This window comes from Cysteiniphilum sp. JM-1 (assembly GCF_008711525.1).
In the GTDB taxonomy this organism is placed as follows: Bacteria; Pseudomonadota; Gammaproteobacteria; order Francisellales; family Francisellaceae; genus Caedibacter.
In genome coordinates, this window is record NZ_VXKS01000007.1 from 1 (window position 1) to 57,671 (window position 57,671).

Sequence of the window (57,671 nt, forward strand, 5' to 3'; positions counted from 1 at the left end):
TACATCATGCAACCGTGATTAGCCTAGAAGGAGAAAGTTATCGTATGAAAAAATAATTTTTTTGCTATAAATCGGCAAAGTTAGTTGTCGTAACCGGAAAAGTTAGTTGACATTTGATAAGCTAGCAATTAGCAAACATTTTCGATGCGTTTGTTCTTCTCCAATTGCTGATACAACTCCTTAAAGTATTTCTTTTGCCCCCAAATATTCCAATCCCCAATCACATATAAATTCCTCTTTGCTCGAGTAATTGCCACATTGAGTAAATTTGGTTTACCTGAAGCCCACCAAGCACCCCCTTCATTTTGTTGATCACAACCCAGAGCAAGAATAACCGTCTCATTTTCTTTGCCTTGGAAAGTGTGAACTGTACCAATATTATTCTTAATCCAAAAACTCAATTCCTTATACCCAACATTATTAAAGATACTAGACTGACTCATAAGTCGATACATCAATGCTTGTAGTTCCTTCTTTACTGCCTTAAATGGCGTAATCACATATATACTACTCAGTGCGCTCTTACTATTTTTAGTAACCTCCTGCAATAAATATGATACTCGCTCTCCAATTTCTGGTACATATTGCTTAACCGTACAAACACCGCTGACCTGAATCCATTTATTCTGCCCCAAGCTAGAATGAAGCTGTGGTTGTATTTTTTCATTTTCAAAGCCATGGATCATCCGGCTTTCATACGCTATTTTATTTGCCACACTAAACATAGGATCAATGCACCTTCTATGCACCCACAAAGGAATACCAATCCAAGTTTTCTGATTATTAATTGATATATTACAGCCATATTGATTTGCTCGATCCGCTACCTGCTGAACAGAATACTGGTAGGGTAACCAATCTTGATATGAGTTTGGCAAGACACTATCCATGAGCTTATCAACTAATTTTTGTGGTGTCGTAAAAACAGGTTCAATTTGCAAAGGATCTCCAACTACAACTGTTCGCTTCGCACGCCAAATACTACCTACTGCTGCATGAGGAACTGCTTGACCAGCCTCATCAATCATTAACCAACCCAACTGCGCACATCCAATTGATCTAAACATATTTCCAACAGATGCAAATGTCGTAGATAAAACGGGAACCATCAAAAACAGAGATTTCCATAAGGTTTCCTGCCTTATTTGACATCCTCCTTGCAAAAGTTGACTTAACCCAAACAAAACATTTTGCCTAAATAGTTCATAGCAACTGGCTTCATAAAGCCAAGATTGATGTAAATGCATTGCACAAACAAATAGTTCAGATCTCAAACAATTTAAATGCTCACTTTGCCAATAACTTTGTCTTTGGGTGTCTACATCATAAATACTATGAGTATGACAGGGTATACGCAAATCCACTAATGACTGATTTAATTCCTCAAATAAAGCTTCTTTGTTTTTAAATTGTAAAACGGCTTTACCAAGCGCTTCTTGAGCTTTTTCAAGATTGTTTTTTAGATGATTTAATTTCACTTTCCTATCAAAGTCCACATGCGTATCTTTAAATGATAGGTACAATTTTCTTTGCTCAAGCAACTCTTTGGTTATGGTGCTTAACTGATTTTGGTAGGCTTTAACTTTTGCTCTTTTAAAAAGATATGATAACCAATGAGGTTTTTTAAAAAGGCTAAGCTCGTCCTCTATAAACTTAATTCTTTCTTCAAAACGTTTGCATTTCTCCTCAATAGACTCATTTAGTGCAACATAATCTTCATAAGCCAATTTAGCAACATCTAGTGCCTGCCTCTGTTCTATCGTTGCCTTATCTTTATTATATTCTTTAAAATATGCTTGTAACTCCTGAAATTTTTTAATCTTATCTCGATATCTCTCCAATTCATCATATTTCTTATTAAATTTATATTTTGCTTGTGAAAAGCTTTCTATTTTTTCTTGCTCCACATCTCGCCAGCGCCAAAAGTTTAAGTAATCAAATCCTGTTGGACGTTTACTTTCTTGCTCTGAATATGGTTGGTAATGCTTTGTATAAAACATTCTATCTACTAGATTTTTTCTATTACGTGAGCTTCCACCTGCTGCTGAAATCAAGCCCCAACAATGTTCTTGGTCATTCATCGCTTGCAAATGCCCTTTCCTTTTCTTAGCGTTTACTTGATTAGCAACTGATGATAAATAGGATAAATCACTAAATAAACCATCAATGTCTTTTCTCAAGGGGAGCTCTTTTGAAATATTTTCCACTGCTTTGTTATTAGATGATGCAACAACCATTTCAAAGCCAAAAAGCTCTGATTTAGGATAAAACTGCTCATCCAATGACTTTCTAACATCATCACAAGAAGCCAATACCTTCGATCGATTAACCAAATTTTCAGCAACAATATCACGCAACAGCGTTGTTTTACCGGTTCCAGGCGGTCCATTTATTGATAGCACTCCCTCATTATGCAATTCGTCAAAAACCGTATTGATAGCAAACTGCTGCATTAAAGACATCTGATGTGATATTTTTGAAGGCCATCTTGCTCTTGGCGTCATATCTGGTGACAACTTATCTGCAATTAGTGGTAACGCATTTGGAGTGTATAAATCAACATATTTTTCATCAACAAAGCTTAAATAGCTCATTAATGGCTTATGGTCAAAACCTGCTGATAAAAAGCAAATCACTCTTTCGATATCTTCTATATAAAAGCTATTGAGAATAGGCATTATAAATTCATTTGCATCATTTGCATCATTTGCATCATCAGCTTCTTGATCACCTTCCTCCTCCTCTCGTCTATCAAACAATAGGTTATCTCGAGATAAACCATTTTCCATACCATCATGTCTTAATAATTTTAGCTGCTCTTCTTTTTTGCTACTTTTAATTTCTTTCCAATCAATTTTAAAAAGCCAAAGGTTATCTTCCAGATTTAAATTAGCCCAATCATTTAGCAACTTACTAAGTTTATATAATGAACTTGCATTTAAAACTTTTAAACCCTCATTATCAGGATGTAGTGGCAGCTCATTTTCTATACGACACAAGCCCTCTTGCAATTTCTCACAACTTTTTTCAAACTCTGTCATTACAAGTTGATCTAAAGCATTTTGACAAAGCTTACCCAAAGCCCAAGGCAATGTACTTACTGACATAGTATCAAACAAAGGCATTCCATTTTGATCAACGGTTAACTTGGCATAACAGCTAAAACCTTCTGTTAAATTTTCATCTTTACGCTCTTCCCATTCTACTTCTTGATAACCATCTGATACTTCATTAAACACATTATCAACTATCGTATTTATTTCGTTTAAATCAAATAGATTGATATGTAGTGTATACATTGCATGCTGTTCTGGATAAAGACCTATCTGAAGTCTGGCGTTTGTATCTAACCAAGGTAAAATAGCATCCTGCTGCCTTTGTAGTTCATCAAATGTAATTTTAACTCCTTTATTTTCGTAGTTACTATCATCTGGAATTTTATAAGGTTGAAAAAACTCAACTTTATGCCACGCCCTTAATATTGCTATTGCATTATTAATTTGTTCTTGCTTTGTTACATCTACTAATTTCGTCATTTTGATTATCTACTCAAATCCATCAAAAAATGAGGAATATCTTGCCAATTATTAACCACTTTAACACCCCACACCACTTAATACACTTTTGCCTCCTGAGATTGGAGTGACCTTGATTTGTGAGCTAATGCGCTCTTTTAATGCAGGGACATGCGAGATCACACCGATTAATTTACCATCTTGCTGCAAATGTGATAGTGCTTCCAACGCCATCTCTAACGCATCTTCATCCAATGTCCCAAAACCTTCATCTAAAAATAAAGAGTCAACACGAATCTTTTGGCTTGCCATTTTGGATAAACCAAGTGCCAAAGCCAAGCTCATGATAAAACTCTCACCGCCTGAGAGGTTTTTTGTCGTGCGTATTTCTCCTGCTTGATAATTATCAATCACATTTAACTCTAAAGGCTCATTGCTATCACGCACTAACAAATAGCGATCACTCATTTGCTGTAATTGCTGATTGGCATAATTAACCATCAGCTCAAAAGTTAAGCCTTGGGCAAAGTTGCGATACTTTTTGCCATCTTGTGAACCAATCAAAACTCTAAGATTTGCCCATTTTTGCGCTTGTGCTTTTTGCTTATCAACACTCGCTAGCTTATTTTTAAATGCCAGCACTGCACTATCATGTTCTTGTAATTGCGTGTTTAATGACCCTAAACTTTCATACGTTTGTTGCTTTTCATTTTGGATAAACTGTTGCTGCTGCTGCAAATTTTCCAGTTTCTCATCTGTCAATGACGCATTATGAAGTTGGTTATACTCATTCCTTTTAACATTTAATTGACTATCTATATCACGCCAATGATTTTGTAATTGCTCCGCTTCCTGTTGCAATGGTTTGATTTGATCTATTTGCTTTAAAAGCTCTTTAAAGGCCTCTTCATCCATTATATTGTATAACTTTAGCTGTTCATAAAAATCCTGTTGCCGACGTGTATACTCATTATCTTTTTCTATTTGCAATGCCTGATAGGTACTTAATTGAGTATTCAATTCAAGTATTTTATCATCAATCGCTTTTACCTCTTCAGCGAAATGATCATATTGCTTTTGCGCCTGATCAACTGCCTGTTGCAATTGCTGCTCATAATCATCGGGATCTTTATCTGCAAATAGCTGTTGCCGAGCTTGGACAAGCGATTTCTTTTCCTCATTGAGGCTAACTATTGCTGCTTGCTCTTGTTGTATAGAAAGATTGCTCTGCTTAATTTGCTGTTCAACAAGATTTAGTTGCTCAGTAGACTGTTGTTTTTGTTGTGCATAGTTTTGCAGTGCCTGTTGCGTTTTTTGCCATTGATTCAAACGTTGTTGCAGCTGACCATTGACTTTAGAGAGTTGCTTAACATGTGTTACTACCATGCCATATTTATTCAACACTTCATTAAATTGACACATTGCCTTTGATACGCTTTCTTGCGCTAGTGACAGTTGCTCTTTTGCTTTAGCTAATGCTGATTTGGCATTTGTTACTTTTTCATCTGCCACACGTAACTGTGTCATTAAATCACCATGCACTTGCCGCTTTTGAGCGACCTGCTTCTCTTGTTCAGCAACTTCTTTTTGCGATGCTTTTATTTTTTTAATCTGTGATTTTAATGTTTTAATATCATCATCTGCATCAAAAGCTGGTAAGCCCTGTGTATAAGGGTGATCCAAAGCACCACACAAAGGACAAGCCTCACCATCAATGAGCTTGTGACGCTCTTTCTCTAAATGAATAATGACTTTTTGCTGCTCTTGGATATGCAGTTTAAGCTCCAAGGTCTCCTCATAATCTTCAAGCTGCTTACCTGCCAATATACTTTCAAGATTAAGATTTAATGTTGCCAAATACTGCTTAGCTTGATCTAAATCATTATTAGCAACATTCGCCGTTTGTTGGCATTGATCTTGTTGCTGTACAGCTTGGTCTAGTTGCTTTTGCGTCTTTTCAACTTCAGTATGATAACTATTGAGTGCATTGTGCTTATCTGTAATTGAACTGATTTGTAATTGAATACCTTGAAAATCAGCGATTAAATCTTCATCTACCGCATGTTGCTGAGTGTATAGCGTATTGGCTTGATTGGCTTTATCAAGCTTAATAACACTCTGTTGGATACTTTCTCTCTGCTTCTGTTGATTCGTCAGCTCAGTATTTAATGCATTAACTCTCTTTTCAAGCTGATGCAATTGATCTTGTTTATATTGAATATTATGATCAAGCTTGCGCACGTCTTTAATGATTGGAGTTTGTTCTCCTTGAGCTTCTTTAGCTTGTTGCCAACCTGCTTTTGCCTCATTAGATTTTTCTACAAATCTATCCGCATCTTTTTGTAACTGTGGACGCTTAAGCTGCAAAGCACCAATCTGATCTTTCACTTTGTTTAGCTCAGCATAAACACTCTGATAGGCCTCATAAATTGGATTAATCTCTTTGACTTGTTGTAAACGGATCAATTGCTGCTGCTTTGGTTTGAATGCGTCTTGCTGTTGCTGTATATGCTCATATTGCTTTTGTAGTTGCGACACCTCATGTTGAAGCTTCTCAATGGTTTGAAGCCAATTCACTTTATCACTCAAGACTTTTTCGCTAATATCTAATCGCTCAATCAATGACTTATTAATGACAAGATCATTATTTAGCTGTGTCAGCTTCTCTTGTGATAATACCTGAATACCCTCTAGCTCTTTCTGTAATAATATGACTTTATCTGTTTCCTGCTTATCACGCGCATACACCATTTTGGATATATCACTATAAATTTCAGAACCCGTCATTTGCTCTAAGATTTCAGAGCGCTCATCTGATGACGCTTTTAAAAAGGCAGTAAAGCCGCCTTGTGCTAACAAAATCGATTTACAAAAGCGCTTAAAGTCCATTCCTGTTTTTTGTTCAACGAGTTCTTTAACTTTTTTAATTTTTGTTTCTAATACTTTAGCTTTATTATAATCACTGATTTCATGCTTTGGTGATTGCAACTTTCCATCTGCTTTGCCTCGCGCTTTGCGTTGACTCCAATGACATTGATACACACCTTCATTCGTCTGAAATGTAATTTCTGCAAAACATTCCCCTGTTTGGCGTGACATTACTTCATTGACCGACTCAGAGATAATTTTTAGTCGTGGCGTCTGCCCATAAAGCGCCAAACAAATCGCATCTAATATGGTTGATTTACCCGCTCCAGTTGGACCCGTGATTGCAAACAAGCCATTATCTATGTAATCAGGATCAGTAAAATCAATTGACCATTCACCATACAGAGAATTTAAATTTTTGAATCGTAAGTTGAGGATTTTCATGGTTTATCCCTATCGATTTGAGTTTTAGAGGCAGATGCTCCAGTACTATTATTAGCTGTGTTAGATGTTATTTTTGGCGTGTCATAAATAGCAATAATTGAGGAGTTTGGTATTGTTACATCAATAGTCTCACTTTCTGAAATAGGCGCTCTAATTTTGGTATTTGAACCTATGCCCTGAAATAAAATATTAATGTTTACCAGTGTACAAAACTGTGAGTTATCTGAGCAATCTAAATGTTTTTTTAATATTGATCTTCCTTTATGCTTTGCTGAGTTAATTAATGGAGTTAACTCGTCTCGTTTTGCAACGATACAAACATTATCTTTTGAAAGATTAAGGGCTTTTATAGGAATTTGAACCAATGAAGCATGTGTAAAAAAACCTGGCATTCCTAAGCCAATTAATAGCGCAAAGAAGGTAAATACAAATGTTGAAAATAACCTTATCGATCTATTTGTCATACTTATAAATGAAAAAAATACAACAGTAGCTATAGTTAGTATCAATGTTACTGATAAACCTATAAACTTCATGGCAGGAGAAATATAATTTATAACATTTCCCAAACTTACAGCTATTATCATAACTAATAAGACTATTAGCATATATAAACTATATAGGAGCATTGCAGCATTAATTGCATTATTTTTTCGATCAAAAATATCTGTATATTTAAGTTTTTTAGATACTTTTAAAACCACCCATGAAACTGATATAGATGCCTGTTGCACAATAATAAAAAAACTTAAGTAGGCAATTCCTGAGACAGCAGCTACAGCAATCAATGTATATAAATCTCCAATACTAAGCATCCCTATATTCATTTGAATATGCAATAGATATAAAAAAATAATTACAAAACCTATGATAACGCCTAAAATAAACGAGACTTTTGAAAACAACCATATTTTTTCTAAAGCTTTAGTTGGTAGTAACTCATTAACTATTGATGCTTCTTTATCATCATTCTGTAGCTTTTCTTTTGACTCTTTATCATCAATCATTTATGCATATTCCTTAAATATCACTCTCTTAGGCAATTCACCTCTATTCTGCCTGCACATCTTCCTCAACAAGCTGCAGCATAATCTCTTGATAACAATCCATCAAAACAGCTTGCTGATCTTTTGGAATATCATGCGCAGCTAAGCAGCGCTCAAACACTTCTATTTCATTGAGATCCTCTAGTGTTTCACTACTTTGAGATTGACTTATCGCTTTATCAATTATGCGTTTGTTTTTGATACGTCTGATCTCAAGCTCACTGCCTTGAATATGAGCATTAATTTGCTCTGTCAGATCACTGATGATTTCTTTACCTATATATTCAATCTCAAGCCAGCTATTACTTTTATCAGTTGTTAGCTGTGACAAGGATGCCAAGATACCTTCCAGATTACCTTTAATACTAACTAACGATTGAAAGCATGGAACAGTAATAGGTGTAATGACTTTACTTGCCATCTTTAAAGTCAATCATTAACACCTGCTTTTGCTGCTTAGCCTCACCAAAGCCCATAGCAATGGGTGAGCCGCTGTAGCGAATATGCTCTTTTTTAGCCACCATTTGTGGCACATGCAAATGCCCCAAGGCAACATAATCAAGATAATCAGGAAATATACTCGCATCAACATGTGCTAACGAACCAACATATAGCTCACGCACACCGTCATCAACTTCGGTCTTGCCTCCGGCGGCAAACAAATGCCCCATACCAATCATTGGCAAATATTCAAGCTTATGTGTTTTGCAAAGCTCAATCTGCTTCTCTTTGGCGTACTGACACACCTCATGATAATGCTGCTTAATGCCTGATATTAATTTCTTATTCTTATCATCCAACGTTTCACTGGCTTCAACCTTTCTGATATCACGATCACGCAAGTAAGGTACTGCACAAATGATTGCTTGCGGTATGCCGTTATCCTTTGTCAGTGTAATCACTTCATCTTGTGGATTGTCACACGCTGCTCCCACTACATAGATGTTAAGTGCTTTTAATACACTTTTGGACGCCTCAAGCAAACTAGGCGAGTCGTGATTACCACCAATCACCACCACATGCTGACAATCCGTATTTTTAGACACATCACTTAAAAACCGAAAATACAGCTCTTGGGCATAATTACTCGGTGTTGTGGTATCAAAGACATCACCAGCTATTAATAAAATATCAATCTTTTGCAATTTAATAATATCAATTAACCAATTTAAAAAGGCTTCAAATTCAGGATAACGCTTTTTGCCATAAAGCATGCGCCCTAAATGCCAATCGGAGGTATGGAGGATTTTCATGGTGTTTTTTCTATTTCTTTGCTTAAGTTAATATTATTTTTTGATAAGCCTTTGATTAGCTTAATCATTTCATTAATAGAGTCTTTTAATTCTTGAATAGAATACCCTTCATTTTGCATAGTAGTATTTTCAGGATGATGAATTTTGTTGCGAATAAATGTTTGTAAACTCACGTCATAAGGTGCAGGTATTTTTTTACTTTCGTTAACCCATTTTTTTGTTAGTTGAATTTTTTGATCTTGTAAATATGCGTCTAATTTCTTTTGATCTTCACATTCAGTTTTTTCCTGAAGATAACCATATAGCTCATTATGAAATTCAGGTGTTGGCATATCATAAGCATAAAAGTTAATCTCACCCCAAGTTGGGCTCCATGGAAATAACTGCACTTCAGCATCATTAATATTTTCCACTCTATTTAAGTTGTTTACCTTTTTCGTTATAAAGAGTCCTATTTTATGTAAAGGCATCCCTAATAGAAAATATGGTGAGTGAGTTGTTAAAAAAATTTGATTATGCTTTGTTAACTCTAAAATACTGTCTAACAGTTTTGATTGCGCCTTTGGGTGTAAACATATTTCAGGTTCATCAATAAATAGGAAAAATGGCTTGTCAATTTCTTCAAGCTCAGGGTGTTTCTTCAAATCTTCTGCATACACCTGCAATAAAGCTAAAAAACTGCTCTTTGCATCCCACTACCTTTTTCAGATAATGTTGTTGAAATTCCATCATCAACTTGGATAGTTACATTTTTAAAAAATGAATCAGAATCAAGTTCATTAAATTTAAAAGATATTGAAGCATCTCCAAATTGTTCATGAAAAATGCCCTGCACTTTTTCTTCAATTATATTCAATTGCTTCTGTAATAGGGAATCCTCATTATTAAAAATTTTATGAAAACTCTCTTTAAATGCTTTATATTCACTTTGATCATGTAAGGCAGTAGAGATACCTTTTAATAGCTTACCACAAACTGTAGAAGCTCCAAACTTAGCTTGATCATTGGGATTTGTATCTGCCCAAACAAAATTTAGCTCAAAAATCCCTTTTATAACTGCATCAATACCACTTGGGTTAGCAAAAGATTGATCACTTTCATTCCAAACTTTAATTTTCTTTTCTTCATCCGTATTTCTTGATATTTGAAAAAAACCGACTCCATTCTGATCATAAATCAGCTTTCCAAGTGTGTCTATTTTCTTCTCTTGAGCAAAGGACTCTAATATTTGCTTAATGTCACCAGTAAATGTTAAGTCTACTTGAGCACTACTGTTAGCATTTTTATTAACAATTTGACTAATATCAGACACTCCATTTCTGACAAAACTGATAGCTTCAAAAATAGTTGATTTCCCAGTATTATTTTCTCCCACTAAAATATTGAGTCCACTGCCCTTTCGCCCATTTGGAATACTAAACTCGAACTGTTGATCAAAATAACCCTTAAAATTACTAATTTTAACTTTATGAATATGCATCTTCCTACCCTTAAAAGTTTGAGATCATCTATATTGCAACTGAATATTTCCTGCTCCACCAAACACTACTTGTCATAACGAACTCCCTTTACAATTAGTTTCCGATAACAATTCTATCACATATAACGATTATTTATAGCTATGATTGCCCATAGCTAGAGTCTAGTATCGAAGAAATTTTTGATGCTTTTAGGTAAGTGATCAGCTTGTAGGTAATAGCGGCTATTAACAGTTGAGATTATCCGCAACAATCAACTGATCTAAATTGTAGCCTTGTTGAATGGCTATATTTTTCATCAAATCTAACTGCTGTTGACTGATATGTTTTGTGCGACTTAGAAACCACAGATATTCTCTGGAGGGTTCACCAACCACAGCATACTGATAATCATCAGAGACGTATAAGATCCAATACTTACCCGTAAATGGCCAAAAGAACCTAACCTTAAGCTTACTATTATCATCGGCATTGGATCGCCAAGCAGTTGCTGTGGCTTCTTTTAACTTGCCATCTTTATAGCACGTATTGGTAACTGAGATTGTATCTTTATCTAGTACCTTATATTCAGCAGTAGAGCAATGACAACCTTTTTGGAAGCTATTAGGCAGGCGAGCTATCTCATACCACTTACCCATATACTTTTGCAGATCAACACTCTTTGCTGTCTGCATGGGTTTATACGTCGCACATCCGGCAACTAACAATACCATTGAGACCAACCACCACTGCTTTATCCTTTTCATAATGCCGCTTCCTTATAATACTTTTTCAACGCACCAACCACATCTTCCATCTGATTAGCACGTGAGCCCTTAACTAAAATGCGTGAAAGTATATTTTGATTGTTGTTAAGATCATTCCGTAACGCTTCAATTAAAGCATTCTTATGCTCAAAGTATCGTGCATATCCTCCTGCTTCTTTAGCCAGTAATGTCATCCATGCTTTATTGCCATACAAATAGACATAGTCAATACTTGATTGCTTAATCAAGCGCCCAACCTCTTGATGATAATGCTCCGCATGCTCGCCAAGCTCGCCCATATTGCTAAGCACAAGATACTTGTCACCCTTAAATGTCGCTAAATCATTAATTGCCGCTTTAACCGATTGAACACTGGCATTATAAGTATCATCAATCAGTGTCACATAATCATTTAAAGTTACTAAAGAGAAGCGTCCTTTATAAGGTTGATAATTTGCTAATGCATTAAGTGATGACTGAATATCTAATTGCAAGGCATAGATAAACGAAAGTGCTGTTAATGTATTTTGAATATTATGCTGACCAATGACATTCAATCGTGCTTCATAGCGCTTCTTTGCCACGCTCACTGTAAAGCTCAATGCGGTTATTGACTCTTGTTGCGCATATAAATAAATATCAGCAGCTGTGTTATTCATCGAGAATGTGACTTGATCAACCGCTAAAGCTTTAGCAAAAGCATTAATTCTTGGATCATCTAAATTAATAATTGCTTTGCCCTGCGGCTGTATACCCTGTAATAAGGCACCCTTTTCAATCATTACACCATCTAAAGATTTTAGCTTTTCTAAGTGTGATGCTGACACATTGGTAATGCCGGCATAATCTGGCTTGATTAACTGTGTTAAATGCGGGATCTCACCTGGTGCATTGGTGCCCGCTTCAATCACTACAAAATCAACATCTTGCGGGGTTGACAACACTGTCATCGGTACACCAAGATCATTATTAAAATTACCATGACTATAATGCACCTTACCAAATGCTTTAAGCATAGACACCAGCATTTCTTTGGTGGTCGTTTTGCCGCAACTGCCCGTTATTGACAACACTGGCAGATTCAGTGTTTTGCGATATAAAAGGGCTAAATCAAACAGCGCTTTACGCGTATCTTTGACGATGATTTGTGGCACGTTAAGATCAGCTTGTTGTTGTGCCACCAAAACTGCAGCTGCACCATTTTGTATGGCGTGATCAATAAAATCATGTCCATCACGCTCACCTTGTAGTGCGACAAAAAGTTGTCCCTGACTAATCTCTTTTGAGTTAATATGCGCGCCAGTAATTGCCACATCCTGCCCAATGTACTGAGCACCATTTAATTGCAAAGCCAATGACTTTAATGACTTAATCATTTTTTCTCCAAAACTCCAATACCACTTCACGCTCATCAAAATGTGTTTTCTGATGATGCTTATCTAAATAGGTTTCATGCCCTTTCCCAGCAAGTAAAATAACATCGTGAGCATTTGCGATGCTTAATGCATATTCTATTGCCTGTTTACGTTCTTCAATTACGATAAACTCAGTGAATTCATCATCGAATCCTGAGATGATATCTTGAACAATATCTTTAATATCATCGGTGCGACTATTATCCTCTGTCACGATCACAAAATCAGCATATTGTTGTGCTGCTTTTGCCATCAATGGACGTTTGCTATGCTCGCGTGAACCACCACAACCAAACACGCAATAAAGCTTGCCCTTTGTTTGCACACGCACGGCTTGTAAGGCTTTGGCTAAAGCATCTGCAGTATGTGCGTAATCGATAACAACGGTTGCTTTTCCATCATGTATAAGCTTTTCAAGCCGCCCTTTGGGATTATGTAAATCATTCACAGTTTTCAATACGTCGGTAAAAGGATAAGCGTTTGCCAATAAAGCGCAAACTACCGCGGCAATATTGCTGACATTGTATTCACCCATAATGGGGATCGTAATAGCTAATTCCTTGTTATTTTTAAAAAATACATCAACCACAAAACCTTGCGGCGATATCGATGTTATTGGCATATAACAATCGGCTTTACTATTAACAAGGCTAAAACTAAAAACCTCTTTCTCTTGTTGTTCAGTCAACTCAGCATACAAACGACTACCATAGTCATTATCAATATTAATCACACATTTCTTGACACTTGCTAATTTAAATAACTGGCGCTTGGCTTGGAAATATTGCTCCATCGTCTGGTGATAATCCAAATGATCAATATCCAGATTACTGAAAATCGCCGTTTGAATATTGACGTTGAGAATACGTCGCTGACTAATGGCATGTGATGACGCTTCCATGGCAACCGTGTCAGCGTCTTGATCATAAAAGTTCTTAAGTATCCGCTGTAAGCTTAGATTATCCAAAGTCGTTAAAGCGGAATCTTCAAGTGTTGGAAAGATACCATTACCAATAGTTCCAAGCACACCGACCTTATGATTAAGCCTTGATAAACTTTGCGCCAAGAAATGGCAAATTGAAGTTTTACCATTAGTACCAGTCACTGCAAAGATATTTTGTTGCTCGGATGGGTAATCATAAAACCAACTTGCCAAGCTTGCGAGAATTGATTTTAAATTCCGAATCTCAATAACAAAAGGGATGTCCTGTGGATCGATTAAACTGACGTCTTCAACCAAAATTAAGTTAACGCCTTGGGCTCGCAACTGATTGACATAACGATGCCCATCATGCACTTGTCCTTTAAGTGCAATAAAGCCGTCATTTTCTGTGACCAATCGGTGATCTTGATAAAGGTTTTCAATGAGAAAAAAAGGATTCTTATTAAGATCTATTGTCTGATAAGCAGTTGATTTTAATGCATTAATTTCAATTAGAAAGGCTCTGATTTGAGCAATAGTTTTCACGATTATTGATTGATTAGCTTTGCCATAGCCATATTTCTACCCACTTTGATTGTATAAGCGCTGGCTGAGCGTAAGTCGAAGTCTCTATGAGAGTGTATTACCCTTCGACTTACGCTCAGGGTACGGTGAGCACTTGCGGGTGAATGTTTAGTCTTAGGCATTAGTTTATTTCACTTGACGCTTTTCTTTAACAGCAGATGCTAGTTTATCAAGCATCTCAAGCGTTTCATCCCAACCAACACAAGCATCAGTAATACTTTTGCCATACTCTAGTGGTGTTACAAAAATCGATTGATTGCCTTCTTTTAAGTTACTCTCAATCATCACCCCGAGAATATCCTGACTACCTGCTTTGTATTGCTCACAAATATCATCGATCACCAAAGATTGTTTTTTGTAATCTTTGCTGCTATTACCATGACTGCAATCAATCATCACTTTGTGTGGCAAGTGATGCTCTTTTAACGCACCAGCTGCTTCATCAACATATTCTTTGGCATAGTTTGGTCCATCATTGCCACCACGCAAAATAATATGCGCATCGGCATTACCTGTTGTTTCAAAAATTGCTGTTGTGCCTTGCTTGGTCACCCCCAAGAAATGATGCTTTGATTTTGCTGCTCTTACTGCGTCAACCGCAATACCAATACTACCCTTAGTACCATTTTTAAAGCCTATTGGGCAAGATAAGCCTGAGGCTAACTCGCGATGCACCTGACTCTCAGTCGTGCGCGCACCAATGGCACCCCATGCGATGAGATCTGAAATATACTGTGGGCTAATCACATCTAGAAACTCAGTCGCGCACGGCAATCCCATATCTGAGATATCTAATAACAACTGGCGCGCCATGCGTAAACCTTTGTTGATTTTAAAGCTATTATCTAAGTCAGGGTCATTGATTAAACCTTTCCAACCCACCGTTGTTCTTGGTTTTTCAAAATACACACGCATGATCACAACAAGCTCTCCGGCATGCTTTTTCGCTTCTTTTAACAAAAGCCCTGCATATTCTTTTGCGGCCTTGATATCATGTACTGAACACGGTCCAACAACGACAACCATACGATCATCTTTGTTTTGCAAAACATTGGATACTGCTTTACGTGCGGCAATTACTGTTGACGTGGCTTCTTTGGTAATCGGATGCTCTTCATGAATAACCCCAGATGGCACTAAGGTGCGTTTGTCTTTGATACGTGTATTATCTGTTTTATCGTGTATGTCTATCACGCGCTCTACTCCACTTTATACTGTTTTTTATTTTTTTACTTTTTATTTTTTGAAATTTTATCCACTATAACATGAATTAAGAACATGCCAACATGTCCCGCTAAATAATACCAAACAATTTGCGCAAAGAACTCATGTAGCTCCTTGATATCATGCAGCAATGAGGTACCAATATAATTGGCAGGAATCACAAGCCAGAGTGTCCCCAATAAAGCGACCAAAAACAATAGCATAAAACCTAAGCCTTGAATCAGTCCAGCTAACCCACCAAAAGCACGATCTGGCAAACGGCAGCGACATAATGTTTTGATATCGGCTATTACTAGACTAAGACCTTTTTTGTTATAGGGGAAAAGATGCCCGAATTTATCCTTTTCTACTAAACTCGCAGCACGTAATAAATAGGCTAATAACAGGAAAAACACAGTGACACCGAAAATTTCATGAAATAGAAATAACTTTAATGTCCATGGTTCAACACCTGGTTTTACTTTATGATGCATCCATTGTGCTGATAATAATTGAAAAATAATGGCTAAAGCAAATAGCCAATGAATAACATGCGCCAATACGTCATAATGTGTTTGTTTTTTCATAAACGCCCCTCTTTCTTATGGTATTTTTTGATAGACATAACGTGGCATAATTTCATCTGCCATAATCTTATTCTCAAAGTCGATTCTAAGCAAAATACCCAACGCAAAACACATAATCAGTAAACTACTTCCACCATAACTAATCAATGGCAATGTTAAGCCTTTGGTTGGTAAGACACCAATATTCACTCCAATATTCACAATCACCTGAAAAGCCACCCAAAAGCTTATGCCATAAGCAACATAGCTTTGAAAATGACGATCAAGGACATAAGCCAGACTGGCAATTCGCATGCCTTTCCAGATCAAATAAGCATAAACCATAAGCAGTGTGATCACACCAACTGCGCCCAGCTCTTCAGCCACCACGGACACAATAAAATCAGTATGCGCTTCAGGTAGGAAAAACTGCTTTTGAATACCACTGCCTAAACCATCACCAAGCCAGCCACCTCGACCATACGAAATAAGTGCTTGCACTAGCTGATAACCAGTATTATTGGCATCCGCCCACGGATTCATAAAGCCATTTAAACGCGCCAAACGATACGGTTCAAACAGCACTAGAAAAGTTGCCGCAACCCCACCTAATACAATTAGGATAATAAACCATCTCAATTTAACTCCCGCCATAAACATAATGCCAAACACACAGGTAAACATCACAACAGATGCACCAAAATCAGGCTCTTTAAGTAGCAGTCCTGCCATTGCCGCAAGAATAATCAGTGGTTTAACAACACCTTTGAATGTTTCTCTGGCAACATCTCCAAAGCGCACGAGATAAGATGAAAAGTACATAATCGCACATAGCTTAACAACCTCTGAAACCTGCACATTAATCACAATCAAAGGGATCCAACGCCGTGAGCCATTCACCTCGCGTCCAATATGCGGAATCAATACAGCAACGAGCAAAACAAAGGCAATAATCAACCACAGCTTATAGATTTTCTGATAGTTATCTGTTGGTACTAGTAATGCACAAATCATTGCCCCTATACCAAGTATTGCAAAGAAGCCTTGACGCACACAATAAAAATAAGGGTTGCCATAGTCATAATTAGCATCAACCATCGATGCCGAGGTCACCATAATCCAACCAAACGCTAATAATCCCAACACCAAAAAAACAAATGCCATATCAAGCTCAATGGTCGCTCGAACGCGCACCTTTTTGCTATTGCGCTGACTAAAAAAATTACGAATAAAAAAAAGCACGCTGTTACCTTAGCTTATTAACCAATTCTTCAAAATATTCACCACGATGAGCATAACTTAAAAAGCCATCGAAGCTTGCACATGCCGGTGATAATAACACAATATCATTTTGACAAGCGAGGGTTGTGGTAGCATTAAATGCCTCATCGAAGCTCTGACAAAGCATACAATCAACCTCATTGGCAATGGCTTGATAAATTGACATACGATCTTGCCCATAAACGACCGCTTTTCTAACATACGTTTTAAGTACAGGCACTAGCTCGCTAAAATCAGCACCTTTTGCTAAACCACCTAACAAAATAATAATGTTTTTAGTCTCTTTATTGCCTAGACCGATAAGAGCGGCTTCCGTTGATGCAATATTCGTGGCTTTTGAGTCGTTGATATAGCGAATATTTTCAAACGTTCTAACCAAACGACAGCGATGCGCAAGCGGATTAAATGTAGCAATCGCTGATTTAATCTTGGCTTTTTCACCTTCAGACAAACTCATTAATCCGTCTAAAATCATGAGCACCGCTAAGATATTCTCAAGATTATGTCTGCCTTGCAATATCAGCTCAGACTGCTGACAAAATACCTCGTGATGAAATATCGCTTTATCATCATCGACATAAGTAGTGTCATTATTAAAATATGAAAGCGTCTCATCCGCTCTATGATTTAATAAGTCTTTTTGTTTGGCATTCATTACACGATATTTACCACGAGTTAACAATGCCAACTTAGCATCACAATACGCCTTATAATCAGCATAACGATCTAAATGATCAGGAGATAAATTAAGCACTGCCACAACATCAAACTGTGCGTTTTTTAATAAATCGATCTGAAAACTTGAAACCTCAAGCACATAAACATCAACCTTTTCATCGATAAGGCTTAAAGCAGGGATGCCAATATTGCCGCCTAAAGCAGTATTTATTCCAAGGCTTTTAAGCACATGAAAAAGCAAAGAGACAACGGTACTTTTGCCATTTGAACCCGTGACCGCAATCACTTTTTGCCTTTTTTGCTTATGGTTTTTCTCGTCATTGCCTGATGCGATAGCTAATGCAAATAGCTCAATATCGCCAACTACTTTATGCCAATGACGATAGAGTTGATTAAATGGTGCTTTATTGACGGGAATGCCAGGAGCTACGACAATTAAATCATAGTTTTCAAGGTTGATTTCATCAAAGTTTTGATAATCAACTATAACACTCACGTTTTTAAAGTTTTGATCGAAGATATCGATCTCTAGCGCATAAGCTTTTAGATAATCAACAACGGCAGCCCCTGAAACACCAAGACCCACAACTAATACACGATTGATTTGTCGTGTTTGATAATAAAAAAAAGGCTTTGACTCAATCATTTCATCGTCACATTAACGCACTTTAAGTGCAGCAAGCCCGATTAATACAAAAATAACCGTCAAAATCCAAAAACGCACCACCACTTTGGTTTCAGGCCAACCTTTTAATTCAAAATGATGATGAAGTGGCGCCATTCTAAAAATACGCTTTTTTCTTAGTTTATATGAACCAACTTGCAGAATAACTGAAACCGTTTCCATCACAAATAAAAAGCCCATAATAAAAAACACTAACTCTTGACGAATAATAACGGCTATGGTGCCAAGTGTCGCCCCCAATGCTAGAGAACCAACATCGCCCATAAATACTTCCGCAGGATATGTGTTAAACCATAAGAAACCAAAGCCAGCGCCCGCAATCGCAGCACAAAATACAACAAGCTCATCAATCCCAACATTGGGCATATAATCAAAAAGCAAGTGTCCAGCAAAGGCACTATTGGTAATGACATAGGCATAGACAGCAAGCCCCATTGCCACAAGCACAATCGGTAAAATAGCCAATCCATCTAAGCCATCGGTTAAGTTTACCGCATTACTACTTCCTGTTATCACAAAATATCCCAATAGGATAACCCAAGCACCTAGTGGAATAACCCAGTCTTTACTAAAGGGGACTGCTAAACTAAAGTCCATATAGTTATGCAATAAGACATAAACCCACAGCATTGCCACTATCGCAAAAGCCGACTGCATCAAGTATTTGTATTTGGCACGTAAACCTTTAGGGTGCTTTAATACGAGCTTTAGAAAGTCATCTAAAAAACCAATCAAGCCAAAACTGACAAGTACAAAAAGCAAGACCCATATAAAAGGACTATTAAGCTTTGCCCATAATAAAATCGATACAACAATGGAAAAAATAATTAAGCACCCTCCCATCGTTGGTGTGTTTTTCTTCACCAAATGTGTTTGCGGTCCATCATCCCTCACTACCTGCCCTATCTGCATTTTACTCAACCAGTTAATCATCGGTTTGCCAACAAACAAACTAATCAAAAGTGCCGTTAATGCTGCCATAAGTGAGCGCACAGTCACATAACTGCTAAAAATATGCATAAACGTAAAATATTGTGACAACCAACCGGTTAACCATAATAACATCTAAAAAAACCTTGCCTTAACTACCTAAATTGCACGGTTGAAAAACAGTGCACCACAAATGCAAAGTATTCTAGTAAGCCTAATTGCAGAACACAACCAAAGCTGCGTTAAAATTACTTTTTTTGGCGTTTTTCTTTCTAAAGCAAGCTACTATATTTTTTATATTCGCTATATTGCAATTTTATTTAACTTTTTAAGTTGCATCTAGCTGGAAAAATACGCAATATTAATTGCTCAAAACAATTAGGAATAAAGAGCAAGGTTAGACTTAAATGGAGAATAAAAATGCCCGTAAACAGTAAACAATGGAAAATCATTTTACTTTCAAGCCTTGGTGGTGCACTCGAGTTTTATGATTTTGTGATATTTGCCGTCTTTGCCATGGCTATTGGTGAGACTTTTTTCCCTTCATCATCACCGGTACTTAGTATGCTTGGTGCTTTCGTTGCTTTTGCGATTGGCTATTTAGCGCGTCCTTTTGGCGGCATGCTGTTTAGTCATTTTGGCGACAAATACACACGCAAAAAAGTCTTTGTACTCTCAATAAGTATTATGGCGTTAGCAACACTATTAATGGGCTTGTTGCCTGGCTTTAGCACCTTAGGAATTACTGCAACCATTATTTTTATTTTGCTACGCTTAGCACAAGGCATTGCTATTGGTGGTGAAATCCCTGGTGCCATTACCTTTGTTTGTGAACATATCCCCAAACACCCAGGTCTAATCTGTGGGGTGATCTTCTTATTTATCAATCTTGGAATTTTCTTAGCGGATATTGCTCATGCATTACTCATTCATGTTGACCCATCGATTGCTTGGCGTATTGCCTTTATCTTTGGCGGTGTGCTTGCTGTGATTAGCTACTTCTTGCGTAAACGTTTGGAGGAATCTGAACTTTTCCTAAATGAAAGCAAGCGCCATACATTACCGATACTGGCATTATTTAAGAACCATGCACGCAATGCCATTTTAGGCATTTTTATTGTTGGATCACAAGCCGCTGTTGTCAGTATTTTCTATTTGTATATCACCTCATTTATGCAATTAAGAGGTTATGATAATACTGTCATTGCTTATACAACGATTATTAACCTTTTTACTTTTTCAGTTTTCTGCACTATTGCTGGAGCCATCTCGGATCGCATTGGTCAAAAACTTGTTATTTTAATCAGCGCCCTATTGTTCATCCCCACTGGTATCTATTTTTATCATAGCTTGTCAACACATGGCGCGGTAATGCTTTCATATACCTTGGTGTCTATTTTTGCCGGTGGCATTGCTGGTGCTGTCAGCGCCTACTTAACGAAGTTATTCCCAACTGATGTGCGCTATTCTGGCATATCATTTTGCTATAATGTCGGCTTTGCATTATTTGGTGGCTTAACACCAGCGATTGCAACCTACATGATTCATCACACGGGAAATACTAACTCACCAGCTTATCTAATGAGCGCTGTATTTATTATCGCCATCATTGCCCTACTGGCGAGTAAGATGCATATCAAAACATTAGATAAATAAAAAAATAAAAAAAGGCTAAGACTAAATATTCACCCACAAGTGCTCACCGTACCCTGAGCGTAAGTCGAAGGGTAATCACACTTCATAGAGGCTTCGACTGACGCTCAGCCAACGCTTACACAATCAAAGTGGGCAGGAATATGATCATAGCCTAAAAAAACGATAACAATAAAAAGGGGCATTGCGCCCCTTTTTTATTATTTATAGTTGTGGATAGCTGATGATTACATCATGCCAGGCATACCGCCCATTCCACCCATGCCGCCCATTGCAGCAGCTGCGTCAGCTTTATCATCTTTGATCTCACCAACCATTGCTTCTGTAGTGATCATAAGACCAGCAACAGATGCAGCGTGTTGTAGTGCTGAGCGTGTTACTTTCGTTGGATCTAAGATACCCATTTCGATCATATCGCCATATGTATCATTTGCAGCGTTATAACCATAGCTACCCTCTTTAGCGCGAACGTTATTAACAACAACAGAAGCTTCGCCACCGGCGTTTTTAACGATCTGACGTAAAGGCGCTTCCATTGCACGACGCATTAATGCGATACCGTGGTCTTGGTCTTCATTGTCACCTTTTAGCGTCTCAAGAGCAGCTTGCGCACGAAGTAATGCAACACCACCACCAGCAACAACCCCTTCTTCAACCGCAGCGCGCGTTGCATGAAGCGCATCATCAACACGGTCCTTTTTCTCTTTCATTTCAACTTCAGTCACAGCGCCAACACGAATTACAGCAACACCGCCTGCTAATTTAGCTAAACGCTCTTGAAGCTTCTCACGATCATAGTCAGAGGTTGATTCTTCGATTTGCTTTTTGATTTGAGAAACACGTGCTTCAATATTGCCTTTTTGACCAGCGCCATCGATCACTGTTGTATCATCTTTGGTGATTTGCACGCGTGAAGCCGTACCTAAATGCTCAACTGTTGCTTTTTCTAGTGTTAAACCAACTTCTTCAGCAATAACCGTAGCATCTGTTAGGATAGCGATATCTTCTAGCATTGCTTTACGACGATCACCAAAACCAGGGGCTTTAACAGCCGCGACTTTAACAATACCACGGATATTGTTCACAACTAATGTCGCTAATGCTTCACCTTCAACATCTTCAGCGATAATTAATAATGGCTTGCCAGACTTAGCAACACCTTCTAATACCGGTAGTAAGTCACGGATATTAGATACTTTCTTATCAACGATTAAAATGTACGGATTTTCTAACTCAGCCGTCATATTTTCTTGGTTAGTTGCAAAATAAGGGGACAAGTAACCACGATCAAATTGCATACCTTCAACAACATCTAGCTCATCTTCAAAGCCTTTGCCTTCTTCAACAGTGATCACACCTTCAGAACCAACTTTAGCCATTGCTTTAGCAATTAGCTCACCAACTGTCGCATCAGAGTTTGCGGAAATCGTACCAACTTGCTCAATCGCTTTGTTATCAGCACATGGCTTAGATAGTGCTTTTAATGCATCAACCGCTTTAATGGTTGCTTTATCAATACCACGCTTAAGATCCATAGGATTCATGCCAGCGGCTACTGCCTTCAAGCCATCTGTTAATAAAGCTTGCGCTAAAACAGTTGCCGTTGTTGTACCATCACCTGCGATATCAGCAGTTTTTGATGCTACTTCTTTAACCATTTGCGCACCCATGTTGGCAAACTTATCTTTCAATTCGATTTCTTTAGCAACAGATACACCATCTTTAGTAATTGCAGGAGCGCCAAATGATTTCTCAAGTACCACATTGCGTCCTTTAGGACCTAAAGTGACTTTTACTGCGTTAGCCAATGTATTAACGCCCTCTAGCATACGAGCACGTGCGTCATCTGAAAACATTACTTCTTTAGCGGCCATGTTTCTTTCCTCTTAAATTTCTTTTGTTTATTCTTAATTAAAAATTTCGCTTTTAAAATCAATCATCTGATGTGGCATCATCCTTAGCATCGGGCGTATACAATACACCCCTACACAAGCTCACCAAGAACACTACCACGCCAAAGATTATTCAATCACACCCATAATATCTTCTTCACGCATCATCAATAGTTCTTCACCATCAACTTTAACTTCATTGCCTGCGTACTTACCAAATAATACTTTATCACCCACTTTAACATCAAGCGCACGAATGCCACCATCTGTTAAAATCTTGCCGTGACCTGCTGCAATAACCGTACCTTGCATTGGTTTTTCCTTAGCGCTATCCGTTAGGATAATCCCGCCTGCTGATTTTTCTTCTTCCTCAGCGCGACGAACCAACACTCTATCATGTAAAGGGCGAATTGCCATATTTAGACTCCTTTTTTTAACCTATTTGTTAAACATTAGTTGTTTATTGCAGGCAAAAATATGGTGATAGCAATTTGCATTTCAAGAATTTTTTTAAAAGTTTTTTGATTTATTTTTTAAGAGTAGAACAATTGATTTATTTATATACAGCAAAGAGTTACCAACCAATCGGCAACCTGCTTTTTAACTCCCCCTTTAACTGATCTTTAACAGCATTGGTGCCTGACTCAATTAAAATATTCTGCAATTGGGTATTATCCATCTCGATTACAGGATTGTTCAGGCTACCTTTGACATTAAATTTCAGTGGCAGCTTCGCCAATGACTGATTGACACCACCGGCATTAATCTTCGCATCATAAAATGTAATATTTGCTGGCGCATTAAGTTCAATATCACCAGATTGCCATGCCCAAGATCCCTGCATACTAATATCATATGTCTTAGCCGTGAGATTAAAATTATTGCCAAACTTGATATCACTTAATAGTTTATCCGCACTCATACCCTTGAGCATTAACGCAAAGCTTGGCGCAATCCGACTATTATTGGCACTGACAAAATCAATATTCAACGTCTTATCGACACTGACAATATGGATTTTTGTCGGTGCAATGGTCAGCCACGGTTGCGTTGAGAGATTGCTTGCCGTGACATTTAACGCTAAGGCGTCATTATAACGAATATTGTTGACCATAAGCCTAGCAATCACAAGAGTTGGTGATTGCTCAATTAGGTGCAATGCCTGCCTTTGTGCATATTGATAGACCGGTATAACATCGTTATTTTTTTTACTGATGGCTTTATCTTCCTGAGCTACCGGCTCAGGTGCCAGCCATTTAATCACGCGCACAAGTTTAGTCAGATAATCATAATACTCATTGGCATTTTTAAGATAATGACGCACATCAAATTGTTGTATTTTATCCTCTTTGCTCACTTCTTCGGCTGAACCTGCTGTTTTTGATTTATCATCAACTGGAGTTATAGTATCACTTTCTGTCTTTGTATTAGCATATAATGAGGCTTTGCTTTGACGTTTGTTATTGGTTAAAACACTATCGACAACCACATCACTTAGCTCAAGGCGTTTTGCCAACAGTGCGCTTACATTGACTTCAGCTTTTAACTCTTTTGCAAAGAAACTATTTTGATATAAATCTTCAGGATTCGCAAAAGCCAAATCCTTGATCACTATTTTTCCCTCTAAAGCATCAATATCAAGTTGTCCTATATCTACTGTCGCGCCATTAACTTTGGTTAGCTGAGTAACTAAAATATTTTTGACAACTTGCGACTGCAAGAAGCTACTCATAACAAATAACAAAACAATGATTACAACCGTTACGATCACACCCCACCAACGAAACGGATGCTTGAGTTTTTTATCACGCAATTTAGTCCAATCAATCTTATGCGCTGATTTACCAAAGACAGCCCATGATATGACTTTGATAGATCGCTTATTAATGATTCTATTGTACGCTTCTTTTTCAGTCTGTAGTGCTGCCATCTTAACTTTGATATTTTTAGCAGATCGCGCAAGCACAAAGCCCACAATCACACCAAAAATAATTGCCAAGATGAAGCTACCACTCACCAGATAATAATCAAATCCAGCATATGCTAGTATCGGCGCGTTAATCATCCATTTAAATAAAGGTTGCAAGAAGCCATCCAATAACCAAGTTCCCAGATGGTAAGAAAGTCCCTCTAAAATAAAGGATAAAATCTCAGCAACCGCAAAAATAATCGCTGCCACGACTAAATTGACATTGAATAACAATAAAAGCAAAACGGCAACCAGATAAATTAGTGGTGCATATTGAAATCCTGGCATAAACCCTAATACAAAACCAAATAGCGCTGCTAAAAATAGCTGCATTGGATTGGATTGCCCCGTAATAATCGCTATAAGCTTTTTGATAAATTTCATCGTGATATCCTTTCTAAATCGACTCTCAAAACAAACTGTAGTCTAAAAAGCATATTCACTCAAGCTTGATACGCTTAATGCTTAGCTCTTTATCAGAAAGGCAAAGGCAGAATAATTTAGCAATTAAAGACTCGCAACGCTTGATTAAGCTTCTCATCAAACTCTAAATTAGCATCAATCGTAAATATCGGTTGCTGCCAGTTACGAACCCACGTTAACTGGCGCTTGGCTAATTGGCGTGTTGCCGCAATTCCCTTGGCAACAAATTGATTATAATCATACTCTCCATCCAGATACTGCCATGCTTGACGATAACCGACACTGCGCATTGATGGCAAATCAGCATGCATAAGCGCTAGATTTTTAAGCCCTTCAACTTCTTTTAAAAAACCATTATCTAGCATTTGCATAAAGCGCTTTTCAATCATCTGATGCAAATGTTTACGATCATTTGGAACTAATGCACATAAGTTAAGTGATTGACCTAAACCACCCTCTTTGGCATTTTCAGCAATAATATGCGAATAAGGTTGGTCAGTAAGTAATATCACTTCAACGGCGCGCTCAATTCGCTGTTGATCATTTGGATTAAGCTTGTTGGCTGTGAGAGGATCTTTATGCATCAAGAAGTCATACCAATACGCTAAACCTTGTAACTTTATGGTGTCACGCACTTTATCATCTGCTTCAGGTAGTTTAGATATACCTTCTTGCAATGCTTTAAAGTACATCATCGTACCACCAACAAGTAATACTTCTTTGTTACGCGCATGAATCTCTTCAATCAATCGCTTAGTATCATTGATAAAATCATTGACCGAGTAATTAAACCACGGCTCGATAATGTCAATTAGATGATGGACAACACCATTCATTTCCAAGAGATTTGGCTTAGCTGAACCGATATCTAATCGCTTGTATACCAACGCTGAATCAACACTGATAATTTCAGCATTCATTTCTTGGGCAAGCTCAATGGAAAGAGACGTTTTTCCTGAGGCAGTAGGACCTGCTAAGGCATAGACTTTTTTTGAAATAACAGACATAGGGGAAGTAATTATTGAATCAGTTGATGATTAATCTCAACTTTATATTGTTTCTTTAATGCAACCAAATAGTCATTTAGCTCGATATTGCTATAGTTGTTTTGCAGCACTTGCGTTGGTAATTGATCCGTGCCATCAATGACTTTTGCTACTTCATATACCCAATAAGACTCGCCATTTTTTGCCAATTTGTATGACTTCAAACCATCGCTGAAAATAGCTGTTTTTAAGTCTTGGTCAAGGGTGAAGTCACTGCGTGAAATAGTTTCGGTTTTTGCTTTCACCGTTTTAACTTCTTTTTTATCTTGTAAAGCTTTAAGCGCATCTTGTGCTGCTTTTTGCGCTTGCGCTAATGACTCTGTCGCAATATACGCCGTTTTGACCTTATCTTTAACTTCAGCAAAGCTTAAGGTATGCTTCGGAATCATCTTATCAACTTTGTAGATAATGCCATCGGTTTGACCTTGGGCAATAAAGCCTTGCGTTTTATTGTGATCAAACACCGCTTCTTGTAATTTGGCATTGCCTTCAACATTTGCACTTGTCATATTTTTATCAAATGCATTTGTCGTTGCAGGTGTTAATTTATTGGCTTTGACTACTTGGTCAAAGCTATTGCTATTAATACTTGTTAACACTTCATTAAACTTAGTCAATGCCGCACGATTTTTAAGAATCTTTTCAATCACAGGCTTTGCTTCTGACAGTGACATCTCAGCAGGTGCTATGATTTTTGTTAATTTAACAAATTCATTATCCGATGTTTCTTTGACAGGTGATTCAAGTGTTAAATTAAACAACGCAAATTGCGCAAAGCCTGAAGCATCTGCTTGTGATAATGGCTTTATCTGTTCAATTTTAACTTCTTTTAGCTCATCTGCCGTTAATGCTTTATTGGCTTTAAGCTTATCAGCAATTGCTTTACTATCTTTAGCCTTTTTATCAATTGTGATTGTCTCACCAGATCTTAACTCAGGTGACATAAGCGCATCTTTATTGGCTTGATAATAGCTATTGACTTCACTCTCAGATACCGGCTCTTTACTCACAAAGTCTTGAGATGATAGTTTGACATAAGATACAACGGCTTGCTCAATCTGCTCATATTGCGCTTTGTGTTCATCATAATAAGCTTGAAGTTCTTTGTCTGTTGGCTTGATCTTACTGGCATAATCTTTCGCAGCAAAATCATAATAAGTCACTTCACGCTTTTGCCCCATTAATGCACTTAGTGTTTTTTGCTCATCACTTAACACAAACTCACTTTGCAATAGCGGTGTCACAATACTTGAGGTCAAAAGGCTATTGGCGATCAGTGCTTTAATATTGCCGGCACCACCATAGAGCTTTGCCAACTCATCAAAGCGTTTAGCCGAGTATTGTCCATTTTCAACAAACGCCGGATTTTGGAAAATTGCAGTGGATACCGCAGATTGTGTGATGGCAATATGCGATGCCGTAGCATCTTGTTGCAATAATGCTTGATCGACCAATTGATTTAATGTCTTCTCTTGTAATGCTTTTTGATCAAGTGAAGGTTGCGTTTGCATATTTTGAGATAAGGATTGCTGATAGCTAGTTTGCGAGATTTGTATGTCTCCTACCTTTGCCACAGACTGTGGTGAAACACCACCTGAGACAAAAAAGTAACTAATACCTGTTAACACAAAAACCGCACTCACTGCGATGATGATAATCCACGTAATCCAACCTTTAAATTTATCATTAATCGATTGCAACATATGACACTACTACCTACTTCCATTGAGCTTAAAATTAAGTTGTCACATCTTAGCATGGGATATACCGCTCGTGAATCATTTTGCGGTGTTTAATAGCCAAAACAAAAAAGGCATGCTAAAAGCATGCCTTTAAAGATGTGGTGGGTGCTGAGGGGTTCGAACCCCCGACCCTCGCCTTGTAAGGGCGATGCTCTCCCAGCTGAGCTAAGCACCCGCGAGCTGAACTATATATTAGTTCACCGCATCTTTCAATAATTTTCCTGCTTTAAATGAAGGTGATTTAGAAGCTTTGATCTTCATTTTCTCACCTGTCTTAGGATTGCGCCCCTCACGCGCCGCTCTTTCACGAACTTGGAATGAACCAAATCCAACAAGCGTCACTGTTTGACCTGCTTTTAATGCTTCAGTTACCGCTTCAGTTGTCGCGTCCAATGCGCGCTGAGCGACATCCTTTGTTACGTCAGCTTTTTCTGCGATTGCTTTTACTAGTTCACTTTTATTCACGATGCTTTCCTCTTTCGTTGTTGAATAACTCACTGTTTAAGCGGCTTGCCGCCGCTTAACTCGCCTAAGTTATAGCAAGCACAGTAACTCACGTCAACACGGTTTATTGCTAATTCATGATTTTTTAACGTTTTTTTGATGTTTTCCCATTTTTTTTAGCTTTTTTTAGCTTTTCTTGGTTTTTTTTGACATCAGCGCATGCGCTAAAACTTCTTCAATTCGCTTCACTGCAATGATTTCCAAACCATCTTTTACGTTTTGTGGAATCTCTTGCAGATCCTTTTTATTTTCAAATGGAATGAGAACTGTCTTGATACCGCCTCGAAGTGCTGCCAAGAGTTTTTCTTTCAAGCCACCGATAGGTAATACATCACCACGCAAGGTAATTTCACCCGTCATCGCCACATCTTTTTTAACAGCAATACCAGTTAACGAAGATAAAACTGCCGTACACATCGCAATACCTGCACTTGGTCCATCTTTGGGTGTTGCTCCTTCTGGTACATGGATATGAAAATCACGTTTCTCATAGAAATCATCATCCAAACCATAGTCTTTTGCCATCGTACGCACCACGGTTAGTGCAGCATGAATCGACTCTTGCATCACCTCACCGAGTTTACCTGTCGTTTTAAGCTTGCCTTTGCCTGCTGTTGTTACCGCTTCAATCGTTAATAGATCACCACCAACTTCAGTCCATGCAAGTCCCGTAACTTGTCCAATTTTATCCTCTTGTTGTGCTAAGCCAAAATCATAGCGTCTAACACCAAGATATTTATCTAAGTTTTTACTGTTAACCGAGACTTTCTTACCATCTTTAGCAGACAAGATATGCTTAACCGCTTTGCGGCAAATCTTATTAAGCTCTTGCTGCAAACGACGCACGCCAGCTTCACGCGTGTAATAACGAATGATATCCTCGATCACTTTATCGGCAACGGCAATTTCAGCTTCTTTTAAACCATTGTCTTTAATTGCTCGTGGCAATAAATAGTTCTTAGCAATATTCTTTTTCTCATCTTCGGTGTAACCCGATAGATAAATAATTTCCATGCGATCTCTTAAAGCATCAGGGATATTTAAACTATTGGCTGTAGCGACAAACATCACATCAGATAGATCATAATCAACATCTAAATAATGATCATTAAATGTATTGTTTTGTTCGGGATCCAATACTTCAAGCATCGCAGAAGATGGATCACCACGAAAATCAGCTGACATCTTATCGATTTCATCTAATAAAAATAGCGGATTGTTTACCTGCACTTTATTGATTTTTTGCATAATTTGCCCAGGAAGCGCACCAATATACGTACGTCGATGACCGCGAATTTCCGCCTCATCTTTAACACCCCCCAATGCCATACGCACATATTTACGCCCCGTGGCTTTAGCAATCGATTGCCCAAGGGATGTTTTACCAACACCAGGAGGTCCGACTAAGCATAAAATAGGTCCTTTAAGCTTACGCATTCTTTGCTGCACTGCTAGATATTCCAAAATACGCTCTTTGACCTTTTCAAGACCATAATGATCCGTATTTAAGATATCTTCTGCTTGCGTTAAATCTTTTTTAACTTTGCTGCGCTTTGACCATGGCAGCGACGTTAAAGTCTCAATATAATTACGTGACACGGAGGACTCAGCCGAAGATGGCGGCATAGTTTTAAGCTTCTTAAGCTCAGACAATGCCTTTTCAGTCGCCTCTTTTGACATTTTCGCCGTATCAATTTTTCCTTTTAATTGCTCAAATTCTTCAGCCTCATCAGCATCACCCATCTCTTTATAGATCGCCTTGATCTGTTCATTGAGATAGTATTCACGTTGATTACGCTCGACTTGCGACTTCACACGATCCTTGATGTTACGCTCAAGCTCCAATACATCCGTTTCTGCCATTAATAACTTTAACAAAAGTGATGCGCGTTGCTGCAAACCTTCCGCTTCAAGTACTTCTTGTTTTTTGGAGACAGTTGCATGTGCTTGTGCCACGACGGTATCAATAATTCGCGTTAAATTAGTATCTGACAAAATAGATGATAAGATTTCCTTAGGAATTTGCCCATTCATATCCGCCAAGGTTTTGAAGCTCGACAAAATCGCACGGATAAATCCACTTTCATCAACATCATTTAAGTCATTTTTTGTCTCAATCAACTGAATTTGAGCAGCGATAAACGGTGTATCTTCAAAATACTTAAGCACCTTAGCACGACGAATGCCTTCAACAAGCACCTTACACGTGCCGTCTGGCAACTTCATCAATTGCAGAATCTTGGCATAAGTTCCCGTGGTATGTAAATCCTTAACTTTTGGATTATCAATATCATCTGATTTTTGTGTCATCAGTAAGACTTTTTGTCTTGTTGCATGCGCTTCACTAATCGCAGCAATCGATTTTTCTCTACCGACAAAAAGTGGCACAGCCATATAAGGGTAAACGACGATATCCCTTAATGGCACAACCGGTACTAACTCTTCAACACTTTGTTTATCATTAGAATATAATTGCATGCATGTTAACCTTATTGAGCTGAAGCTAATCTAAATTGCGCCTGATCTTTTAATACAATTAATGGCTCTTCTTTACCATTAATTGCTGCCTCATCAATCACGACCTTCTCAACATTCTCAATTGATGGTGCTTCAAACATAATATTAAGTAGCGCATTTTCTAAAATTGATCTCAGTCCGCGCGCACCTGTTTTGCGCTTAACGGCTCTATGAGCTGCTGCTTTAATCGCTTCAGGCGTGAACTCAACATTCACTTCTTCAATTTCAAATAGCTTCGTATACTGCTTGATCAAAGCATTTTTCGGCTCAGTTAAGATCTTAACCAACGCTTCTTCATCCAACTCTTCCAAGATAGCCATTACTGGTAAACGACCAATCAACTCAGGAATCAAACCAAATTTAACCAAATCTTCTGGTTCAACTTGCTTAAGTAAACGGTTATGTGACGCTTGATCATTTTTACCGAAAACATCAGCACCAAAACCAATGCCTGACTTCTCAGTTCGTTGTTGAATAACTGATTCAATACCAGCAAATGCACCACCACAGATAAATAAAATATTCGTTGTATCAACCTGCTCTAAATCTTGATTAGGATGCTTTCTACCACCTTTTGGCGGAACAGAGGCAACGGTGCCCTCAATCAACTTCAATAAAGCCTGCTGAACGCCTTCTCCTGAGACATCACGCGTGATGGATGGATTTTCAGATTTGCGCGCAATTTTATCAATCTCATCGATATAAATGATGCCACGCTCTGCTTTTTTGACATCAAAATCAGCATTTTGCAAAAGCTTTTGAATCACATTTTCAACGTCTTCACCGACGTAACCTGCTTCGGTTAAGGTCGTGGCATCAGCAATTGCAAAAGGGACATTAAGCATTTTTGCCAAAGTTTGTGCAAGCAAGGTTTTACCCGACCCTGTTGGTCCTAATAACAAAATATTGCTCTTTGATAACATCACATCATCATCTTGCTTTTGTTTGTTATAAATTCTTTTGTAATGGTTATATACCGCTACTGATAACACTTTCTTTGGCGCATCTTGACCGATGATATATTCATCAAGGTGTTTTTTGATATCGACAGGTTTAGGTAAACTTTGTTTGCCTTCAGCTGTTGATAAATCTGGTTCTTGTGTTGAAGCTGGTGAACCACCTGTTTTAATGATACCTTCACACAAGGTCACACACTCATTACAAATATAAACCGAAGGTCCTGCGATTAACTTACGCACTTCTTGTTGTGACTTTCCACAGAATGAACAATACAGCGTGCGACCACTGCCACTATCACCATCGCCACGTCTTTTTCTTGGCATATTTTCCTCTCTAAAAACAATCAAAATTATAAACGCCCATCGAGTTGCGGGCGATTACGCAGAAATTCAAGCTTTTATTTTTTATTTAGCGCTTGGAATATGCGCTCTTGACTCAATCACCTGATCGATTAAACCATATTCTTTTGCTTCTTCCGCCATCATAAAATTATCACGATCCGTATCTTTCACCGTCTGCTCATAAGACTGACCGGTATGACGCGCTAGCACATGATTCAAGCGCTCTTTGATTCTTAACATATTGCGTGCATGGATCTCAACATCAGACGCCTGACCTCTAAAACCACCTAATGGCTGATGAATCATAATTTGCGAATGTGGCAGGCTATAGCGCTTGCCTTTTTCACCTGCTGCTAATAAAACAGCCCCCATACTTGCTGCCAAACCAATACAAATCGTACTTACATTAGGTTTGATAAACTGCATCGTATCATAAACACCCATCCCTGCAGTGACTGAGCCACCTGGTGAGTTGATATAGAAATAAATATCTTTATCAGGATTTTCAGATTCTAAGAATAATAATTGAGCAATAACTAAATTAGCCGAGGTATCATTGACTTCGCCATTTAAAAACACGATGCGTTCCTTTAATAAACGCGAATAAATATCATAAGAGCGCTCACCACGCGATGTTTGTTCAACAACCATAGGAACTAAATTATTTGTAATCATATTTTCACCTTATATCCATATTGCAAGTGCGTTTACACTGACAAGTTAATAACAAAAAAGCCACAAACGTGGCTCTTAGTTTAAGTTGATTATTTCATTTTCTCCAGTGCTTTACTGGCACAAATTGCGTTGTTTTAATTCATTGATTAAAACATGCCACCTTGTGGTAAAACTTTCTTGATTAAATCAAAGAAGTCTTCTGTTTTCTCAGTGGCTTGACCTTGCTCAACCACCCAATCAACTAGCTTATTTTCAACAACAACGTTTTTGATGTTTTCTAATTCTTTCTTATTATTTTTAACGTGATCACGTACTTCTTGCGCATCTTCATAAACAGATGCCATTTCTTCAATCACGGCATCAATTCCTTCTTGATCCGCTTCAAACTTCTGATCACGCACAATCGCTTGCAAAATTAAACCTAGCTTGACTGATTTCTCAGCCTTAGCTTTAAATAATTCATCAGGAATATCTTCAGCTTTCATTTTTGACTTAGCACCGCCCATACGCTCAATCAGATCATGCTTAGAGCGATCGATTTCACGTTGGACTAGAGATTTAGGCACATCAAAGTCAATAATATCAACCAACTGATCAAACACTTGTGTTTTTACCGTTTTATTAATCGCGTTTTTTAGCTCGCGCGCCATGTTTTGTTTGATTTCAGCATAAAACTCGTCAACGCCGCCTTTAATACCAAACTGTTCAACGAACTTGTCATCAATCTCTGGCAGTTCTGCTTCTTTGATGTTTTTAACGACGATGTCAAACTGTGCTGCTTTGCCTTTTAGCTCATCATTTTGATAATCTTCAGGGAAAGTCACATCAATGGTTCTTTCTTCATCTTTTTTCATGCCGATGATGCCATCTTCAAATCCTGGAATCATCTGACCTGAACCAATCGTCACCTCAGAGGCATTAGCTGAACCACCTTCAAAAACTTCACCATCAACACGACCAACAAAGTCAATTGTGACACGGTCATCCGCTTTTACTTCACGTTCAACATCTTTCCATGTTGCAAGCTGCTTGCGAAGATTGCTGATCATTTTTTCCGTTTGCGCATCGCCTAGCTCAACCACTGGTTTTTCAACAGCGACTTTATCTAAATCTTTAACAACTACTTCAGGGAAAAGTTCAACATTAACATTAAACTTAAGCGCTTCGCCTTCTTTGTTATTTAAGATCTCAATCTCAACACCGACTGCATTTAGCTTCTGCTCTTGGATTGCTTTGCTGTATTTATGAGGTAAAACATCACCTAATACTTCAAAACGTACTTGCTCACCGTATTTTTTCTTGATCATACCTGCAGGTACTTTACCCGGTCTAAAACCATCTACTTTCGCTGTTTTAGCAATACGCTGAATACGCTTTGATACCTCTGTATCAATCTCAGCTGCTGGCAGCTCAATATTTAAAACGCAATGAATGCCTTCTTTTTTTTCAACAGATACTTGCATTACTAATCCTTATTTGTACTCTTTAATATTTTCAAGGTTTAAAATTCAGGGTCAGAGTTTATATTTTGCCCGCTCAATTGTCTAGCGCTTTAATGCTCGAATTTAAAGCGCCCGCTTATTTTGTCATTAGAAGCACTCGACTTTAGCTCAAGAATAGCTACAATAATTTGCATTAAATGCTTGTCAACAAGACAAAATAAGACAAGTACCCACCACAACAAAACAGATATCATGACACATAAAACTTACCAATGGCCTTACTCACCAGTTATTACGGTCTTTTTATTAGCACCCGTTGTATTTAGTTTTGCATTGGCATTAGATACCTATATGCCGGTCATTCCTGAAATGAAAGCCATTTTAAACACCTCTCAAGAAATGGTGCAGTTAACCTTATCATTATTCTTCCTTGTCACTGGATTTGGTCAATTGATCTTAGGACCACTATCAGACCAGTTTGGGCGCTATAAAATACTCTTTATATCAGTGAGCTTATTTTTTATCGGCTCATTATTATGCTCACTATCAAACAATATCGGCTGGCTTATCGCCTTTCGTATTCTTCAGGGCTTTGGCGCTTGTGGCATGTCTGTGAGTGCGTTTGCCATTGTTCGCGATGCTTTCTCTGGCAAGAAAAGCGCGATGATTTACAGCTTTCTAAATGCCATGATCTCTATTTCACCTATTTTGGGACCCATCATAGGTGTATTATTAACCGCTTATTTTCCATGGCATGCTGTGTTTTATTTTCTAGCGGGACTTGGTGCATTTACACTGATATTAACCATTTTGTTTGTCAAAGAAAGCTCACATCCTAATAATCGCAAACCTTTTAACTTCAGTCTATTTAGTCGTTACTGTAGCATTTGCAAGAGTCTCACCTTCTGGGCATATACCTTGCCTGCAATCGCGGGTGTTTCTGCCTTTTTCACACTCTTTTCAATGACACCCTACATCATTCAAACGCTTGGTGAACCACGCTCACAAATTGGTGTTTTCTTTGGTATGGCAGGTGGTGCTTTTTTAGTTGGCTCAATCATCTCTGGCGCAATTGTGCATAAACTAGGGGTTCTAAAGACATCTATCCTTGGATCCATATTGATATTATCTTCAGGCATTTTACTTATTGTGATTTATCAACTCTTTGGTTTGAGTCTTTGGGGATTCTTTGGTCCGAGCATGCTTGCAACTTTTGGCTGCGCATTAACCGCAGGCTCAGGTGCCAGTGGTGCGCTTGAGCCTTTTGGCGCCTATCCAGGAGCGGCATCAGCAATGTTTGGTGCACTTGAATTAGGTGGCAGCTCAGTGGTTGGCTCAGTGGCAACACTCTTTGCGATAAATACCTCTTACCCGCTGGCACTAACAATGCTCGCAACGTCAATCACTAGCTTAATCTTATTATCAGCTTTAACCCTTTCTTTAAATAGAAAAAACAAAAACACAGCAAAGACATAAAACATGAGTGACTTTGCCACACGTAAAATCATTCATATCGATATGGATTATTTTTTTGCGCAAGTTGAGGAAAAAGACAATCCTTCCCTTCGTGATAAGCCTTTTGCTGTTGGAGGCAACAATATCAAACGTGGTGTTCTGTGCACTTGCAATTATATTGCCCGAAGCTATGGGGTGCATTCTGCAATGCCTACACGTATTGCATTGCAAAAATGCCCCGATTTAATATTACTCCCCACTGATTTTGATAAATACAAGCGTGTTTCAAATATTATTCGCAATATTTTCAAAAGTATCAGTCCACTCGTTGAACCCTTATCATTGGATGAAGCCTACATTGATGTAACCAATATCAAAAGTTACGCCAATAGCGCGACATTAATGGCACAAGCTATAAAAAAAGAGATTTTGAAAGAAACGGGGCTTACCGCCTCAGCCGGTATTGCGCCAAACAAACTCTTAGCCAAAATCGCGAGTGACATCAACAAGCCCAATGGCTTATACGTTATTCGCCCGCAGGATGTAGATAAATTTATTCAAGATCTATCCGTTGGTAAGCTTTTTGGTGTTGGCAGTGTGACGGAAGATAAAATGCAAAAAATGGGACTTAACACCTGCGCTGATTTGCAAAGGCTTGATATCAAAACGCTTGAGCATCATTTTGGCAAACTTGGCATCAGTTTATATGACTATTGTCGCGGCATTGATCGACGCGTAGTCAATCCAAAACGTATTCGTAAGTCATTAGGCGTTGAGCACACCTATCAACACGATCTAACCACAAAAGATGACTGCCTAAAGGCATTAACACGATTACATCAAGAGCTTTTAGCAAGACTCAAGCCTGAACACACACTATGTATTGAGGGTATTTTTATTAAAATTACTGATAATACATTTCATAAAACCAGCATTGAACGCCACATAGAAAGTAGTGAACTTAATCTCTATTTACTGCTTTTTGACAACCTATATCACAAACAAAGCAATCCTATTCGTTTACTTGGACTTGGTGTCAAACTCAGTGAACAACCTGTTAAACAAATTCCCTTGGCTTTGTGATAAGCTCTTGACTCGCTAAGAGCTGCTGAATATCATCAACAATACTTTAAGATCTCAACTCATGGAAATATCATGATTGTAAAACCTGAAATTATGCGTGGCGGATTAGTTAAGAACCCTCACCCAATAGGCTGTAAAGCAGTTGTTGAAAAACAAATTAATTATATGAAAAGCTTACCAAAGTTCTCTAATAAAAAGCGTGCACTGATTATTGGCGGCTCATCTGGCTATGGTCTTGCCTCACGCATTGCCCTTGCCTATGGAGCTAACGCTGATACGATTAGCGTATCATTTGAACCGGGTGTTAATGATAAACGCTTAGGTAGCGCTGGCTGGTGGAATAACATCTGGTTTAAAGAGCAAGCTGAAAAGGACGGACTCATTGCTAAAAACATTATTGGCGATGCTTTCTCTGATGAGGTGAGACAACAAGCCATTGATATGATCAAAAAAGAATTTGACGGCAAGATTGATATATTAATCTACAGCCTTGCTTCACCAAGACGCACGGATCCAAAAACTGGTATTACACATAGCTCTGTATTGAAAAGCACCGTCGGTGAAATAGCTGCTCCAACCCTTGATCTGAATAAGCAGATCATTATTGATGGCAAGATGATGGCTGCAACAAAGCATGATATTGATGAAACAATTAAAGTCATGGGTGGCGAGGATTGGCAGCTTTGGATTGAGTCACTTAAAGACGCAGGCGTTTTAGCCGATGGCTTTAAAACCACCGCTTATTCCTATGATGGTGCTGATGGCACCGATGCTATTTATAAAAAAGGCACGATTGGTGCTGCTAAGCGTCATTTAGAGAAAACCGCACTAACGCTTAACAAAGAACTGCACGATCTACAGGGTGAAGCATTTGTTACCGTTGCCAAAGCATTGGTTACCAAGGCTAGCGCCTTTATCCCTCTATTTCCACTCTATGGTTGTGCACTTTTCAAGGTCATGAAAGAACTTGGCACACATGAGAACACTATCGAGCAAATCGATCGTTTTATGCGTGATATGCTGTATGGCAATAAGCGTATTACCGATGAGGTTGGACGCGTACGTCCTGATAATCTTGAAATGGATGACAACACTCAAATCTTGACTAATGCGATCATGTCAAAAATGACCTCTGAGAACTTTAAAGAGATCAGTGATTTTGCTGGCTTTTATCAAGACTTCCTTGAGCTCAATGGCTTTAATGTTACAGGTGTTGACTATGATGCATCTATCGATATTGACACATTAAAATCAAAGCAACCTTAGCCATTTGATGTTTCTTGCGGTGGTTTTTGAATAATATAGCCAACGCCACGCAATGTTTTAATATATTTGTTCTGGATTTTCTTACGCAAGTTATGAATATGCACTTCTAAGGTATTGGAGTCAACTTCTTCATCCCAACCATAGAGTTTCTCAAGCAGCTTTGTTTTAGAAACCACTTTACCAATATTCTCTAACAAACACTCCAATAGCGCAAATTCGCGCCTAGATAGCTTAACGAACTCACCATTAATCGTTAGTGTTTGTGCCGCAGGATCTAGCTCAAGTGCTTCAAATTTAATCTTAGGCTCACTGCGACCGACAGAACGGCGCACCAATGCGCGCATTCTTGCCAAAAGCTCAGATAAATCAAAAGGTTTTGTCAAATAATCATCCGCTCCTGAATCCAGTCCGCGCACCCGATCATCAACCGCATCACGCGCTGTTAATAGCAATACGGGAACCGCATTGCCTTTCGCTCGAATGCTTTTAACAATGGCAATACCATCCTTATGCGGCAAACCAATATCCATGACTACGGCATCATAAGGCTCAGTATCTAAGGCAAGCTCAGCCATTTTGCCATCACGCATTAGATCAACGGCATAATTATGCTGCCTTAAACCCTCAACAATACCATCACCTAACATTTCATCATCTTCAACGACTAATATTCGCATGAAATATTCACTTATATTTACTCGACAATGCTTGAAATAGTAGCATTATCAATAGCAAAGGTTGATATGTTTCGCCAACTTTTCATCAATTTAGATATTCTAAACAACCAACTAGACTAAATGAATGTAAGGTTTAATTGAGCTGTAATATAATCTGAGCATCAACAACAAAAGGGATGTATATATGCATAGAATTTTCAATTATTCATCCATCATTAAAATGCTTATTGCGGTTTTACCTGCGGCTATTTTAAGTTATCTGCTTTCACAACCTATTTATCTACTGTGTGGCTTATATGCTGCTGCAGTGATTATTCCTTTTTGTGATCATTCCAGTAAGCGAATTGCCTTGGCGATGCTTATTTTTTTATTTGTCATCACCTTTGTTTTAGTCAAACTGCTGATGCATAGTGATTTTTATTTTATCAGTGTCGTCTCCATCATTGCGATTATGATTGGCATTGTTGAAACCTATAATCCAAGCTTTAAATCCATGGGCGCATATTTATTTATCGGTATTATTTACACTGCCTTTGAAACAAGAGCATATGGTGATCTGGTCACTTTCACGATCATCGCTAAGCTTTTTGGCATTAGTCTGTTGAGTGTTGCCATTGTTTTTCTCATTAGCCTACGCACAAAAGTAACCAAGGGCTATCAAAACTTCACATTACAGCTACAGTCACAACACAGCATTCATTACTGTGTTTATTTCCTGCCTCTTTTAATCAGCATGCTTGTTTGGCATTTTTCACAACTAGCTGAACCGCAATGGCTGCTATGGTCATCATTATCAGTAGCAAGTCTGAGCTTTAAAAAGGCACGAGATAAGATTCAAAAACGCATCACTGGCGCATGTATTGGCTTATCATTAGGGATCATCGTCACACTGCTGTTTAACCTTAATAGCCCATTGATTTTTAACTTGAGCTTTATCGGTATTATTTTCAGTTTACGAGGAATCAACAACTATACTGCATCCTTTGCAACACGTTGTTTTTTTATTGTCACTTTTGCCGGTGCGCATTACTTATACACCAGCAGTGATCGGATAGTTGATGTGTTTATCGGTAGTTTGATCGGTCTGATTAGCAGCGCTGTTTTAAGCTACCTCAATTCCCGGCAAAAAACTCTTTAACATTGTCAAACCAGGATTTTGATTTTGGTGAATGTGTTTGATGCTCACCAATTGAATCACCAAATGCCTCTAACAGCTCGCGCTGCTTGCTATTCAAATTAATCGGTGTCTCCACGGTGACTTTACACATCAAATCACCCATACTATTACCACGCAAGGCTTTAACACCCTTGCCTCTTAGCCTAAACATTTTGCCTGTTTGTGTTTCAGCTGGAATCTTAAGTTTGACTTTACCATCAATCGTTGGCACATCAAGCTCGCCACCTAAGCACGCTGTCATAATGCTAATTGGTACTTCACAATATAGATCCGAACCATTACGCTCAAAAATTGCATGCTCTTTGACATGTACTTGGACATATAGATCACCCGCAGGTGCGCCATTTTCACCGGCTTCACCCTCGCCTGATAATCTGATTCTATCACCAGTATCAACACCTGCTGGAATTTTGACAGAAAGTGATTTGACATCCTGCTTGCGTCCTTGCCCATGGCAAACACGACATGGATCTTTAATGGTATGTCCACTACCATGACATGTTGGACAGGTTTGCTCAACGGAAAAGAAACCTTGTGACATACGCACAGCACCCGCGCCATGGCATGTACCACATGTTTGCTTACCGGAACCACCTGAGCCATGACAACTATCACATGAAACATAGGTTGGTACTTTAATCTTTTTGGTTGTACCGTGTACGGCTTCTTCAAGCGTGATTTCTAGATTGTATTGTAAATCATTACCACGCCTGCTTTGCGCGCGTGACGAGCGTCCTGACGATCTTTGACCGCCACCACCGCCAAATATATCACCAAATATATCACCAAATATATCGCCAAAGCCTTGTTGTCCGCCACCAAAGCCGCCATGTCCACCACCTTGATTGACTCCCGCATGACCAAATTGATCATAGGCGGCACGCTTTTGTGCATCACTTAAAATCTCATAAGCTTCAGATGCTTCCTTAAATTTAGCTTCGGCATCCTTATCATTAGGGTTTCTATCTGGGTGATATTTCATCGCCAATTTACGATATGAACGCTTAAGCTCTTGCTCTGTTGCGCTTTTGGATACCCCTAATATTTCATAATAATCTCTAGGCATAGTACTACCATTATTCTAGTTCAATTCAAAACGATATAAAAAATGCGGGACATGCCCGCATTTTTCAAGTTAAAAGTTATAGTTTCTTGAGATTAACTATTTTTTGTCGTCATCTTTAACTTCTTCAAACTCAGCATCAACCACATTATCATCTGCTTTTTGCTGTTTTGGTTCTTCAGATGAAGCACCTGCTTCAGCATTCGCTTGACCTTGTGCTTGCTCATAGGCTTTTTGTGCAATCGGTGCAAACGCTTCTTCTAATGCTTTTGTTTTTGCTTCGATATCATCTTTGTTATCTGTCTTTAACACAGCTTCTAAATCAGTGCATGCCGCTTCAACTTTTGCTTTTTCATCTTCAGATACTTTGCCTTCTAAGTCTTTTAATGACTTACGCGCACTGTGTAATAAATTATCACCTGTATTGCGCGCTGAAACGAGCTCATGGAATTTCTTATCTGTTTCGGCATTGGCTTCAGCATCTTGAACCATATTGTTAATATCATCTTCAGATAATCCGCTTGATGCTTTAATCACAATATTTTGCTCTTTGCCAGTTGCTTTATCTTTTGCTGATACATTCAAAATACCATTGGCATCGATATCAAAAGTTACTTCAATTTGCGGCATGCCACGCTGTGCTGGTGGAATGTCTGATAAGTCGAAGCGCCCCAGTGATTTATTTGCAGACGCCATTTCACGCTCACCTTGCAATACATGAATTGTCACCGCTGGCTGATTATCTTCTGCTGTTGAGAAAACTTGTGATTTTTTAGTTGGAATCGTCGTATTACGCTCGATCAACTTGGTCATCACGCCACCCATTGTTTCAATACCAAGAGATAATGGTGTTACATCAAGAAGTAATACGTCTTTCACATCACCGGCTAATACACCACCTTGAATGGCAGCACCCATTGCAACCGCTTCATCAGGGTTTACATCACGACGTGGCTCTTTACCAAAGAATGCTTTAACTTCTTCTTGTACTTTAGGCATACGTGTTTGACCACCAACCAATAATACATCAGTAATTTCAGAGACTTTAAGACCTGCATCTTGTAATGCTTTTTTGCATGGCTCAATTGAGCGCTTAACTAAATCTTCAACCAATGATTCAAATTTAGCACGCGTTACTTTGATATTTAAATGCTTAGGACCCGTTGCATCCGCTGTTATATATGGCAAGTTAACATCTGTTTGTTGCGCAGATGATAATTCAATCTTCGCTTTCTCAGCGGCTTCACGTAAACGCTGAAGCGCTAAAGTATCATTATGTAGATCAATACCACTGTCTTTCTTGAACTCATCAATTAAATAGTTCATTAATGCAACGTCAAAATCTTCACCACCTAGGAAAGTATCACCATTAGTTGCTAATACTTCGATTTGGCTATCGCCATCAACGTTAGCAATCTCAATGATAGATACGTCAAATGTACCGCCACCTAAGTCATAAACAGCAATCGTTTGATCTGCCTTTTGCTTATCCATGCCATAAGCAAGTGCCGCTGCTGTTGGCTCGTTAATAATACGCTTAACATCCAAGCCTGCAATGCGACCTGCATCTTTTGTTGCTTGACGTTGCGCGTCATTAAAGTAAGCAGGAACAGTGATTACCGCTTCTGTTACCGTTTCACCTAAGAAATCTTCTGCGGTTTTTTTCATTTTACGCAATACTTCAGCAGATACTTGCGGTGGCGCCATTTTTTTATCTTTTAATACTTCAACCCAAGCATCACCATTGTCTGCTTTGATTACCTTATAAGGAACCTTTTTAACGATATCTTCTTGAACCACTTTCTCGTCAAACTTGCGTCCAATTAAACGCTTAACAGCAAATAGTGTATTGTGTGGATTCGTTACTGCTTGGCGCTTAGCCGCTTGCCCTACTAGAATCTCACCACCTTCAGTGTATGCTACGATTGATGGCGTTGTACGTGCACCCTCTGCATTTTCGATAACACGAGCAGTTTTGCCATCCATTACCGCAACGCAAGAGTTCGTTGTACCTAAATCTATACCAATAATTTTACCCATTATGATCTCCTTTTATTTCAACGCTCAAAAATATGTTGACGCGTTTTTATTTTTCAAGTTTTTATTTGTTTTTATTTTGTTTGTTTCTTAAATTTTCCACTTTTTGCACTTAACAATGAAGAAATGAGTTGCTCCATTTCTCACCTCTCCCCCTGCGGGAGAGGTCGTGCAGCTTATGCTGCGCGGGTGAGGGGAATCATTAAAACTCAACTTAATTCTTATTGATTACTATGCCATACACCCCTACGTTTACACTATATTACAAAGTAGGGAGTATAAGGTCTTAGTTTTTAACAACCAAAACACGCGCTGGACGAATAACACGATTATTAAGCTCATACCCCTTTTGAAAGACATTCATCACCATATTGTCATCCATCTCAGGATTAGGTGACATTGCCATCGCTTCATGCTTATTTGGATCAAATACTTCACCCTCTGGATCAAGCTGTGTCACACCAAATTTCTCAAGCGTGTCGACCAACATCTTCATCGTTAAGATAACACCTTCGGACATTGCTTTAGCTTCCTCAGACTCAGCTGAAACTTCAGTTGCCTTCTCCATGCTATCAAGCACAGGTAATAATGCATTCGCGAACTTTTCCAAAGCAAACTTATGTGCATTCTCAACATCTTTTTGTGCACGACGTCGAATATTCTCCATCTCGGCATGGGCACGTAATACTTTATCATCAGCAGTAGCAACGGTGTCTTGCATATTAGCAACCGTTGCCTTAAGTGACTCATTTTCTTTACGAAGTGCAATAACTTCATCAATCATATCTTGAGATTCAGCAGCTTCCTGATCAGCAGCTTCCCCTGCCATCAACTCAAAATCTTCTTCGTGCTGTTTTGGATGTTTATGTGACATTGATACACCTTAAATTATTTTTTAAGTTTTTTATTACGGCGTAACAATTGCGGGCGCTTTTGCGCTTTTCAAGAAATTATTTTAATAAATTATCATCTAACGATTGATATACCGTTCACAAACCATTTTACGAGCGGTATAGACATCCCTATCCTGATTTATCCATGGTTTTTTTTTGCGAGAGAAAGCTTAATTTGTCTCTTGCGTTAAAACGTTATTATTGATGACAAATTTGCCATTAACTACCGAACTTGCTGGCGTGTTATTTTGATACTGCCAATACGCTTGCATTTGTGTGCCATTTGGAGCATTTGTTACCACCAAGGTGCACAATGAAGCATCCTGTGCATTATTAACTAGCTTGTATACAGGATTTCCTGATTGGCTTACGTTTGACAATGAACAGAACGATTGGCTTCCTAGTGATAAAGTTAGCTGTGCCGTCGTATTGTCTAGCGCAAAATACATTGGAGTATTTGCTTGTTCTAAGTTGATATAAGGTCTCACAGTTAGATTATTACCACTTTCAATAATAAATCGTGTACTAATAAGTGCATATTTGAGATCAATGCTTTGCTCAACACCATTTATAGTAACTGTGCTAGCTCTCTCATAAGCATTAACATCTTCATTAGGAATATTATTTCTTGTGATTTGCAATTGACACTCACCACCTTGCGCTTGCAATTCAGTACCACAATTACCATTACTAATTGTAAAGTGCTGCGTAAAGTCCGAGCCTGCTAAGGTTTTGATACTTGATATGACTTGTGCGATATTCACAGGCTGATAATTAACACCTACTTTTGATACATCAGATGAAGTTTGCAGACTAATTTGTCCTGACTCGCCAGGCGCAAATGCTGCATCTAGGTTTACACTTAAAGGGGTAACAGAACCACCGGTGCCAGCATCAGAGCCACCACCACCGCCACAAGCAGTTAGTGTCAAGGCTGCAACAGATATACTTAATAATGAAAATGCCTTAAGAATCGTTTTTTTATGGAATGTCATAAATACATTTACTTCCTATTTTATTTGATTATCGGAGGGAGGGGGCGAAAACAATTTGTATTATTTTCGCGCAACAAATTAACTCACAAAACACATCCAGTCAAATAAAATTTAAATAAATTTTGAGCAAAAACATTATTTTCAATCGCAATATAACTTCACTTAGTTTTGTTACTGCAGAGATCAATCAACATGTATAGTTGCATGATATTTGATATATCTATTGTCCTTTGCTATACCTATCAATGATCAACGAACCTAAAGGAATATATCTATGAATATAACAACAAGATTTACCTCTTTATCACTGATTTGCTTAGCCTTTTTCCAAATAAATCATGCTTACGCAGACCAGCAAGGAGGCATCGTAAGTTTATGTGCCGACAATCAAGTCTCGATTTGGAAAAGTACAGCCCTTGATCCAGGGAATGCTAAAAATGGTAGCATTAGCTTTGATGTCTCACAGGCGACACTCTATCTTGATATTAGCCAGTCCAAAGCAATTATGGAAAGCATTCACTCAAATGCCATAGAAGGTGTTTATAACAATGGTCAAGAAGACTGTAATAGTGGAAAAATTTGTTTTCAAAGTGCCACAGATGATGGTCATAATGGTAAGCAATTCATTTCATCTGATTTTTCAATGACATTTAATGCGACAGTCGTATATAACCCTTTGAGCATTACTTTGGATAATCCAAAAGGTACAATTATACTCACGCCATATACAGTAAATAGCTCAACCTACCCACGAATTTTACAAGCGAACTCTAAACAAAAAAGCACTCCAAGCCAAAATGAAAACTCCAATGATTTCCCCTTTATCTACTGGCAATTTGAAGGTTGTAGTAATGCATTGATAACACAATAAAGCACACCACCCCCCAACATCAACTAATTTCAAATCGGCAATAGCTTCCAGCGCGCTTTCCGTTTACCATGTTGTCGTTTGATTGTTTGATATTATGGAGCAAAAAAGATGGCACAAAATCATCATAAACTTATTATTTTGGGATCCGGTCCTGCGGGCTATACAGCAGCTATCTATGCTGCACGCGCTAATTTAAACCCAGTGATTATTACTGGTATGCAGCCAGGTGGGCAATTAACCACAACAACTGACGTTGATAACTGGCCAGGTGAGGAAAACGGCATTCAAGGACCTGAGCTTATGCAAAAGCTGCAAGCCCAAGCTGAACGCTTTAACACTCAGATGATTTACGATCACATCAATCAAGTAGATCTTAAGAGTCGCCCTTTCAAATTGATTGGGGATAATGATCAATACAGCTGTGATGCACTGATTATTGCCACAGGGGCAAGTGCCAAATATTTGGGACTTCCCTCTGAAGAAGCGTTTATGGGCAAAGGCGTTTCTGCATGTGCTACGTGTGATGGATTTTTCTATCGTGGCAAAGATGTCGCAGTTATTGGAGGAGGTAACACTGCCGTTGAGGAAGCGCTTTATTTATCTAATATTGCCAAAACCGTGACCTTAATTCATCGCCGTGATGAGTTAAGAGCGGAGAAAATTTTGATTGATCAATTGATGAAAAAATCAAAAGAAAGCAACATTCGTTTTGAATGGTTTCACACCCTTGATGAAGTCTTAGGTAATGATGCAGGTGTAACTGGTGTACGTATCAAAGATGTCAAATCAAATACTACCAAAGAGCTTGCCGTTGATGGCGTATTTATCGCCATTGGTCACACTCCAAACACACAGATCTTCAATGATCAACTTCAAATGGAAAATGGCTATATTACGGTTAAATCCGGTCTTACTGGCAATGCCACGCAAACATCTATCGAAGGCGTTTACGCCGCAGGAGATGTAATGGATCATGTGTATAAACAAGCGGTTACTTCAGCTGGCACGGGGTGCATGGCAGCACTTGATGCTGAGAAATATCTTGATGCGCTGAAGTAAGTCATAATGCAGAAATAATAAGTTGAACTTCAATCCCTCCTCACCCGCGCAGCTTAAGCTGCACGAGCAATCCCACAAGGGGAGAGGTGCTAATTGATGCAACTTATTCTTTATTCAGTACTAAAAATTCAAATTACGCAATCACACGTGTGACATTCTCAACATAAGCTGTTGAGCTCATCTTCTTAGCCAACGTATCTAAGGTTTGCATATCCATCAAAATTAAGCTTAGTTTGATCGTTTTATGTTTATCTGAGTGCGAAGGCTGTAATGCTGCAATCGTTATCTTTTCAATCGTCAAAATACTGGTAACTTCGTGTACCGCCTTTTCAACATCGCTACAAATCAAGAGCAAATCTACCTGATAACGCCTTAGGTCTTTTTTTCCCCATTGCACATCAAGCACTCGCTCAGGCGAGCTTAAGCTTAAACGCAAGAAGTTAGGGCACACCGCTCTATGCACTGTCACACCTCGCCCATGCGTTAGATAACCAACAATATCATCACCTTGCACCGGCTTGCAGCATCCTGCCATATGTGACAATAAATTATCAACACCATAAATTGTTAAATCCGTTTTGCGTGCATTGTCTTTTAAACTTTGTGTGACATTAACACTTTTAATCGCCACTTCTTCAACCGTTGGTTTTTCAATAAGCTTGTAATGCTCAACGATATAATTAACCACCTGATTAAAACGCAGAGACCCAGTTTCGATACCCGCATACAACGTTTCCTCATCTGCCATATTAAAATGTGAGGCGACTTCAGCATAATCAATGGACTTTAAGCGATGATGCTTTAACTCATCCAAAAGACGCTCACGACCCAAGGCTGCATTTTGCTCTTTATTGAGCTGTTTAAACCAACGTGCGACGCGTGCGCGAATTTTCGCTGAATGAATAAAACCGCTACCAGCATTTGACCAATCTAAACTGGGGCTTGGCTCCTTGTGAGTGAGAATCTCAACCTTGTCCCCTGTGCTAAGCTTCGTTGTTAACGGCACAATCTTGCCATTGATTTTAGCCCCCTTGGTGCGATGCCCAATCATCGTATGCACCATATAGGCGAAATCAAGGACAGTGGATCCTAACTCAAGATCAATCACATCACCATTAGGGGTAAACACATACACCCGATTTCCGGCAAGCTCTTTTTTAAGCTCATCACTTTTTAACTCGTCAGCAAGCTCAGTTTCCCAATCAAGTAACGATCGCAACCAATTAACGCGAGCCTCGTAACTTGGATCATGCTTAACTCCTTCTTTATAGCGCCAATGTGCCGCCACCCCCATCTCAGATTCATTATGCATTTGCTGTGTTCTAATTTGAATCTCGAGCGTTAAGTGCTCAGGCCCATAGACAACAGTGTGCACGGAGCGGTAACCATTGGGCTTAGGTGTAGCAATATAATCAGCAAATTCACTGGCTATTGGTTCCCATAATTGATTAACAATGCTTAACGCGCGATAACATTCATCAACCGAATCAACCAAAACACGCATCGCTCGAATATCATATAGCTCATCAAGATTACGCTCTTTCTTGCGTAGTTTGCGCCATATGCTATAGATGTGCTTGACCCGACCAGATAGCTCAAAATGAATATTTTCTTTCTTAAGCTCAGCTGCAAGCATCTCCATCGCATCATGAATATAAGCCTCACGCTGCAGGCGCTTCTTTTTTAGTCCTCTGGCGATTTTCTTATATTCAACAGGATATAAACAGGCAAAAGCACGATCTTCAAGCTCCCATTTTGTCTTTGACAAGCCCAAGCGATTTGCCAATGGTGCGTATATCTCAAGAATTTCCTTAGCAATTGTCTGCTTATAGCTTTCCGTCCAGTTCTTAACCGCACGCATCGTGCATACTCGATCTGCCAACTTAACCAACACGATGCGCACATCTTCAACAATCGTTAATAGCATCTTACGAAAGGTATCAATTTGCGCTTGATTAGGTTTGTCATTTTGCAATGCTCTGACTGCCGACATAGCTGTCGCACCATCAAGAATCTTCAACACCGCTTCACCACAAGACTCAAGTACAAGCTCAGGCGAAATTTTTTGATTATAATGAAGCTCAAATAACAATGCGGCAGCAACGGATTCCTCATCCGCCTGCAAATCAAAAAGCACTGCCGCCATTTCAACACCGTAACCAAAACAAGTGCCACCATGCACCGAAGGCTCGTCAACACCGTATTGCGCTAAAATATCAATTGCACCGGCAATCGTTGCTAAACGTTGTTTTGGATAAAAGTCTTCTAACAAAGGTAACCATTTTTGAAAATCAATCAACCCTTCATCGGTTAAGGCATATTTGTCCGTTACTTGCACCATTCTTATCTATCCAAAAATCATCTTAAAAAATCTAAAGTCCACACTTAGAATTCAAGCATGCACAATCAATAAAATCTGTATTTAAGGATAACGAAAATCAGTGAAAAACCCTAGTGAAAGTATGATAAATATCAAACATCTTGCATTAGGTAAAAAATACTAAGTCAATCGATAAGCCGGGTTCTGTCGTGGACAGTCATTTATCTAGGCATTATGTCACCATAATGCTCAAGCAGCCTACCCGGTTGCAGCGCGAGCCACACTATTACAACCCTATTTGGCCTTGCTTCAGATGGGGTTTACCATGCCACTTTTGTTGCCAAAAGCGCGGTGCGCTCTTACCACACCGTTTCACCCTTACCTATATAACAATACAGGCGGTCTATTCTCTGTTGCACTTTCCGTAAGCTTACGCTTCCCAGGCGTTACCTGGCATCTTGCTCTTTGAAGCCCGGACTTTCCTCGTCCTACCACTTTTTGTAACTTTGCACTTTAACTTAGCAACTAAATAAATAAGTTCTGTTACAATTACCCCTCACCCGCGCAGCCTAAGCTGCACGACCTCTCCCTCAAGGAGAGAGGTAATGAATGATGAAACATCTATTGTCATCTTCAACATCTAAATACTAAATTACAAAAAGTGGTAAGACGCGACTGTCTGATCAACTTAGCGGGCAGAATTATATACTTAACTGGCGACGAATGGCAATAATCTCTTGATCATAAGTTGTTTTCAAGCGACTAAACTCTGTTTGCAATGCTAGTAATTGCTCATTTGCCGTTTTTTGAAAGTCACGCACTTCTTGATCACAGGTCATGCGCGTATTAAGTAACTCATTTTGTGCTGTTTGATAATGCTCTTGCGCTAACAAACGTGTACTTCTAATGATGGCTAATGCCTGAAAAAGCTTCTGGATAATCGCAGGTTCGGCCTTTAAACGCTCCGAAGTCAATGACTCGCGCGGTGCGATCGCTTCATAAGACTCATCAGAATTACCATTACCTATAAATTGCGTTCTTGAGTAAGATTTTCTGTATTCGCTTTGCCCATGAGCAGATTGCTGTTGACGCACAGTTTTTTTTGATTTAAAGCCATTCATATCCGGTCTACGCAACGAAGAAGTGCTTGCATTTCTCTCATCATCAGATCTTGATTGTGAAAATTTAGGTCTTACATTTTTATTTTCATGCATTAATTGCGCATTTTCTTTTTGCCACTTACCAAGAAGGACCGCGATCTGTGCATGCGTGCCCTTACCTAACTCGCGACGCACATATTCAAGTGTGACTTTGCGCCCCTCACAACTTAGGCGTTCGGCAACTGCAGCAAGTTCATCATAAGTTATCTGGTTATCTTCCGACATGAATTCCCTTAATTAAGATATTTCATATTTTTATTTTTAATTTTTTAAACTTTTTCTATTTTTTCTTACTTAGCATTTACTTTTAAGCTTAATTCAATCTCACCAAAGGTTTCGATATTCCAATAAACAGAAACAATCCCTAAACGAGTCACCTAATAGCAAATGAAAAATGTACGCCCATCGAATACGTACAATTTAGTTTTAGCAGAAAATCATTTTAAAGGTAAATGAAAACGGCTGAATTATGACTAAAAATATGCTCAAGCTCAAGAGAAATCATGCTAATACTGCTAAAAGACCAACACTACTTAATATTTGCAGCACAATAATAAATGCACCCAATAGGATCAATAATGATAAATATATTTTGCTGGGTAGCGTATTGCGCTCCTCACTATTTCTTAATGACCATGCCATACACGCCGGCAGTATAATCAGTAAAATACAAACAAAAATACTGGCATAGCCTAATGCAGCCAAGAATCCATTGACGAAAAAAACAGCAAATATCAATGGTGGCACATAGGTGATCACAAAGTTTAAAAGCTTTGCTTTAGTCGATTTCTTCAAGCGATAAGCATCTTGATTAAAGTGAAAGAGTGCTAACGTCACGCCAAGAAAAGATGTTGTGACTGCAATATTAGAAAACCCAACAATAAAGCCACTGGCTGCATGCACATTCAGTAGATGATGATACGCCTTACCTAAATCAACACCATGTGTCATCAGATATTTAAACCCATACTCACCCAATACAGGGACAACACCTAAAGTAACAATAACCCATACTACATAAACGATAAATGGCACGCTCGCACCAATAACAACAATGCGCTTTAACTCATGGTCATTTTTAAAATAATTGCGAATCGTTGGGATCACAATATGAAAGCCAAAAGAAGTAATCAAGATAGGGAAAGCATACCACGCATAACCAATCCCCATGCTCTGCGTGCTCAATAAACTGGTTTGCACATATGGCACGATCACCACAATAATCCCAATAAAACAAAGTGCTTTAAGGGTGAAAAACAGTTTATTTAAGTGATCAACTGCTGAGGTGCCAAAATAAATAACCGCACCCAATATCACGGTAAATAACAGCGCCCCGTAACCGCCCGAGTTACTCACCCCTAGCACATATTGATCAAGCAACCCGCCACCCATCGCAATATATGCTGTGGTTAATGCATATAGCAGCAATAGATAAGCCAACCAATTGACAACTTGTCCAAAGCGTCCCAAAGTAGCAAACGCCATGGTATTTAGATCTGCCGTTAAGGGCTGGCGCACATTAACCTCAACAATCAACAAGGCTGTTGCCAGCATAATAATCCAGTTGATAAACAACAAGATCAGCGCACTTTTAAAGCCAACTGCAGCAACAGCGTACGGAATACCTAGCATTCCCGCGCCAATCGATGTACCGGCAATTAACAAAATACCTCCAAGTTTTTTCATCCTTGAAACCGTATGCAGTGTATGATTTTCAAACATGTTTTTGCATCAAAAAATTAGCGAAGCTTCATCTTATCATCACCATTCAAACTGACAACTGGTTTTCTAAGATAGTTTCGTAATTCTCTATAGATTAAGGGGTGCTCTTGGCTTCACATTGATTACCATATCCTGATCAACAAAGCCATTTGCTAAACGATAAGCACCCGCTATAGCAATCATTGCCCCATTGTCTGTGCAATACGCCAAAGGCGGGTAATAAACCTGCCAATGGTTTTTAAGTGCTAACTCACTAAGCGCTGATCGCAATCCCTTGTTAGCGCTAACGCCACCTGAAACGACTAAATTTTTCATGCTGATATGTTTTAATACACGCTTACATTTAATGACAATCGTGTCAATCAACGCCTCTTGAAATGCATAGGCAATGTCCGCTTTAATTTGTTCACTTTGATCCTCCTGCGCCTGCCAAGTATTAAGCACGGCTGTTTTCAAGCCACTAAAACTAAAATCAAACCCAGGACGATCACACATCGGACGCGGGAAAGTAAAAACACCTGCTCGCCCTTGTTCAGCAAGGCTTGCCAAATGTGGACCACCAGGATAAGGCAACCCCAATAATTTAGCCGTTTTATCAAACGCCTCACCTGCGGCATCATCAATCGACTCACCCAATAGTTCATATTGCCCAAAACGCTTAACGGCAATTAACTGTGTATGCCCACCTGAAACCAATAACGCCACATAAGGATACTCAGGCTTAGCCTCTTCACTTAATAACGGTGCCAGCAAGTGCCCCTCCAAGTGATGAATTGCAACCGCAGGAATATCGAGCATATAGCTTAATGTTTTGGCAAATGTTGCGCCAACCATTAGCGCACCAACTAGCCCTGGCATTGCCGTATAAGCAATGGCATCAATATCCTCAAGTGTCAGTCCTGCATATGCTAATGCTTCTTTAGTCAGTGGAATGAGTTTGGCTACATGATCACGCGAGGCAAGCTCAGGCACCACACCACCATATTGCGCATGCAAATCAATCTGGCTAAACAATGCATTAGCAAGAAGTTTGTGTTTCGAGCCATCATAAATGGCAATGCCCGTTTCATCACATGATGTTTCAATGCCAAGGACAATCATTCCTTAACAGCCTTATCACGCAGTTTTCTTTTGCGTGACAGCAGCATTAAAACCATACCGATAACAAGCCCCAAGACAAAAACCACCAACAGTAGCAATATCAACGGCAAATGAAACGTACCAAGCAAATAATTAAAGGTCACTTCCTGTGCATTTAATACTGCCAATGCCGCAACTAAAACAAAGATAATCACTAAGATTATGTATCCCAATAAACGCATCATATCTCCTATAGTATATGCATTAATTCATGCCGTGCATGGTAGTATACCGTTCACAAACCATTTTACAATATTTCTGCCCTCGAATTCCCTGCACTTTTGAGTGATTGTATTTTGCCAATAGTCCTAGCTATTACCTGCAATACAATCACTCAAAATTATCAAAAACTTCTTTAGCATCGAACACCGCAAAATGATTTACGAACGGTATATATCTTTATGGGCGTATGCAATACGCCCCTACAAACTTCTGTTTTTACGCTTTTTGTCCTTTTTAAATGACAGATAAAGTCTTTTACGTTTTGCCAATACAAGCGTACGACTCAATAGCGTACTATAAATAGGGCTTCCCCCCATAAAAATCGCGGCAATCGTTGCACTAAAACACGTAACAATCAATGGCAAGATCAACGCATAATTCATCGTCATCTCAACAACAAGTACAATTCCAGTTAATGGCGCGCTAACCGTCGCGGTGAAAAGTGCACTCATGCCAGCAACAGCAAAAACTTGTGGATTGGTTATAAGATCCGGAAAAAGCGCATGCGCAACAATGCCAAAAAACATACCAAAAACCGTCCCCAATGCTAGCATGGGTGCAAATATCCCGCCAGGAACTCCTGTGCCATAGCTAACCAAAGTCGTGACAAAGCGCAAAATAAATAAAGCAATTAAGGCTGACAAAGCAATCTCACCGTGCAATGCATCGGGCATCACTTTATAACCACCGCCAACCACATGCGGCAAAAAGACAATAAGCAAACCCGTTGCCGCACCAATGAGAATGATCCACTTCCAAAAATCAAAGCCTGAGCGCTTAGCAAAAAAGTTCAATGAATGCACCAGATACTTATTAAACAACACACCCAATGCGCCAAAAATCGCACCAAAAACGACAAAAAGCCATAAACTTGACAAAGGTGGCGCATTGTACGCCGTCATATCGATATCCATCATCTGGCGAATATTATACCCCCCTGTTTGTAGTAATGCTTCAAGCAAAATATCTGCAACAACACAAGCAACAATCACCGTTTGCAATGATTGAAAGCTGTATTTGAATTGCCTACGCATTTCTTCAATCACAAACAAGATCCCCGCTAAAGGCGCATTAAATGCCGTTGCAAGACCAGCTCCTGCACCTGCTGCGATAAGCACATGCGCATAATCATTATTCAATCTAAAGATACTTTTAACCAACTGACCAATCGCACCACCCATTTGGATGGTGGGGCCTTCTCTTCCTAAGACAAGTCCACTTGATAAAGACATCACCCCGCCAATAAACTTCGCAGGTAACACACGCCACCATCGAAGCTCGCGCACACCCTCAAGTGCCCCTTCAATCTCTTGGACACCACTACCTGAAGCCTCAGGCACCATATGTCTGACAATAACTAACGATAAAATCAAAAACACACTGGAGAAGAACATGCTAAATAGGCAGAGTAAGAACAGATGATCTTGTAGCGCAGTAAAAGCTGCTTGCTGCCCTGCCAATATCCAATGGATACATAACTGAAAAAGTGCGCCAATACTTCCCACTAACACGCCAACAATACCGCCATAGACGGTTGATCGCAATACATCCTTGGGGTAATGAACTTTATTCATCCTCATCCTTAAAATGATTTCATTTTTCTATATCCTAGGCATTAGCATAGAAACTCTTTAAGATTATTACAAGCATTCAACAATTTAACTTTCATTCACAGTGACCTTTTGCTAGAATACCGCTGTTTTTGCTCGATAGTTTTATAGCGCAATAACAAACGACAATTTGATATGGATTTTGACGATTGTACATCGACTGGGAGAAGTCAATTGCGTTAGCGCAATTAGCCAATGACTCATTCATCTACATGACGCTTTAAAATCCAGCCGCACATAGTGTATCGACCTTTGGGTCTTTGTTATGTGTTTTTAAGAGAAAGCATAAAATATGCAAAACAGATTTAGATGATTAATAACTGCAGTTATCTAAAGAAACTGCAAGCGACCTTGGAGCGTCTGCTCACAAGGGTTGCACACATTAAACGTTAAATCACACAAAGGTATTAGGACAAGGTTTAAGTGTCCTTAATTTGTGTAAACACTTATGACAAAGAACATAAGTGACCATAGCAGAATATTTGCGTTTTTGGTCATATAGGCGCAAACGCAAGATGAGAAAACTATAGGAATCACAAAAAAAGATGATTGTTTTTATAACAATAATAACAATAACAGTGTGCTTTTATTGGGCTTTAACTAGCCAGGCACGCGCTTTATTTCATGCAAACACATCATCTAAACACTTAGCTTCATCCTTTGTACCTTTTAAACAACCTGAATTTAAAAGGATAACAACACATGAAAAAAATGTTAATCAATGCGCGTCAAGCAGAAGAAACGCGTATTGCAATCGTCGACAACGTTCAATTGATGGATTTAGACATCGAGAGTGTTGACAGAGAACAGAAAAAAGCCAATATCTACAAAGCAAAAATTTCACGCATTGAGCCAAGCTTAAATGCTGTTTTCGTTAACTATGGTGAAGATAAGAATGGTTTTTTACCGTTTAAAGAAATTTCACCTGAATACTTCAAGAAAACTGCTAAAGACCAAGATACACCGTTAAACGAGTTGCTTGATGTCGGTCAAGAGCTGATTGTGCAAATCGCTAAAGAAGAGCGTGGCTCAAAAGGTGCGGCTTTAACAACATTCATCACACTTGCCGGCTGCTATATGGTATTGATGCCCAATAACCCAAGTGCCGGTGGAATTTCTCGCCGCATCGAAGGTGATGAGCGTCAAAAACTTAAAGCACTTTTTGATTCGCTAACCATCCCTGCCAATATGGGCGTTATTATCCGCACCGCAGGCGTTGATCGCTCAGCTGATGAAATTCAAGCGGATCTTGACACTTTGACAACACTTTGGGATGCGATTAAGCGTGTTTCATATCAGCGTAAAGCGCCTTTTCTAATTCATAAAGAAAGTGATATAACCATTCGTGCTATTCGTGATCATTTAAAAGAAGATATCAAAGAAATCATTATCGATGATGAGGAATCTTACGAAGATCTTAAGCGCCAATTAAGCATGCTACGTCCTGGCTTTGTTGAGCGTTTACAACTTTATAAAAAAGATCTGCCATTATTTAACGCTTTCCAAATTGAAAAGCAAATTGAAAGCGCGTTTAAACGTGAAGTGCAATTGCCATCAGGTGGATCCATTGTTATTGATACTACGGAAGCATTAACTGCAATCGACATTAACTCAGCACGTTCTACCAAAGGTGACAACATCGAAGAGACAGCTTTTGAGACGAATTTGGAAGCAGCTGAGGAAATCGCGCGACAATTACGTTTACGTGATCTTGGTGGCTTAATCGTTGTTGACTTTATTGATATGGCATTCTTCCCGAATCAAAAAGCCGTTGAGCAAAAGTTGGTTGACGCCTTGTTCCATGATCGCGCACGCATTCAAATGACGCGTATCTCTAAGTTTGGCTTAGTCGAAATCTCACGTCAGCGCTTACAAGCATCTCTTGGTGAATCAGTGATGCACTCATGCCCACGTTGCGCAGGACACGGTTTTATTCGCTCAATCCCGTCATTAGCTTTATCGATTTTACGCAATGTTCATGCTGAGGCAGTACGTGAAAAAACCAATGAGTTACGTGTACAATTACCAATCGATGTTGCGACATTCCTTTTAAATGAGAAGCGCGATGAGTTATCTCAGATTGAAGAAGGTACAAGCACGAAGGTTACCTTAATCCCTAACGCTAATTTGCAATCGCCACAT

44 protein-coding genes, 1 tRNA gene and 1 other RNA gene (1 of these 46 running past the window's edge) are annotated in these 57,671 nt (G+C 38.9%); 8 read left to right on the forward strand and 38 right to left on the reverse strand.

The genetic code is table 11. The annotated features are described in order from the left end of the window. Positions 1-128: 128 nt before the first annotated feature. From F3D68_RS04445 to mraY, 15 genes are all read right to left on the reverse strand, one after another. Positions 129-3,536 carry a DEAD/DEAH box helicase gene (locus F3D68_RS04445; protein WP_151193262.1) on the reverse strand — a complete coding sequence of 1,136 codons (3,408 nt, stop codon included), beginning with the start codon at positions 3,534-3,536 and terminating at the stop codon, positions 129-131. Between the two features lie 60 nt (positions 3,537-3,596). After that, positions 3,597-6,827, reverse strand: a complete 3,231-nt coding sequence (locus F3D68_RS04450) for an SbcC/MukB-like Walker B domain-containing protein (protein WP_151193263.1) — start codon at positions 6,825-6,827, stop codon at positions 3,597-3,599. Further along, a complete protein-coding gene (locus F3D68_RS04455; RefSeq protein WP_151193264.1) occupies positions 6,824-7,834 on the reverse strand; it encodes a DUF3169 family protein in 1,011 nt (336 codons plus the stop codon). Before F3D68_RS04455 ends, F3D68_RS04450 begins: the two co-directional genes overlap by 4 nt. Positions 7,835-7,877: 43 nt before the next feature. Beyond that, positions 7,878-8,294, reverse strand: coding sequence for an exonuclease SbcCD subunit D C-terminal domain-containing protein (locus tag F3D68_RS11385; protein ID WP_224728230.1), 417 nt, complete (start codon positions 8,292-8,294; stop codon positions 7,878-7,880). Beyond that, entirely contained in the window at positions 8,284-9,126 is an 843-nt protein-coding gene (sbcD, locus tag F3D68_RS04460) for an exonuclease subunit SbcD (protein ID WP_224728231.1), read from the reverse strand. The genes F3D68_RS11385 and sbcD overlap by 11 nt, the downstream gene beginning before the upstream one ends. After that, positions 9,123-9,785: an ATP-binding protein gene (locus F3D68_RS11450; protein WP_263478725.1), complete on the reverse strand. Its 663-nt coding sequence runs from the start codon at positions 9,783-9,785 to the stop codon at positions 9,123-9,125. The genes sbcD and F3D68_RS11450 overlap by 4 nt, the downstream gene beginning before the upstream one ends. Positions 9,786-9,796: 11 nt before the next feature. Continuing rightward, positions 9,797-10,606, reverse strand: coding sequence for an ATP-binding protein (locus tag F3D68_RS11455; RefSeq protein ID WP_263478726.1), 810 nt, complete (start codon positions 10,604-10,606; stop codon positions 9,797-9,799). 225 nt (positions 10,607-10,831) lie between these two features. Continuing rightward, positions 10,832-11,350: a lipocalin family protein gene (locus tag F3D68_RS04470; RefSeq protein ID WP_151193265.1), complete on the reverse strand. Its 519-nt coding sequence runs from the start codon at positions 11,348-11,350 to the stop codon at positions 10,832-10,834. Next, on the reverse strand, positions 11,347-12,726 hold the full coding sequence (locus F3D68_RS04475) for a UDP-N-acetylmuramoyl-tripeptide--D-alanyl-D-alanine ligase (protein ID WP_191092698.1): 1,380 nt from the start codon (positions 12,724-12,726) through the stop codon (positions 11,347-11,349). The genes F3D68_RS04470 and F3D68_RS04475 overlap by 4 nt, the downstream gene beginning before the upstream one ends. Next, complete coding sequence (locus tag F3D68_RS04480; RefSeq protein ID WP_191092699.1) at positions 12,719-14,233, reverse strand: UDP-N-acetylmuramoyl-L-alanyl-D-glutamate--2,6-diaminopimelate ligase; 1,515 nt, start codon at positions 14,231-14,233, stop codon at positions 12,719-12,721. The genes F3D68_RS04475 and F3D68_RS04480 overlap by 8 nt, the downstream gene beginning before the upstream one ends. A gap of 165 nt (positions 14,234-14,398) precedes the next feature. Continuing rightward, the gene (locus tag F3D68_RS04485) at positions 14,399-15,466 is read right to left on the reverse strand and encodes a 3-deoxy-7-phosphoheptulonate synthase (protein ID WP_318010181.1); all 1,068 of its coding nucleotides are present in this window, start codon (positions 15,464-15,466) and stop codon (positions 14,399-14,401) included. A gap of 35 nt (positions 15,467-15,501) precedes the next feature. Beyond that, the gene (locus F3D68_RS04490) at positions 15,502-16,062 is read right to left on the reverse strand and encodes a cytochrome b/b6 domain-containing protein (protein ID WP_151193268.1); all 561 of its coding nucleotides are present in this window, start codon (positions 16,060-16,062) and stop codon (positions 15,502-15,504) included. Between the two features lie 15 nt (positions 16,063-16,077). Further along, on the reverse strand, positions 16,078-17,283 hold the full coding sequence (ftsW, locus tag F3D68_RS04495) for a putative lipid II flippase FtsW (RefSeq protein WP_151193269.1): 1,206 nt from the start codon (positions 17,281-17,283) through the stop codon (positions 16,078-16,080). Positions 17,284-17,287: 4 nt separating this feature from the next. Further along, complete coding sequence (gene murD / locus F3D68_RS04500) at positions 17,288-18,646, reverse strand: UDP-N-acetylmuramoyl-L-alanine--D-glutamate ligase (RefSeq protein ID WP_151193270.1); 1,359 nt, start codon at positions 18,644-18,646, stop codon at positions 17,288-17,290. A gap of 12 nt (positions 18,647-18,658) precedes the next feature. Then, entirely contained in the window at positions 18,659-19,750 is a 1,092-nt protein-coding gene (mraY, locus tag F3D68_RS04505) for a phospho-N-acetylmuramoyl-pentapeptide-transferase (RefSeq protein ID WP_151193271.1), read from the reverse strand. Between the two features lie 285 nt (positions 19,751-20,035). On the opposite strand from mraY, the gene F3D68_RS04510 reads away from it, so the two are divergent. Beyond that, positions 20,036-21,271, forward strand: coding sequence for an MFS transporter (locus tag F3D68_RS04510; protein WP_151193272.1), 1,236 nt, complete (start codon positions 20,036-20,038; stop codon positions 21,269-21,271). A 224-nt stretch (positions 21,272-21,495) separates the two neighbouring features. On the opposite strand, the gene groL is transcribed toward F3D68_RS04510, so the two are convergent. The 11 genes from groL to tig form a co-directional block, all read right to left on the reverse strand. Beyond that, the gene (groL, locus tag F3D68_RS04515; protein ID WP_151193273.1) at positions 21,496-23,142 is read right to left on the reverse strand and encodes a chaperonin GroEL; all 1,647 of its coding nucleotides are present in this window, start codon (positions 23,140-23,142) and stop codon (positions 21,496-21,498) included. 147 nt (positions 23,143-23,289) lie between these two features. Beyond that, entirely contained in the window at positions 23,290-23,577 is a 288-nt protein-coding gene (locus F3D68_RS04520; RefSeq protein ID WP_151193274.1) for a co-chaperone GroES, read from the reverse strand. Positions 23,578-23,734: 157 nt separating this feature from the next. Further along, entirely contained in the window at positions 23,735-25,513 is a 1,779-nt protein-coding gene (locus F3D68_RS04525; protein WP_151193275.1) for a TIGR03546 family protein, read from the reverse strand. 116 nt (positions 25,514-25,629) lie between these two features. After that, positions 25,630-26,550 carry a tRNA (adenosine(37)-N6)-dimethylallyltransferase MiaA gene (miaA, locus tag F3D68_RS04530; RefSeq protein ID WP_151193342.1) on the reverse strand — a complete coding sequence of 307 codons (921 nt, stop codon included), beginning with the start codon at positions 26,548-26,550 and terminating at the stop codon, positions 25,630-25,632. Between the two features lie 20 nt (positions 26,551-26,570). After that, positions 26,571-28,301 (reverse strand): SurA N-terminal domain-containing protein, encoded by a 1,731-nt coding sequence (locus F3D68_RS04535; protein WP_151193276.1) that lies wholly within the window; start codon positions 28,299-28,301, stop codon positions 26,571-26,573. 138 nt (positions 28,302-28,439) lie between these two features. Beyond that, positions 28,440-28,515 (reverse strand) — tRNA-Val (locus tag F3D68_RS04540). Between the two features lie 17 nt (positions 28,516-28,532). Further along, on the reverse strand, positions 28,533-28,838 hold the full coding sequence (locus F3D68_RS04545) for an HU family DNA-binding protein (protein WP_263478727.1): 306 nt from the start codon (positions 28,836-28,838) through the stop codon (positions 28,533-28,535). A 132-nt stretch (positions 28,839-28,970) separates the two neighbouring features. After that, positions 28,971-31,322 (reverse strand): endopeptidase La, encoded by a 2,352-nt coding sequence (gene lon / locus F3D68_RS04550; RefSeq protein WP_151193277.1) that lies wholly within the window; start codon positions 31,320-31,322, stop codon positions 28,971-28,973. A gap of 11 nt (positions 31,323-31,333) precedes the next feature. Then, positions 31,334-32,644 carry an ATP-dependent Clp protease ATP-binding subunit ClpX gene (gene clpX / locus F3D68_RS04555; RefSeq protein WP_151193278.1) on the reverse strand — a complete coding sequence of 437 codons (1,311 nt, stop codon included), beginning with the start codon at positions 32,642-32,644 and terminating at the stop codon, positions 31,334-31,336. Between the two features lie 81 nt (positions 32,645-32,725). Then, positions 32,726-33,337 (reverse strand): ATP-dependent Clp endopeptidase proteolytic subunit ClpP, encoded by a 612-nt coding sequence (gene clpP / locus F3D68_RS04560; RefSeq protein WP_117002513.1) that lies wholly within the window; start codon positions 33,335-33,337, stop codon positions 32,726-32,728. Positions 33,338-33,483: 146 nt separating this feature from the next. Continuing rightward, the gene (tig, locus tag F3D68_RS04565; protein ID WP_151193279.1) at positions 33,484-34,800 is read right to left on the reverse strand and encodes a trigger factor; all 1,317 of its coding nucleotides are present in this window, start codon (positions 34,798-34,800) and stop codon (positions 33,484-33,486) included. 231 nt (positions 34,801-35,031) lie between these two features. Here tig and F3D68_RS04570 point away from each other — a divergent pair, with 231 nt between their 5' ends. The 3 genes from F3D68_RS04570 to fabV all read left to right on the forward strand — a co-directional run bounded on the left by F3D68_RS04570 (position 35,032) and on the right by fabV (position 38,583). Beyond that, positions 35,032-36,255 (forward strand): multidrug effflux MFS transporter, encoded by a 1,224-nt coding sequence (locus tag F3D68_RS04570; RefSeq protein ID WP_151193280.1) that lies wholly within the window; start codon positions 35,032-35,034, stop codon positions 36,253-36,255. 3 nt (positions 36,256-36,258) lie between these two features. Then, complete coding sequence (dinB, locus tag F3D68_RS04575; protein WP_151193281.1) at positions 36,259-37,317, forward strand: DNA polymerase IV; 1,059 nt, start codon at positions 36,259-36,261, stop codon at positions 37,315-37,317. A 72-nt stretch (positions 37,318-37,389) separates the two neighbouring features. Beyond that, positions 37,390-38,583, forward strand: coding sequence for an enoyl-ACP reductase FabV (fabV, locus tag F3D68_RS04580; RefSeq protein WP_151193282.1), 1,194 nt, complete (start codon positions 37,390-37,392; stop codon positions 38,581-38,583). On the opposite strand, the gene F3D68_RS04585 is transcribed toward fabV, so the two are convergent. Beyond that, positions 38,580-39,260 (reverse strand): response regulator transcription factor, encoded by a 681-nt coding sequence (locus F3D68_RS04585; RefSeq protein ID WP_151193283.1) that lies wholly within the window; start codon positions 39,258-39,260, stop codon positions 38,580-38,582. The two genes, fabV and F3D68_RS04585, sit on opposite strands and share 4 nt — an antisense overlap. Positions 39,261-39,444: 184 nt before the next feature. Between F3D68_RS04585 and F3D68_RS04590 the strand changes: the two genes are divergently transcribed. Continuing rightward, a complete protein-coding gene (locus F3D68_RS04590; protein WP_151193284.1) occupies positions 39,445-40,398 on the forward strand; it encodes an FUSC family protein in 954 nt (317 codons plus the stop codon). Here F3D68_RS04590 and dnaJ read toward each other — a convergent pair. From dnaJ to F3D68_RS04610, 4 genes are all read right to left on the reverse strand, one after another. Continuing rightward, the gene (dnaJ, locus tag F3D68_RS04595) at positions 40,373-41,503 is read right to left on the reverse strand and encodes a molecular chaperone DnaJ (protein ID WP_151193285.1); all 1,131 of its coding nucleotides are present in this window, start codon (positions 41,501-41,503) and stop codon (positions 40,373-40,375) included. The genes F3D68_RS04590 and dnaJ overlap by 26 nt on opposite strands. Before the next feature lie 96 nt (positions 41,504-41,599). Continuing rightward, positions 41,600-43,540 (reverse strand): molecular chaperone DnaK, encoded by a 1,941-nt coding sequence (gene dnaK, locus F3D68_RS04600; RefSeq protein ID WP_151193286.1) that lies wholly within the window; start codon positions 43,538-43,540, stop codon positions 41,600-41,602. A 283-nt stretch (positions 43,541-43,823) separates the two neighbouring features. Next, positions 43,824-44,411, reverse strand: a complete 588-nt coding sequence (gene grpE, locus F3D68_RS04605) for a nucleotide exchange factor GrpE (RefSeq protein WP_151193287.1) — start codon at positions 44,409-44,411, stop codon at positions 43,824-43,826. A gap of 189 nt (positions 44,412-44,600) precedes the next feature. Further along, a complete protein-coding gene (locus F3D68_RS04610) occupies positions 44,601-45,425 on the reverse strand; it encodes a hypothetical protein (protein ID WP_151193288.1) in 825 nt (274 codons plus the stop codon). A gap of 274 nt (positions 45,426-45,699) precedes the next feature. Here F3D68_RS04610 and F3D68_RS04615 point away from each other — a divergent pair, with 274 nt between their 5' ends. Together F3D68_RS04615 and trxB are read left to right on the forward strand one after the other, a co-directional pair. Then, positions 45,700-46,296 (forward strand): hypothetical protein, encoded by a 597-nt coding sequence (locus tag F3D68_RS04615; protein ID WP_151193289.1) that lies wholly within the window; start codon positions 45,700-45,702, stop codon positions 46,294-46,296. Positions 46,297-46,404: 108 nt separating this feature from the next. Further along, complete coding sequence (gene trxB, locus F3D68_RS04620; RefSeq protein ID WP_151193290.1) at positions 46,405-47,355, forward strand: thioredoxin-disulfide reductase; 951 nt, start codon at positions 46,405-46,407, stop codon at positions 47,353-47,355. A 133-nt stretch (positions 47,356-47,488) separates the two neighbouring features. Here the strand turns inward: trxB and F3D68_RS04625 are convergent, their stop codons facing one another. The 7 genes from F3D68_RS04625 to clcA all read right to left on the reverse strand — a co-directional run bounded on the left by F3D68_RS04625 (position 47,489) and on the right by clcA (position 55,493). Next, a complete protein-coding gene (locus F3D68_RS04625; RefSeq protein ID WP_151193291.1) occupies positions 47,489-49,696 on the reverse strand; it encodes a RelA/SpoT family protein in 2,208 nt (735 codons plus the stop codon). 156 nt (positions 49,697-49,852) lie between these two features. After that, positions 49,853-50,196, reverse strand: an RNA gene (rnpB, locus tag F3D68_RS04630) — RNase P RNA component class A. Positions 50,197-50,376: 180 nt separating this feature from the next. Then, the gene (locus F3D68_RS04635) at positions 50,377-51,060 is read right to left on the reverse strand and encodes a DNA-binding protein (protein ID WP_151193292.1); all 684 of its coding nucleotides are present in this window, start codon (positions 51,058-51,060) and stop codon (positions 50,377-50,379) included. Positions 51,061-51,336: 276 nt separating this feature from the next. Then, on the reverse strand, positions 51,337-52,539 hold the full coding sequence (locus tag F3D68_RS04640; protein ID WP_191092705.1) for an amino acid permease: 1,203 nt from the start codon (positions 52,537-52,539) through the stop codon (positions 51,337-51,339). A gap of 105 nt (positions 52,540-52,644) precedes the next feature. Continuing rightward, on the reverse strand, positions 52,645-53,658 hold the full coding sequence (tsaD, locus tag F3D68_RS04645) for a tRNA (adenosine(37)-N6)-threonylcarbamoyltransferase complex transferase subunit TsaD (protein WP_151193294.1): 1,014 nt from the start codon (positions 53,656-53,658) through the stop codon (positions 52,645-52,647). Then, positions 53,655-53,882 carry a lipopolysaccharide assembly protein LapA domain-containing protein gene (locus tag F3D68_RS04650; RefSeq protein WP_151193295.1) on the reverse strand — a complete coding sequence of 76 codons (228 nt, stop codon included), beginning with the start codon at positions 53,880-53,882 and terminating at the stop codon, positions 53,655-53,657. The genes tsaD and F3D68_RS04650 overlap by 4 nt, the downstream gene beginning before the upstream one ends. A 237-nt stretch (positions 53,883-54,119) precedes the next feature. Continuing rightward, positions 54,120-55,493, reverse strand: a complete 1,374-nt coding sequence (gene clcA, locus F3D68_RS04655; protein ID WP_191092700.1) for a H(+)/Cl(-) exchange transporter ClcA — start codon at positions 55,491-55,493, stop codon at positions 54,120-54,122. Between the two features lie 738 nt (positions 55,494-56,231). Between clcA and F3D68_RS04660 the strand changes: the two genes are divergently transcribed. Beyond that, positions 56,232-57,671 carry the 5' portion of a ribonuclease E/G gene (locus F3D68_RS04660; RefSeq protein WP_151193297.1) on the forward strand. The gene runs 1,269 nt beyond the window's last position, so only the first 1,440 of its 2,709 coding nucleotides appear in the window; the start codon lies at positions 56,232-56,234; its stop codon lies beyond the right edge, outside the window.

Bases quoted from the DNA above. Each gene is read 5' to 3' on its own strand.
- F3D68_RS04445 (WP_151193262.1), bottom strand. From the start codon at position 3,536: ATGACGAAATTAGTAGATGTAACAAAGCAAGAACAAATTAATAATGCA.
- F3D68_RS04450 (WP_151193263.1), bottom strand. From the start codon at position 6,827: ATGAAAATCCTCAACTTACGATTCAAAAATTTAAATTCTCTGTATGGT.
- F3D68_RS04455 (WP_151193264.1), bottom strand. From the start codon at position 7,834: ATGATTGATGATAAAGAGTCAAAAGAAAAGCTACAGAATGATGATAAA.
- F3D68_RS11385 (WP_224728230.1), bottom strand. From the start codon at position 8,294: ATGGCAAGTAAAGTCATTACACCTATTACTGTTCCATGCTTTCAATCG.
- sbcD (WP_224728231.1), bottom strand. From the start codon at position 9,126: ATGAAAATCCTCCATACCTCCGATTGGCATTTAGGGCGCATGCTTTAT.
- F3D68_RS11455 (WP_263478726.1), bottom strand. From the start codon at position 10,606: ATGCATATTCATAAAGTTAAAATTAGTAATTTTAAGGGTTATTTTGAT.
- F3D68_RS04470 (WP_151193265.1), bottom strand. From the start codon at position 11,350: ATGAAAAGGATAAAGCAGTGGTGGTTGGTCTCAATGGTATTGTTAGTT.
- F3D68_RS04475 (WP_191092698.1), bottom strand. From the start codon at position 12,726: ATGATTAAGTCATTAAAGTCATTGGCTTTGCAATTAAATGGTGCTCAG.
- F3D68_RS04490 (WP_151193268.1), bottom strand. From the start codon at position 16,062: ATGAAAAAACAAACACATTATGACGTATTGGCGCATGTTATTCATTGG.
- murD (WP_151193270.1), bottom strand. From the start codon at position 18,646: ATGATTGAGTCAAAGCCTTTTTTTTATTATCAAACACGACAAATCAAT.
- mraY (WP_151193271.1), bottom strand. From the start codon at position 19,750: ATGTTATTATGGTTAACCGGTTGGTTGTCACAATATTTTACGTTTATG.
- F3D68_RS04510 (WP_151193272.1), top strand. From the start codon at position 20,036: ATGCCCGTAAACAGTAAACAATGGAAAATCATTTTACTTTCAAGCCTT.
- groL (WP_151193273.1), bottom strand. From the start codon at position 23,142: ATGGCCGCTAAAGAAGTAATGTTTTCAGATGACGCACGTGCTCGTATG.
- F3D68_RS04520 (WP_151193274.1), bottom strand. From the start codon at position 23,577: ATGGCAATTCGCCCTTTACATGATAGAGTGTTGGTTCGTCGCGCTGAG.
- F3D68_RS04525 (WP_151193275.1), bottom strand. From the start codon at position 25,513: ATGAAATTTATCAAAAAGCTTATAGCGATTATTACGGGGCAATCCAAT.
- F3D68_RS04535 (WP_151193276.1), bottom strand. From the start codon at position 28,301: ATGTTGCAATCGATTAATGATAAATTTAAAGGTTGGATTACGTGGATT.
- lon (WP_151193277.1), bottom strand. From the start codon at position 31,322: ATGCAATTATATTCTAATGATAAACAAAGTGTTGAAGAGTTAGTACCG.
- clpX (WP_151193278.1), bottom strand. From the start codon at position 32,644: ATGCCAAGAAAAAGACGTGGCGATGGTGATAGTGGCAGTGGTCGCACG.
- clpP (WP_117002513.1), bottom strand. From the start codon at position 33,337: ATGATTACAAATAATTTAGTTCCTATGGTTGTTGAACAAACATCGCGT.
- tig (WP_151193279.1), bottom strand. From the start codon at position 34,800: ATGCAAGTATCTGTTGAAAAAAAAGAAGGCATTCATTGCGTTTTAAAT.
- F3D68_RS04570 (WP_151193280.1), top strand. From the start codon at position 35,032: ATGACACATAAAACTTACCAATGGCCTTACTCACCAGTTATTACGGTC.
- dinB (WP_151193281.1), top strand. From the start codon at position 36,259: ATGAGTGACTTTGCCACACGTAAAATCATTCATATCGATATGGATTAT.
- fabV (WP_151193282.1), top strand. From the start codon at position 37,390: ATGATTGTAAAACCTGAAATTATGCGTGGCGGATTAGTTAAGAACCCT.
- F3D68_RS04585 (WP_151193283.1), bottom strand. From the start codon at position 39,260: ATGCGAATATTAGTCGTTGAAGATGATGAAATGTTAGGTGATGGTATT.
- F3D68_RS04590 (WP_151193284.1), top strand. From the start codon at position 39,445: ATGCATAGAATTTTCAATTATTCATCCATCATTAAAATGCTTATTGCG.
- dnaJ (WP_151193285.1), bottom strand. From the start codon at position 41,503: ATGCCTAGAGATTATTATGAAATATTAGGGGTATCCAAAAGCGCAACA.
- dnaK (WP_151193286.1), bottom strand. From the start codon at position 43,540: ATGGGTAAAATTATTGGTATAGATTTAGGTACAACGAACTCTTGCGTT.
- grpE (WP_151193287.1), bottom strand. From the start codon at position 44,411: ATGTCACATAAACATCCAAAACAGCACGAAGAAGATTTTGAGTTGATG.
- F3D68_RS04610 (WP_151193288.1), bottom strand. From the start codon at position 45,425: ATGACATTCCATAAAAAAACGATTCTTAAGGCATTTTCATTATTAAGT.
- F3D68_RS04615 (WP_151193289.1), top strand. From the start codon at position 45,700: ATGAATATAACAACAAGATTTACCTCTTTATCACTGATTTGCTTAGCC.
- trxB (WP_151193290.1), top strand. From the start codon at position 46,405: ATGGCACAAAATCATCATAAACTTATTATTTTGGGATCCGGTCCTGCG.
- F3D68_RS04625 (WP_151193291.1), bottom strand. From the start codon at position 49,696: ATGGTGCAAGTAACGGACAAATATGCCTTAACCGATGAAGGGTTGATT.
- F3D68_RS04635 (WP_151193292.1), bottom strand. From the start codon at position 51,060: ATGTCGGAAGATAACCAGATAACTTATGATGAACTTGCTGCAGTTGCC.
- tsaD (WP_151193294.1), bottom strand. From the start codon at position 53,658: ATGATTGTCCTTGGCATTGAAACATCATGTGATGAAACGGGCATTGCC.
- F3D68_RS04650 (WP_151193295.1), bottom strand. From the start codon at position 53,882: ATGATGCGTTTATTGGGATACATAATCTTAGTGATTATCTTTGTTTTA.
- clcA (WP_191092700.1), bottom strand. From the start codon at position 55,493: ATGAATAAAGTTCATTACCCCAAGGATGTATTGCGATCAACCGTCTAT.